Origin of the sequence: Kitasatospora sp. NPDC004614, assembly GCF_042873675.1 — a bacterium.
Classification (GTDB): domain Bacteria; phylum Actinomycetota; class Actinomycetes; order Streptomycetales; family Streptomycetaceae; genus Kitasatospora.
This window is the reverse complement of sequence record NZ_JBIALR010000029.1, coordinates 24720-76626: the sequence shown is the minus strand read 5'-3', so window position 1 is coordinate 76626 and position 51907 is coordinate 24720. Positions and strand designations below refer to the sequence as shown.

At 71.5% G+C, this 51907-nt stretch carries 47 protein-coding genes; 14 read left to right on the top strand and 33 right to left on the bottom strand.

Annotated features, from left to right (window positions below):
• Window positions 1-116: 116 nt before the first annotated feature.
• The 17 genes from ACFYST_RS34860 to ACFYST_RS34780 all read right to left on the bottom strand — a co-directional run bounded on the left by ACFYST_RS34860 (window position 117) and on the right by ACFYST_RS34780 (window position 22065).
• A complete protein-coding gene (locus tag ACFYST_RS34860; RefSeq protein WP_387868312.1) occupies window positions 117-1199 on the bottom strand; it encodes an ABC transporter ATP-binding protein in 1083 nt (360 codons plus the stop codon).
• Entirely contained in the window at window positions 1189-2241 is a 1053-nt protein-coding gene (locus ACFYST_RS34855; protein WP_387868310.1) for an ABC transporter ATP-binding protein, read from the bottom strand. Before ACFYST_RS34855 ends, ACFYST_RS34860 begins: the two co-directional genes overlap by 11 nt.
• A 16-nt stretch (window positions 2242-2257) precedes the next feature.
• On the bottom strand, window positions 2258-3271 hold the full coding sequence (locus tag ACFYST_RS34850; protein WP_387868308.1) for an ABC transporter permease: 1014 nt from the start codon (window positions 3269-3271) through the stop codon (window positions 2258-2260).
• Complete coding sequence (locus ACFYST_RS34845) at window positions 3264-4190, bottom strand: ABC transporter permease (protein WP_387637714.1); 927 nt, start codon at window positions 4188-4190, stop codon at window positions 3264-3266. The genes ACFYST_RS34850 and ACFYST_RS34845 overlap by 8 nt, the downstream gene beginning before the upstream one ends.
• A gap of 78 nt (window positions 4191-4268) precedes the next feature.
• The gene (locus tag ACFYST_RS34840; protein ID WP_387637716.1) at window positions 4269-5891 is read right to left on the bottom strand and encodes an ABC transporter substrate-binding protein; all 1623 of its coding nucleotides are present in this window, start codon (window positions 5889-5891) and stop codon (window positions 4269-4271) included.
• A gap of 270 nt (window positions 5892-6161) precedes the next feature.
• Complete coding sequence (locus ACFYST_RS34835) at window positions 6162-7181, bottom strand: ABC transporter ATP-binding protein (protein ID WP_387868305.1); 1020 nt, start codon at window positions 7179-7181, stop codon at window positions 6162-6164.
• A complete protein-coding gene (locus tag ACFYST_RS34830) occupies window positions 7174-8226 on the bottom strand; it encodes an ABC transporter ATP-binding protein (RefSeq protein WP_387637722.1) in 1053 nt (350 codons plus the stop codon). Before ACFYST_RS34830 ends, ACFYST_RS34835 begins: the two co-directional genes overlap by 8 nt.
• A 17-nt stretch (window positions 8227-8243) precedes the next feature.
• Complete coding sequence (locus ACFYST_RS34825) at window positions 8244-9167, bottom strand: ABC transporter permease (RefSeq protein ID WP_387637725.1); 924 nt, start codon at window positions 9165-9167, stop codon at window positions 8244-8246.
• Entirely contained in the window at window positions 9160-10086 is a 927-nt protein-coding gene (locus ACFYST_RS34820) for an ABC transporter permease (protein ID WP_387637728.1), read from the bottom strand. The genes ACFYST_RS34825 and ACFYST_RS34820 overlap by 8 nt, the downstream gene beginning before the upstream one ends.
• A 138-nt stretch (window positions 10087-10224) precedes the next feature.
• Entirely contained in the window at window positions 10225-11850 is a 1626-nt protein-coding gene (locus tag ACFYST_RS34815) for an ABC transporter substrate-binding protein (protein WP_387637730.1), read from the bottom strand.
• 345 nt (window positions 11851-12195) lie between these two features.
• Window positions 12196-14100 (bottom strand): translational GTPase TypA, encoded by a 1905-nt coding sequence (gene typA, locus ACFYST_RS34810; protein ID WP_387637733.1) that lies wholly within the window; start codon window positions 14098-14100, stop codon window positions 12196-12198.
• Window positions 14101-14301: 201 nt separating this feature from the next.
• Window positions 14302-16842: a SpoIIE family protein phosphatase gene (locus tag ACFYST_RS34805; protein WP_387637735.1), complete on the bottom strand. Its 2541-nt coding sequence runs from the start codon at window positions 16840-16842 to the stop codon at window positions 14302-14304.
• A 75-nt stretch (window positions 16843-16917) separates the two neighbouring features.
• Complete coding sequence (locus tag ACFYST_RS34800) at window positions 16918-19728, bottom strand: SpoIIE family protein phosphatase (protein WP_387637738.1); 2811 nt, start codon at window positions 19726-19728, stop codon at window positions 16918-16920.
• Between the two features lie 216 nt (window positions 19729-19944).
• The gene (locus ACFYST_RS34795) at window positions 19945-20340 is read right to left on the bottom strand and encodes an NUDIX domain-containing protein (protein ID WP_387637740.1); all 396 of its coding nucleotides are present in this window, start codon (window positions 20338-20340) and stop codon (window positions 19945-19947) included.
• A gap of 45 nt (window positions 20341-20385) precedes the next feature.
• Window positions 20386-20856, bottom strand: coding sequence for a CYTH domain-containing protein (locus tag ACFYST_RS34790; RefSeq protein ID WP_387868303.1), 471 nt, complete (start codon window positions 20854-20856; stop codon window positions 20386-20388).
• Between the two features lie 80 nt (window positions 20857-20936).
• The gene (locus ACFYST_RS34785; protein ID WP_387868300.1) at window positions 20937-21146 is read right to left on the bottom strand and encodes an SPOR domain-containing protein; all 210 of its coding nucleotides are present in this window, start codon (window positions 21144-21146) and stop codon (window positions 20937-20939) included.
• A 61-nt stretch (window positions 21147-21207) separates the two neighbouring features.
• A complete protein-coding gene (locus ACFYST_RS34780; RefSeq protein ID WP_387868298.1) occupies window positions 21208-22065 on the bottom strand; it encodes a methyltransferase domain-containing protein in 858 nt (285 codons plus the stop codon).
• A gap of 84 nt (window positions 22066-22149) precedes the next feature.
• Here ACFYST_RS34780 and ACFYST_RS34775 point away from each other — a divergent pair, with 84 nt between their 5' ends.
• From ACFYST_RS34775 to ACFYST_RS34765, 3 genes are all read left to right on the top strand, one after another.
• Window positions 22150-22737, top strand: a complete 588-nt coding sequence (locus ACFYST_RS34775) for a pyridoxamine 5'-phosphate oxidase family protein (RefSeq protein WP_387868295.1) — start codon at window positions 22150-22152, stop codon at window positions 22735-22737.
• Window positions 22738-22768: 31 nt separating this feature from the next.
• Window positions 22769-23215 carry a deaminase gene (locus tag ACFYST_RS34770; protein WP_387868293.1) on the top strand — a complete coding sequence of 149 codons (447 nt, stop codon included), beginning with the start codon at window positions 22769-22771 and terminating at the stop codon, window positions 23213-23215.
• A gap of 74 nt (window positions 23216-23289) precedes the next feature.
• Window positions 23290-23949 carry an HAD-IA family hydrolase gene (locus ACFYST_RS34765; protein WP_387868291.1) on the top strand — a complete coding sequence of 220 codons (660 nt, stop codon included), beginning with the start codon at window positions 23290-23292 and terminating at the stop codon, window positions 23947-23949.
• Between the two features lie 1026 nt (window positions 23950-24975).
• Here the strand turns inward: ACFYST_RS34765 and ACFYST_RS34760 are convergent.
• From ACFYST_RS34760 to ACFYST_RS34745, 4 genes are all read right to left on the bottom strand, one after another.
• Window positions 24976-25695, bottom strand: a complete 720-nt coding sequence (locus ACFYST_RS34760) for an alpha/beta hydrolase (protein ID WP_387868288.1) — start codon at window positions 25693-25695, stop codon at window positions 24976-24978.
• Window positions 25692-26075, bottom strand: coding sequence for a VOC family protein (locus ACFYST_RS34755; protein WP_387868285.1), 384 nt, complete (start codon window positions 26073-26075; stop codon window positions 25692-25694). Before ACFYST_RS34755 ends, ACFYST_RS34760 begins: the two co-directional genes overlap by 4 nt.
• A 513-nt stretch (window positions 26076-26588) precedes the next feature.
• On the bottom strand, window positions 26589-27932 hold the full coding sequence (locus ACFYST_RS34750; RefSeq protein ID WP_387868283.1) for an MFS transporter: 1344 nt from the start codon (window positions 27930-27932) through the stop codon (window positions 26589-26591).
• Window positions 27929-28510, bottom strand: a complete 582-nt coding sequence (locus ACFYST_RS34745; RefSeq protein ID WP_387868280.1) for a TetR/AcrR family transcriptional regulator — start codon at window positions 28508-28510, stop codon at window positions 27929-27931. The genes ACFYST_RS34750 and ACFYST_RS34745 overlap by 4 nt, the downstream gene beginning before the upstream one ends.
• Window positions 28511-28578: 68 nt before the next feature.
• On the opposite strand from ACFYST_RS34745, the gene ACFYST_RS34740 reads away from it, so the two are divergent.
• Entirely contained in the window at window positions 28579-29154 is a 576-nt protein-coding gene (locus ACFYST_RS34740; protein ID WP_387868277.1) for a Uma2 family endonuclease, read from the top strand.
• Window positions 29155-29213: 59 nt separating this feature from the next.
• Here ACFYST_RS34740 and ACFYST_RS34735 read toward each other — a convergent pair whose 3' ends face one another.
• The 3 genes from ACFYST_RS34735 to ychF all read right to left on the bottom strand — a co-directional run bounded on the left by ACFYST_RS34735 (window position 29214) and on the right by ychF (window position 30971).
• The gene (locus ACFYST_RS34735; protein ID WP_387868274.1) at window positions 29214-29468 is read right to left on the bottom strand and encodes a Txe/YoeB family addiction module toxin; all 255 of its coding nucleotides are present in this window, start codon (window positions 29466-29468) and stop codon (window positions 29214-29216) included.
• Window positions 29465-29746: a type II toxin-antitoxin system Phd/YefM family antitoxin gene (locus tag ACFYST_RS34730; RefSeq protein ID WP_387868271.1), complete on the bottom strand. Its 282-nt coding sequence runs from the start codon at window positions 29744-29746 to the stop codon at window positions 29465-29467. The genes ACFYST_RS34735 and ACFYST_RS34730 overlap by 4 nt, the downstream gene beginning before the upstream one ends.
• A gap of 151 nt (window positions 29747-29897) precedes the next feature.
• Window positions 29898-30971, bottom strand: a complete 1074-nt coding sequence (gene ychF / locus ACFYST_RS34725; protein ID WP_387637775.1) for a redox-regulated ATPase YchF — start codon at window positions 30969-30971, stop codon at window positions 29898-29900.
• 179 nt (window positions 30972-31150) lie between these two features.
• Here ychF and ACFYST_RS34720 point away from each other — a divergent pair, with 179 nt between their 5' ends.
• A complete protein-coding gene (locus tag ACFYST_RS34720) occupies window positions 31151-31738 on the top strand; it encodes a DUF6542 domain-containing protein (RefSeq protein ID WP_387868269.1) in 588 nt (195 codons plus the stop codon).
• A 29-nt stretch (window positions 31739-31767) separates the two neighbouring features.
• Here the strand turns inward: ACFYST_RS34720 and ppgK are convergent, their stop codons facing one another.
• Both ppgK and ACFYST_RS34710 read right to left on the bottom strand, forming a co-directional pair.
• The gene (gene ppgK / locus ACFYST_RS34715) at window positions 31768-32514 is read right to left on the bottom strand and encodes a polyphosphate--glucose phosphotransferase (RefSeq protein ID WP_387637781.1); all 747 of its coding nucleotides are present in this window, start codon (window positions 32512-32514) and stop codon (window positions 31768-31770) included.
• Between the two features lie 177 nt (window positions 32515-32691).
• Window positions 32692-33666 carry a 4-hydroxy-3-methylbut-2-enyl diphosphate reductase gene (locus ACFYST_RS34710; protein WP_387637783.1) on the bottom strand — a complete coding sequence of 325 codons (975 nt, stop codon included), beginning with the start codon at window positions 33664-33666 and terminating at the stop codon, window positions 32692-32694.
• Between the two features lie 73 nt (window positions 33667-33739).
• On the opposite strand from ACFYST_RS34710, the gene ACFYST_RS34705 reads away from it, so the two are divergent.
• Together ACFYST_RS34705 and xseA are read left to right on the top strand one after the other, a co-directional pair.
• On the top strand, window positions 33740-35137 hold the full coding sequence (locus ACFYST_RS34705) for an APC family permease (protein WP_387868267.1): 1398 nt from the start codon (window positions 33740-33742) through the stop codon (window positions 35135-35137).
• 76 nt (window positions 35138-35213) lie between these two features.
• Window positions 35214-36428, top strand: coding sequence for an exodeoxyribonuclease VII large subunit (gene xseA / locus ACFYST_RS34700; protein ID WP_387637787.1), 1215 nt, complete (start codon window positions 35214-35216; stop codon window positions 36426-36428).
• Window positions 36429-36432: 4 nt separating this feature from the next.
• Here xseA and ACFYST_RS34695 read toward each other — a convergent pair whose 3' ends face one another.
• Window positions 36433-36921 (bottom strand): GNAT family N-acetyltransferase, encoded by a 489-nt coding sequence (locus ACFYST_RS34695; RefSeq protein WP_387868264.1) that lies wholly within the window; start codon window positions 36919-36921, stop codon window positions 36433-36435.
• 61 nt (window positions 36922-36982) lie between these two features.
• On the opposite strand from ACFYST_RS34695, the gene ACFYST_RS34690 reads away from it, so the two are divergent.
• Window positions 36983-37213 carry an exodeoxyribonuclease VII small subunit gene (locus ACFYST_RS34690; RefSeq protein WP_387637792.1) on the top strand — a complete coding sequence of 77 codons (231 nt, stop codon included), beginning with the start codon at window positions 36983-36985 and terminating at the stop codon, window positions 37211-37213.
• 129 nt (window positions 37214-37342) lie between these two features.
• On the top strand, window positions 37343-37936 hold the full coding sequence (locus ACFYST_RS34685; RefSeq protein ID WP_387637794.1) for a malonic semialdehyde reductase: 594 nt from the start codon (window positions 37343-37345) through the stop codon (window positions 37934-37936).
• A gap of 70 nt (window positions 37937-38006) precedes the next feature.
• Here the strand turns inward: ACFYST_RS34685 and ACFYST_RS34680 are convergent, their stop codons facing one another.
• A complete protein-coding gene (locus ACFYST_RS34680) occupies window positions 38007-38534 on the bottom strand; it encodes a DUF4245 domain-containing protein (RefSeq protein WP_387637796.1) in 528 nt (175 codons plus the stop codon).
• Window positions 38535-38717: 183 nt separating this feature from the next.
• On the opposite strand from ACFYST_RS34680, the gene glpX reads away from it, so the two are divergent.
• A complete protein-coding gene (glpX, locus tag ACFYST_RS34675; RefSeq protein ID WP_387637798.1) occupies window positions 38718-39758 on the top strand; it encodes a class II fructose-bisphosphatase in 1041 nt (346 codons plus the stop codon).
• A 176-nt stretch (window positions 39759-39934) separates the two neighbouring features.
• On the opposite strand, the gene ACFYST_RS34670 is transcribed toward glpX, so the two are convergent.
• Window positions 39935-40288, bottom strand: a complete 354-nt coding sequence (locus ACFYST_RS34670) for a WhiB family transcriptional regulator (protein ID WP_387638868.1) — start codon at window positions 40286-40288, stop codon at window positions 39935-39937.
• A gap of 244 nt (window positions 40289-40532) precedes the next feature.
• Window positions 40533-41267 carry a DUF1707 domain-containing protein gene (locus ACFYST_RS34665; protein ID WP_387868262.1) on the bottom strand — a complete coding sequence of 245 codons (735 nt, stop codon included), beginning with the start codon at window positions 41265-41267 and terminating at the stop codon, window positions 40533-40535.
• 234 nt (window positions 41268-41501) lie between these two features.
• Here ACFYST_RS34665 and ACFYST_RS34660 point away from each other — a divergent pair, with 234 nt between their 5' ends.
• On the top strand, window positions 41502-43163 hold the full coding sequence (locus ACFYST_RS34660; RefSeq protein WP_387868259.1) for a fumarate hydratase: 1662 nt from the start codon (window positions 41502-41504) through the stop codon (window positions 43161-43163).
• A gap of 72 nt (window positions 43164-43235) precedes the next feature.
• Here the strand turns inward: ACFYST_RS34660 and ACFYST_RS34655 are convergent, their stop codons facing one another.
• Window positions 43236-43454: a hypothetical protein gene (locus ACFYST_RS34655; RefSeq protein WP_387868257.1), complete on the bottom strand. Its 219-nt coding sequence runs from the start codon at window positions 43452-43454 to the stop codon at window positions 43236-43238.
• A gap of 208 nt (window positions 43455-43662) precedes the next feature.
• Here ACFYST_RS34655 and ACFYST_RS34650 point away from each other — a divergent pair, with 208 nt between their 5' ends.
• From ACFYST_RS34650 to ACFYST_RS34640, 3 genes are all read left to right on the top strand, one after another.
• Complete coding sequence (locus ACFYST_RS34650; RefSeq protein WP_387868256.1) at window positions 43663-46635, top strand: BTAD domain-containing putative transcriptional regulator; 2973 nt, start codon at window positions 43663-43665, stop codon at window positions 46633-46635.
• A 424-nt stretch (window positions 46636-47059) separates the two neighbouring features.
• Window positions 47060-47797 (top strand): methyltransferase, encoded by a 738-nt coding sequence (locus tag ACFYST_RS34645; protein ID WP_387868254.1) that lies wholly within the window; start codon window positions 47060-47062, stop codon window positions 47795-47797.
• A gap of 57 nt (window positions 47798-47854) precedes the next feature.
• Window positions 47855-49573, top strand: coding sequence for a SpoIIE family protein phosphatase (locus tag ACFYST_RS34640; RefSeq protein WP_387868252.1), 1719 nt, complete (start codon window positions 47855-47857; stop codon window positions 49571-49573).
• Window positions 49574-49579: 6 nt separating this feature from the next.
• On the opposite strand, the gene ACFYST_RS34635 is transcribed toward ACFYST_RS34640, so the two are convergent.
• Both ACFYST_RS34635 and ACFYST_RS34630 read right to left on the bottom strand, forming a co-directional pair.
• Window positions 49580-50305, bottom strand: coding sequence for an HNH endonuclease (locus tag ACFYST_RS34635; protein WP_387868250.1), 726 nt, complete (start codon window positions 50303-50305; stop codon window positions 49580-49582).
• Window positions 50302-51219 (bottom strand): AAA family ATPase, encoded by a 918-nt coding sequence (locus ACFYST_RS34630; protein WP_387868314.1) that lies wholly within the window; start codon window positions 51217-51219, stop codon window positions 50302-50304. The genes ACFYST_RS34635 and ACFYST_RS34630 overlap by 4 nt, the downstream gene beginning before the upstream one ends.
• Between the last annotated feature and the right edge of the window lie 688 nt (window positions 51220-51907).

Below are 51907 nucleotides of genomic sequence, written 5' to 3'. Positions count from 1 at the left end.
GCTTCACACGCCCCTGAGCCGTCCGGTCCTCACGGATCTCGAAGTCCAATACATCCCCTGAACTGGGGTGTTGCAACGACTCCTAGAACCTGCGCTCGGTGGGGGCCCTCTTCGTGTCAGGTGTTCTCGCGTTCGGCGGCGAAGTGGCAGGCCGAGTCGTGCCGGGCCCGGCCCTCCAGCCACTCCCGGACGGTCAGCGCCGGGTCCTCCCGCTCGCACCGCTCCTGGGCCTTCCAGCACCGGGTGCGAAACCGGCACCCGGACGGCGGGTTGGCCGGCGAGGGCACGTCCCCGATCAGCACGATCCGGTCCCGGGACTCCCGCGCGGTCGGGTCGGGCACCGGGACGGCGGACAGCAGCGCCTGGGTGTACGGGTGGGTGGCGTGGTCGTAGATCTCCAGGTCGGTGCCGATCTCCACCATCCGCCCGAGGTACATCACGCCGACGCGGTCGGAGATGTGCCGGACGATCGACAGGTCGTGCGCGATGAACATGTAGGACAGCTCGAACTCACTCTGGAGCTGTTCCAGCAGGTTGATCACCTGCGCCTGCACCGACACGTCCAGTGCCGAGACCGGCTCGTCGCAGATGATGATCTCCGGCTTCAGCGCCAGACCGCGGGCGATGCCGATGCGCTGACGCTGGCCGCCGGAGAACTGGTGCGGGTACCGGTTGATGTACTCGGGGTTGAGACCGACCACGTCCAGCAGATCCTGAACAGCCTTGCGCCGGTCGCCCTTCGGAGCCACCTCGGGGTGGATCTCGAACGGCTCCCCGATGATGTCGCCGACCGTCATCCGCGGGTTCAGCGAGGTGTACGGGTCCTGGAACACCATCTGGATGTTGCGCCGCACCGCCTTCAGCGCGGAGCCCGACAGGCGCGAGATCTCCTCGCCCTTGTACTTCACCGACCCGCCGGACGCGGGCTCCAGGTTCATCAGCACCTTGGCCAGCGTGGACTTGCCGCAGCCGGACTCGCCGACGATGCCGAGCGTCTCCCCCTGCATCAGGTCGAAGGACACGCCGTCGACGGCCTTGACCGCGCCGACCTGCTTCTTGAAGAGAACGCCCTGGGTCAGCGGGAAGTGCTTGACCAGGTTCCGCACCTCCAGGATGGGTTCGCCGCGCCGCACCTCCTGGGCGAACGCGACCTCCTCGGGGGTGATCGCCCCGACCGGTGTGGCGCCGTCAGCTGTCATGGAGGGTCTCCTTCCAGAAGAAGCACGCGCTGCCCCGCCCGGCCAGCGGCGTCCCGTCGTCCTCGGTCACCTGCGCCAGCGGCGGCACCTCCTGCCGGCACACCTCCTGCGCCCGCGGGCAGCGCGGGTTGAACGCGCAGCCGGCCGGGATCCGCAGCAGGTTGGGCGGCAGGCCCTTGATCGCGTAGAGCTCCTGGCCCTTCTGGTCGAGACGCGGAATGGAGTCCAGCAGGCCGCGGGTGTACGGGTGCGCGGGGCTGGCGTACAGGTCGTGCACGGGGGCGGTCTCGACGATCCGGCCCGCGTACATGACGGCGATCTTGTCGGCGACGTCGGCGACCACACCGAGGTCGTGGGTGATCAGGATCAGACCCATGTGGTACTCGGCCTGGAGCTCCGCCAGCAGGTCCATCACCTGCGCCTGGACGGTGACGTCCAGCGCCGTGGTCGGCTCGTCCGCGATGATCAGGTCCGGCTCCAGGGCCAGCGCCATCGCGATCATGATGCGCTGCCGCATGCCGCCGGAGAACTGGTGCGGGTAGTCGTCCACCCGCTCCGCGGCGGCGGGGATCCGCACCCGGTCCATCAGTTCGACGGCCTTGGCCCTGGCGTCCTTCCGGTTGCTGCCGCGGTGCGCCCGGTACATCTCGCCGAGCTGGTAGCCGACGGAGAGCACCGGGTTCAGCGAGGACAGCGCGTCCTGGAAGATCATCGCGATCTTCTGCCCGCGGATCTTCCGGCGCTCGTCCTTGGACATCTTCAGCATGTCCCGGCCGCGGAACAGGATCTCCCCCTTGGGGATACTGGCCGGCGGCATGTCGAGGATGCCCATGACGGCCTGCGCGGTGACGGACTTTCCGGAGCCGGACTCGCCCAGCACGGCGAGCGTCTCACCCGCGCTGACGCTGCAGTTGACGCCGTTGACGGCCCGGACGACGCCGTCGCGGGTCTTGAACTCGACGTGCAGGTCCTTCACGTCCAGCAGCGGGCCGGTGTACGGCTCCTCGCGGGCCGGGCGGGCCTGGTCGGCGGCGGTGGTCATGTGCCTCTCCCCTCGCTCAGCGCAGCTTCGGATCGAGGGCGTCGCGCACCGCGTCGCCCAGCATGATGAAGGCCAGCACGGTGATGGAGAGCGCCGCGGCCGGGAAGAACAGCACGAACGGCGCCTGCCGGATCACCTTCTGCGCGGAGGAGATGTCCACGCCCCAGGAGATGGTCGGGTCCTGCAGGCCGATGCCGAGGAAGCTCAGCGTCGCCTCCGCCGTGATGTACCCGCCCAGCGCGATGGTGGCGACCACGATCACCGGGGCGATCGCGTTCGGCAGGATGTGCCGGAACATCAGCCGCCCCGTCCCGGCGCCCAGTGCCCGCCCGGCCACCACGTAGTCCGACTGCTTGACGGTGATCACCGACCCGCGCATCACGCGCGCCAGTTGGGTCCAGCCGAGGAAGGCCAGCGCGATCACCACCGACCACACGTTGCGGGTGGCGAACGCGTTCAGCAGCACCAGGGCGCCGAGCAGCAGCGGGATGCCGAAGAAGATGTCGGTGACCCGGGACAGCACCGCGTCGACGCTGCCGCCGAAGTACCCGGCGACCATCCCGGTCAGGCCGCCCAGCAGGGTGACCGCCAGGGTGACGCAGATGCCGACCGTGATCGACGCCCGCGCCCCGTAGATCACCCGGGCGTAGATGGACCGGCCCTGCCCGTCGTAGCCGAACCAGCCGGCCCCGAAGAAGTCCGTCCAGTTCGGCCGGCGCAGGTAGTTGTGGAGCAGGTCGGAGGCCCGTGGATCGGTGCTGGTGAACAGCTGCGGGAAGACCGCGATCAGGATCAGCAGCACGATCAGCGCCGCCGAGACCAGGAAGATCGGCCGCCGCCGCAGATCCCGCCAGGCGTCGCCCCACAGGCTGCGGGCCTGCTCCCGCTTGCCGGGGTCCGGTTCGATCAGCGAGTCCCGCTCCACCGCCAGGCCCTGCTGGCCGACGTAGTCCAGGTGGTCGCTGTCGGTGGGGTTGATGTTCCGCAGCGGATCGTGGTCGTCCGGGAGGGACTCGTTGCGGTCAGGCATAACGGATCCTCGGGTCCAGGACGGCGTACAGCAGGTCGACGATCAGGCTGGCGAGCAGGTACACCATCACCAGCACCGTGACGATGCCGACCACCGTCGGGCCTTCCTTCTGGTTGATCGCCCGGTAGAGGACGTTGCCGACGCCGGTGATGTTGAAGATGCCCTCGATGACGATCGCGCCGCCCATCAGCGCGCCCAGGTCGGTACCCAGGAACGTCACCACCGGGATCAGCGAGTTGCGCAGCAGGTGCCGCCCGACGATGGTCCGCCGCGGCAGGCCCTTGGCCACCGCTGTGCGCATGTAGTCGGCGCGCAGGTTCTCGCCGATCGAGGTCCGGGTCAGCCGGGCCACGTACGCCAGCGACAGCGAGGCCAGCACCAGGCCGGGCAGGATCAACTGGGTGATGTCCCGGGAGTCCTGGACCGTCGCCGTCACCCAGCCCAGGTTGATCGCGAACACCGTCTGCGCGATGTACCCGAGCACGAACACCGGGATCGAGATCACGATCAGGGTCAGCAGCAGCACCGCGGTGTCCGCGACACTTCCCCGCTTCAGGCCGGCGATCAGGCCCAGCGGCAGACCGATCACGATCTCGAAGAAGAACGCGACCAGCGCGAGCCGGATGGTGACCGGGAAGGCGTCCTTCATGATCTCGGAGACCGGGCGGCCGGTGAAACTGGTGCCGAAGTCCAGGTGGAAGATGTTGTTCATGTAGTGCAGGTACTGCTTCCACAGCGGCTGGTCGAGGTAGTACTGGTGCTTCAGGTGGGCCACGGTCGCCGGGTCGGCCGCCTTGTCGCCGAACATCGCCGCGATCGGGTCGCCCGGCAGGCTGTACACCATCAGGAAGATCAGCAGCGTGGCCCCGAAGAACACCGGGATCATCTGGAGCACGCGCCGCAGGACGTAATGACCCATGGGAGCCCTCCCTCCGAGGGGGTGGCCGGTGTGGCCCCGCCCTCCGTGCGGGGAGGGCGGGGCCGGCGCCGGACGGGATCAGCTCTTGACCTCGACCTGGGTCCAGGCCGGGTTGCCGAAGGAGTCGAACGACACGTTCTGCACCTTGTTGGAGTAGCCGGAGTTCGTCCGGTAGTACCAGAGCGGGATGGCCGGCATGTCCGTCGCCAGCTGCGCCTCGGCCTGCTGGTAGCCGGTCGCGGTGTCCTGGATCGACGCGGCCTTGTCGGCCTCCGTGGCGAGCTTGTCGAACTCCGGGCTGGAGTAGCCGGTGTCGTTCGAGGCCGCGCCGGTGCGGTACACGTCCGCCAGGAAATTCGCGTTCAACGGGTAGTCCTGCACCCAGCCGGTCCGGAACATGCCGTTGATCTGGTGCCCGGTGATCGCCGCCCGGGCGGTCTTGAAGTCGGTCTTCGGGTCACCGGCGCAGTTCACCCCGGTCGTCTGCCGGATCGAGTTGCAGACCGCGTCCACCCACTCCTTGTGACCGCCGTCCGCGTTGTAGGTGATCTTCAGCGAGTTCCCGGGGACGCCACCGCCCTCCTGGATCAGTTGCTTCGCCTTGTCCGGGTTGTACGTGCAGAAGTCCCCGCACGTCCCCGCCTTGTAGCCCTCCACCCCCTCCGCGACCCACGCCGACGCCGGCGCCCGCGAACCCTGGAGCACCGTTCTGGTGATGGTGTTCCGGTCGATCGCCATCGACAGCCCCTGCCGGACCTTGGCCTTGTCCGCCCCTTGCCACTCCGGCTGGTACAGCGTGAACCCGACGTTCTGGATCCCACCCTGCGGAGCGTCGATCGCCCGAGAGCCCAGATCCCCCTTGTAGTTCGCCAGTGCCGACGGCGGCACCTGGTCCATCACGTCCAGGTTGTTCGACTGCAGGTCCGCGTAGGCCGCCTCCGCGTTGGTGTACATCTTGAACACCACGCCGCCGTTCTTCGGCTTGTCCACCCCCTGGTAGTTGGCGAACGTCTTGGTGACCACCTGCGAGTTGTGGTCCCAACTCACGAACTCGTAGGGCCCGTTGCCCACCGGCTTCTGCCCGTAGCCCGCCGGGTCCTGGTAGAACCCCTCCGGAAGCGGCGAAAAGGCCACGTACCCCAGCTTGTACGGGAAGTACGAGACCTTGTGGTTCAGCTTGATCGTGAAGTGCGTCCCGTCCTGGACGGTCAGCCCCGACATGGTGTCCGCCGTCGGACTGCCGCTCTCCGGGTGGACGTCCGGGTAGCCCTGGATGTCCTCGAACCACGAACTGTTGATCTGGTTGTTCTTGGTGTTCGCCGCCCAGTTCCACGCGTCCACGAAGCTCTTCGCCGTCACCGGCGTCCCGTCGTGGAACGTCCAACCCGACTTCAGCGCCACGGTGTACGTCTGCGCGTCAGTGGTGTCGATGGTGTCCGCGACCTGGTTGCGCAGCTTCCCGGTGGCGGGGTCGTAGTCCACCAGGCCCTTGAACAGGTTCTGCACGATGCGCCCGCCACCAACCTCGTTGGCGTTCGCCGGCTGCAACGGATTCTGCGGCTCGGAGCCCTGGTACGTGAACGTCTTGGCGGCATCCGACGGACCGTTGCTCGAACTGCCGCCACCACCACAACCCGTGGCCATCAGGGCCACGGACGTCGCACTGACCACGGCCCGGCGCACACGGGTGCCTGAAGGCATGGAGCTTCCTCCTCAAGGGTGCATGACGCATCTCACCTCATGAGAAGTGCCGCCGAGCGGTCACGCGACCACAGCGCAGCCGGACGGAGCACACCAACCAGGGGCGCTGGGGGTACCCCCAGGCGAAGCCGAGGGGGCGGAACTGCGCGAAGCGGAAGGCACCCACCAGCAAGATCGCGTCGCGGGCAATGACTTGCCGTTGATCGCGACCTGGCTGATGGGTGCCTCGTTGCTCGCGCAGTTCCCCGCGCCCCTGCAGGTGCGTCCTACTTACGCCGCGCTCGCGACCTCGCGCTCAGCGGCGAAGTGGCACGCCGACTCATGCTTGGCCTCGCCGGTCAGCAGCTCCGGAACGGCCAGCAGCGGCAGCTCCGTGGAGCAGCGCTCCTCCGCCTTCCAGCAGCGGGTGCGGAACCGGCAGCCGGACGGCGGGTTCGCCGGGGAGGGGATGTCGCCGGTGAGGATGATCCGCTCGCGGCTCTCGCGGCCGGTCGGGTCGGGCACCGGCACGGCGGACAGCAGCGCCTGGGTGTAGGGGTGGGTGGCGTGCTCGTAGATCTCGGCGTCGGTGCCGATCTCGACGATCTTGCCGAGGTACATCACGCCGACGCGGTCGGAGATGTGCCGGACGATCGACAGGTCGTGCGCGATGAACATGTAGGACAGCTCGAACTCGCTCTGGAGCTGCTCCAGCAGGTTGATCACCTGGGCCTGCACCGACACGTCCAGCGCGGAGACCGGCTCGTCGCAGATGATGATCTCCGGCTTCAGCGCCAGGCCGCGCGCGATGCCGATGCGCTGACGCTGGCCGCCGGAGAACTGGTGCGGGTACCGGTTGATGTACTCGGGGTTGAGACCGACCACGTCCAGCAGATCCTGAACGGCCTTGCGGCGGTCGCCCTTCGGAGCCACCTCGGGGTGGATCTCGAACGGTTCCCCGATGATGTCGCCGACCGTCATGCGCGGGTTCAGCGAGGTGTACGGGTCCTGGAACACCATCTGGATGTTGCGCCGCACCGCCTTCAGCGCGGAGCCCGACAGCCGGGAGATGTCCTCGCCCTTGTAGAGGACCTGGCCGGCGGTCGCCCGCTCCAGGTTCATCAGGACCTTGGCGAGGGTGGACTTGCCGCAGCCGGACTCGCCGACGATGCCGAGGGTCTCGCCCTTGTCGAGGGTGAAGGAGACGCCGTCGACGGCCTTGACCGCGCCGACCTGCTTCTTGAAGAGGACGCCCTGGGTGAGCGGGTAATGCTTGACCAGGTCGCGGACCTCCAGGATGGGCTCAGCCATGGAGGGTCTCCTTCCAGAAGTGGCAGGCGCTCTTGCGGCCGGCGAGCTCGGCCCCGTCCCGGTCGGTGACCTGGTGCAGGGCGGGGATCTCGGTGCGGCACAGGTCGGTGGCCACGTCGCAGCGCGGGTTGAACGCGCAGCCGGCCGGGACCTTGTAGAGGTTGGGCGGCAGGCCCTTGATCGCGTAGAGCTCCTCGCCCTTCTGGTCGAGGCTCGGGATCGACCGGAGCAGGCCCTTGGTGTAGGGGTGCGCGGGGCTGGCGTACAGGTCGTGCACGGGGGCGGTCTCGACGATCCGGCCCGCGTACATGACGGCGATCTTGTCCGCGACGTCGGCGACCACACCGAGGTCGTGGGTGATCAGGATCAGACCCATGTGGTACTCGGCCTGGAGCTCCGCCAGCAGGTCCATCACCTGCGCCTGGACGGTGACGTCCAGCGCCGTGGTCGGCTCGTCCGCGATGATCAGGTCCGGCTCCAGGGCCAGCGCCATCGCGATCATGATGCGCTGCCGCATGCCGCCGGAGAACTGGTGCGGGTAGTCGTTCACCCGCTGCGCGGCGGCGGGGATGCGGACCCGGTCCATCAGTTCGATGGCCTTGGCCTTGGCCTCCTTGCGGGAGGCGCCCTCGTGGACGCGGAACATCTCACCGAGCTGGTAGCCGACGGAGAGCACCGGGTTCAGCGAGGACAGCGCGTCCTGGAAGATCATCGCGATCTTGCGGCCGCGGATCTTCCGGCGTTCCTCGTTCGACATCTTGAGCATGTCCCGGCCGCGGAACATGATCTCGCCGGCGGTGACCCGGCCGGGCGGCATGTCGAGGATGCCCATGATGGTCTGCGCGGTGACGGACTTGCCGGAGCCGGACTCGCCGAGCACGGCGAGGGTCTCGCCGGCGGCGACCGAGTAGTTGACGCCGTTGACGGCCTTGGCGATGCCGTCCCGGGTCTTGAACTCGACGTGCAGGTCGCGGACTTCGAGCAGCGGGGTGCCGGGGACCAGGCGGTCCTTGGTGGCAGTGGTCTTCTCGGGTGCGGTGGTCATGATGCGGGCCGCCTCTCTCAGCGCAGCTTCGGGTCGAGGGCGTCGCGCACCGCGTCGCCGAGCATGATGAACGCCAGCACGGTGATGCTGAGCATGCCGGCCGGGAAGAACAGCGCGAACGGCGCGGTACGGAGGACCTTCTGGGCCGAGTTGATGTCGATGCCCCAGGAGATGGTCGGGTCCTGCAGGCCGATGCCGAGGAAGCTCAGCGTGGCCTCGGTGGCGATGTATCCGCCGAGCGCGATGGTGGCGACCACGATCACCGGGGCGATCGCGTTCGGCAGGATGTGCTTGAGCATGATCCGGCCGGTGCCGGCACCGAGCGCCTTGGCGGCGGTCACGTAGTCCGACTGCTTGACGGTGATCACCGAGCCGCGCATCACGCGGGTCATCTGGGTCCAGCCGAGGGCGACCAGGGCGAAGACCACCGACCAGACGGTGCGGGTGGTGAAGGCGTTCAGCACGACCAGCGCGCCGAGCAGCAGCGGGATGCCGAAGAACATGTCGGTGACCCGGGAGATCACCGCGTCGACCCAGCCGCCGTAGTAGCCGGCGACCATGCCGGCCAGGCCGCCGAGAATGGTGACGCCGGCGGTGACGCAGATGCCGACCACCACGGAGGCGCGGGCGCCGTAGATCATCCGGGCGTAGATGGACCGGCCCTGGCCGTCGTAGCCGAACCAGTCCGCCTGGAAGAAGTGCAGGTAGTTCGGCTTGCTCAGGTAGTGCAGGCGCAGGTCGCCGGCCCGCGGGTCCACCGAGGTGAACAGGCTGGGGGCGATCGCGAAGGCGATCAGCAGCACGATCAGCGCCGCCGAGATGATGAAGATCGGCCGCTTGCGCAGGTCGTGCCAGGCGTCCGAGCCGAGGCTGCGGGGCTTCTCCGGCTTGGGCTCGGCGGAGCCCTGCGCCGGGGCGGTCTTCTCGATCAGGTCAGGCATACCGGATCCTCGGGTCCAGGACCGCGTAGAGCAGGTCGACGATCAGGCTGGCGGCCAGGTACACCAGCACCAGCACGACGACGAAACCGGAGACGGTCGCGCCCTCGTTGAGGTTGATGGCGTGGTACAGCGCGTTGCCGACGCCCTTGACGTTGAAGATGCCCTCGGTGACGATCGCGCCGCCCATCAGGGCGCCGAGGTCGGTGCCCAGGAAGGTCACCACCGGGATCATCGAGTTGCGCAGCAGATGGGTACCGATGACCTTGCGCCGGGGCAGGCCCTTGGCGATCGCGGTGCGCATGTAGTCCGACTTGATGTTCTCCGCGATGGAGGTGCGGGTCAGTCGGGCGACGTACGCGAGGGACAGCGAGCCGAGCACGATGGCGGGCAGCATCAGCTGGCCGAGGTTCATCGAGTCCTGAACGGTCGGGGTGATCCACTTGAGCTGGATCGCGAAGACGTTCTGGAAGATGAAGCCGAGCACCGGGACCGGGATCGAGATCAGCAGCAGGGTGAACACCAGGGTGCTCTTGTCGAACGCCTTGCCGCGGCGCAGGCCGGCCAGCAGGCCGATGCCGACGCCGACCACCAGCTCGAAGAGGAAGGCCAGCAGCGCCAGTCGGATGGTGACCGGAAGGGCCTCACCGATGACGTCGACGACCTTGCGGCCGGACAGGGTCTCACCGAAGTTTCCCCGGAACAGGTCCCCCATGTAGTTGAGGTACTGCTGGCCGATGGAGACGTCGAGTCCCATCCGGTGCTTGAACGCCGCCAGCTGTGCGGGGTCGGCGGCCTTGTCTCCCCACATGGCCGCCGCCGGGTCGCCGGGCAGCATGCGGGTCATGAAGAAAATGATCGTGACCGTGCCCAGGAACACCGGGATCATCTGGAGCAGTCGCCTAGCGACAAAGCGCCCCATCGTGCCTCCAATTTACTGCTCTGACGGGCCGTCATCCCGATCAGAGTTCTTGGCGTGACAACGGCCGGTGCCGGTCCGCCCGGTGGGGCGGGGACGGACACCGGCCGTGTCGGTTCGAGCCGCGCGGTGCCGGCTCGGTTACTTCTGCTTGACCTCGACCTGGGTGAACACCGGGTCGCCGAACGAGTCGTACTTCACGTTCTGCACGTTCTTCGAGTAGCCGGTGGTGGTCTTGTAGTACCAGAGCGGGATGGCCGGCATGTCCTTGGCCAGCTGGGCCTCGGCCTGCTGGTACAGGGCGGCGGTCTCCTCGACGGTGGTGGCCTTGTCCGCCGCGGCGGCCAGCTTGTCGAACTCCGGGCTGGAGTAGCCGGCGTCGTTGGCGTCGGCGCCGGTGCCGTACACGTCGCGCAGGAAGTTGGCGTTCAGCGGGTAGTCCTGCTGCCAGCCGGTCCGCATCAGACCGTCGACCTTCTTGCCCTTGATCAGGTCACGGGCGCTCTTCATGTCGGGCTTCGGGTCGCCGACGCACTCCACGCCGGTGGCCTGGCGGATGGAGTTGCAGACCGCGTCCACCCAGTCCTTGTGGCCGCCGTCGGAGTTGTACAGCACGGTGATCTTGTTGCCGGGGACGCCGCCGCCCTCGGCGATCAGCTGCTTGGCCTTCGCCGGGTTGTAGGTGCAGGCCTCGCCGCAGGTGTTGTCCTTGTAGCCCATGGCGCCCGGGGCGACCCAGGTGTTGGCGGGCTGGCGGGAGCCGTTGAGCACCGTCTTGGTGATGGTGTCGCGGTCGATCGCCATCGACAGGCCCTGCCGGACCTTGGCCTTGTCCTGGCCCTTCCAGGAGTCCTGGTAGAGCGAGAAGGACAGCGCCTGGATGGAGCCCTGCGGCTGGTCGACGGCCCGGTCGCCCAGGTCGCTCTTGTAGGAGGCGAGGTCGCTCGGGTCAACCTGGTCCAGCACGTCCAGGTTGTCGGAGACCAGGTCCTTGTACGCGGCCTCGGGCTGCGAGTAGCTCTTGAAGACGACGCCGCCGTTCTTCGGCTTGTCGACGCCCGCGTAGTTGTCGTAGGCGGCGAGGGTGATCGCCTTGTTGTGCTCCCACGAGACGAACTTGTAGGGGCCGTTGCCGATCGGCGCCTGACCGTACTTCGCCGGGTCGGTGTAGAACACCTTCGGCAGCGGCGCGAAGGCGGTGTAGCCGAGCTTGTACTGGAAGTACGACACCGGGCCGGTCAGCGCGATGGTGAAGTGGGTGTCGTCGACGACCTTCAGGCCGGACATGGTGTCGGCGGTCGGGTCGCCCTTGGCCGGGTGGACCGCGTCGTAGCCCTGGATGTCGGAGAACCAGTTGGAGTTGATCTGGTTGTTCTTGACGTTGGCGGACCAGTTCCACGCGTCCACGAAGGACTGCGCGGTCACCGGGGTGCCGTCGTGGAAGGTCCAGCCGGACTTCAGGGTGACGGTGTAGTTCTGCGCGTCGGTGGTCTCGATCTTGTCGGCGACCTGGTTGCGCAGCTGGCCGTTGCTGGGGTCGTAGTCCACCAGACCCTTGAACAGGTTCTTGATGACGCGACCGCCGCCGACCTCCATGGCGTTGGCGGGCTGGAGCGGGTTCTGCGGCTCGGTGCTCTGGTAGCTGAACGTGCCCTGAGCGTTGGCCGGCCCGGAAGCGCCGTCCGAAGAGCCGCTGCCGCAAGCAGTGGCGGCGAGGGCGACCGCGACGGCCGCGACAACCCACTTGGCCTGGCTGGCACCGCGCATGGGTGTGCCTCCTGAAATCGTGTTACAGATCGCTCGCGGCCTGGCGCGCACCCCTGCGCAGGAGCCTCGACCCGAGCTCGACTGCACCCACTATCGGTCACCCTTGGATACGGAATTGACCAATCCAGATTTCAATTTGGTCACATGAATGTTGGATGAATCTCAAAAATCGGACATTGCAGACATAGCCAGACAGGGGCGAAACGGACAGTTGTCACAGATGACGATCAGTGACGTCCGATTAACGAACACCCCCTCTCCAGCCGTCCATGACGGAGAGTCACCAAAAACACGACCGGCCGGCGTCCCGAAGGACACCGGCCGGTCGGCCGAAACTGGCGGGCGTCAGCCCTTCTTGGCGCGCGACGCGGTGCGGCCGCGGTCCTTGGCGTCCAGGACGACCTTGCGGATGCGCACGGTCTCCGGGGTCACCTCGATGCACTCGTCCTCGCGGCAGAACTCCAGCGACTGCTCCAGCGAGAGCTTGCGCGGCGGGACGATCGACTCGGCCACGTCAGCGTTCGAGGAACGCATGTTGGTGAGCTTCTTCTCCTTGGTGATGTTCACGTCCATGTCGTCGGAGCGCGAGTTCTCGCCGACGATCATGCCCTCGTACACCTCGGTGCCGGGGTCGCAGAACAGCACGCCGCGCTCCTGCAGGTTGGTCATCGCGAAGGCGGTGACCACGCCGGAGCGGTCGGCGACCAGCGAACCGTTGTTACGGGTCGTCAGGTTGCCGAACCACGGCTCGTAGCCCTCGTGGATCGAGTGCGCGATGCCGGTGCCGCGGGTGTTGGTGAGGAACTCAGTCCGGAATCCGATCAGGCCGCGGGACGGCACCACGAACTCCATCCGGACCCAGCCCGAACCGTGGTTGGACATGTTGTCCATCCGGCCCTTGCGGATGCCCATCAGCTGGGTGACGGCGCCCATGTGCTCCTCGGGGACGTCCACCGTGAGGCGCTCGACCGGCTCGTGGGTCTTGCCGTTGACCTCGCGGGTGACGACCTGCGGCTTGCCGACGGTCAGCTCGAAGCCTTCCCGGCGCATGGTCTCGATCAGGATGGCCAGCGCCAGCTCACCGCGGCCCTGCACCTCCCAGGCGTCGGGACGCTCGGTCTCGAGCACGCGCAGCGAGACGTTACCGATCAGCTCGCGGTCCAGGCGGTCCTTGACCTGGCGGGCCGTCACCTTGCGGTCGACCTTGCCGGCGGACTTGGCGTCCGCGCCCTTGCCGGAGCCGCCCTTGCCGACCAGCGGCGAGGTGTTGGTGCCGATGGTCATCGAGATCGCCGGCTCATCGACGGTGATCAGCGGCAGCGCGATCGGGTTCTCGGGGTCGGCGAGGGTCTCACCGATCATGATGTCGCCGATGCCGGCGACGGCGCAGATGTCACCGGGGCCGGCCACCTCGGCGGGCTTGCGGGTGAGCGCCTCGGTCATCAGCAGCTCGGAGATGCGGACGTTCTGGATCGAGCCGTCGCGCTTGATCCAGGCCACCGTCTGGCCCTTGCGCAGCTCGCCCTGCTCGACGCGGAGCAGCGCGATGCGGCCGAGGAAGTTGTCGGCGTCCAGGTTGGTGACGTGCGCCTGCAGCGGGGCGTTCTCGTCGAAGGTCGGGGCCGGGACGTGCTCCAGGATGGTGGAGAAGAACGGCTCCAGGTTCTCGGAGTCGGCCGGCACCGTGCCGTTCTCCGGCTTGGTCAGCGAGGCCACGCCGTCACGGGCGCAGGCGAAGACGATCGGGAACTCGATCTGGTCCTCGTCCGCGTCCAGGTCCAGGAACAGGTCGTAGGTCTCGTTGATGACCTCGTCGATCCGGGCGTCCGGACGGTCGGTCTTGTTGATGCACAGGATGACGGGCAGGCGCGCGGAGAGCGCCTTGCGCAGCACGAAGCGGGTCTGCGGCAGCGGGCCCTCGGAGGCGTCGACCAGCAGGACGACCGCGTCCACCATCGACAGACCGCGCTCGACCTCGCCACCGAAGTCGGCGTGGCCCGGGGTGTCGATGATGTTGATGGTGATCGGCGCGCCGCCGTCCTTGGGGTGGTACTTGACCGCGGTGTTCTTCGCGAGAATGGTGATGCCCTTCTCGCGCTCCAGGTCGTTCGAGTCCATCATGCGGTCGTCGAGCTGCTGGTGGGCCGCGAAGGCACCGGCCTGCTTGAGCATGGCGTCGACCAGAGTGGTCTTGCCGTGGTCGACGTGGGCGACGATGGCGACGTTGCGGATGTCGTTGCGCGTGGGCATGCGGCGCTGATTCTCCCGGAATCGTGGGTCACGGTGCCCGGCCCGCGTCAGCATTCACCGGTCCACCCACCGGGCACGGCACATGCCTCGGCTTCTCCCCATCGTACGGGGAAGCCCGCAATGGAGCAGAAACGGGCAGCCGGTCGAGGTTTGAATCACAACGGCCCGGCACCCGCTTCCGGTACGAACGGACGCCGAAGCCTAGAGGGACAGCTCGAACCAGACGATCTTGCCCTTGGGTGTGCGGCGGCTGCCCCAGCGCTCGGCCAGCAGCGAGACGAGCTGCAGGCCGCGGCCGCCCTCGTCGGTCTCCTGGGCGCGGCGCTGGCGCGGTTGGGCGTAGGCGTCGTCCCAGACCTCGCAGACCATGGTCTTGTCGCGCAGCAGGCGCAGCCGGATCTCGCCGCGGCCGTGCCGCAGGGCGTTGGTGACGAGTTCGCTGACCAGCAGTTCGGAGGTGTCGACGAGCTCGTCGAGGCCGCGTTCCAGCAGCCAGCCGCAGGCGGCCTCGCGGGCCCGGGCGACCGAGGTCGGCTCGGGCGGCAGCCGCCAGTCGCCGACCGAGCCCTTGGGCAGCGCGTGGACCTTGGCCATCAGCAGCGCGATGTCGTCCTCGCCGTGGTGCGGGTTGAGCTCCTCCAGCACCTGGTCGCAGAGCTCCTCCAGCTGGTCGGAGCCGTTGGTGAGGGCGGTGCGGAAGGCCTTCAGGCCCTCGTCCAGCTGGTGCTTGCGGGACTCCACCAGTCCGTCGGTGTACAGGCCGAGGACGGCGCCCTCGGGCAGGTCGACGGTGACCTCCTCGAACGGTTCGCCGCCGACGCCGAGCGGCAGGCCGGGCGGCACGTCGAGCATCCGGGCGCGCTCGCCGGGGGCGAGCAGCACCGGCGGGAGGTGGCCGGCGTTGGCGAAGGTGCAGCGCTGCTTGACGGCGTCGTACACGGCGTACACGCAGGTGGCGAGGTAGACCTCGGCGCCGGCCCGGTCCGGTTCGGCGTCGTCGTTGCCGAGGCCCCGGGCGATCTCGTCGAGGGCGGAGAGCACCTCTTCCGGGTCCAGGTCGAGCATCGCCAGGGTGCGCACGGCAGTGCGCAGTTGGCCCATCGCGACGGCGGCGCGCAGGCCGCGGCCCATCACGTCGCCGATCACCAGGGCGGTGCGGCTGCCGGGCAGCGGGATGACGTCGAACCAGTCGCCGCCGACCTCGGTGTTGTTGTTGCTGGGCAGGTAGCGGCGGGCGATCTCCAGGCCGGACGCGGCCGGGTTGCCCGGGGGCAGCAGGCTGCGCTGCAGGATCAGCGCGCGCTCGTGCTCGCGGCGGTACAGCCGGGCGTTGTCGACGCAGACGGCGGCGCGGGCGACGAGTTCCTCGGCGATCGCGACCTCGCGGGCGTCGAACGGCTCGCTGCCGATGGCCCGGGACAGCTGCACCAGGCCGAGCACCTGGTCGCGGGCGACCAGCGGCACCACCAGGGTGGAGCGCAGCAGCGGGTCGGGCCCGGGCTGCGGGACGACGCTGCGGCCGGTGCGCAGCGCGCGGGCGTGCGGGGAGCGCGGCGGGTAGCAGAGCGTGCCGCCGGCCTCGGCGACCCGGACGCCGCCGCGTTCGCTGCCGAGCACCGACGGGGCGTTGCCGACCACGCTGGAGACGGCGACCCGGCGCAGTTCGCCGTTCTCCGGGTTGGCGGTGAGCGAGGAGTCGCCGGTGAGCAGCGCGGTGTACAGGTCGACGGTGGCGACGTCGCAGAACTGCGGGACGATCACGTCGAGCAGTTCCTTGGCGGTGGTCTCCAGGTCGAGGGTGGAGCCGATGTGGGTGGACGCCTCGTTGAGCAGGGCGAGGCTGCGGCGCACGCCGGCGGCCTCGCGTTCGGCGATGTGCCGGCTGGTGACGTCCTGGACCTGTCCGGCGACGCCGATCGGGCGTCCGCCGGCGGCGGTGAGGCGGTACAGCGAGACGGCCCAGGTGCGGTCGTCCTCGCGGGCGGCCGGGCGGCCGGGGCGGGCGGGGCCGGACAGCCGCAGGTCGAGGACCGGCTCCTGGCCGGTGAGGACCTTGCGCAGGGCGAGCAGCAGCCGGTCCGCGTCGGAGGGCCGGAACACGTCGCCGGGGGCGAGGCCCTGCAGGGCGGCGGGGCTGCGGCCGACGCCGGTGGCGAAGGCGGCGTTGACGCGCTGCAGCTTCAGGTCGGTGTCGAACAGGAAGAAACCGGTGGGGGTCTGGCCGATGACCGCCTCGGAGGCGGCCAGGTCGGTCTCGATGGCGCGCAGCCGGCCGAGGTCGACGGCCAGGCAGGTGGCGGAGCCGTCGGCGCTGTCGGGCATCGCGTAGACCTCTGCGAGGCTCTCCGCGCCGGACAGGTCCCGGTAGGGGGCGGTGCCGACCCACTCCTCGCCGGACAGGATGCGTTCCAGCCGGGCCCGGCCGCGCTGCCACAGTTCGCGCGGGACGAACGCGGTGATCGGGTCCGCGCCGACCGCCTCGGCGGCGGGCACGCCGAAGAATTCGGCGGCCCGGTCGCTCCACTGCGCGATCCGCCCGTCGGGGCCGATCGCGAAGGTGGCGACCCGGATGTAGTCGTAGATGGTGCCCGAGGAGGCCTGTTCCCAGCCGTCAGGGAGGGTGGCAGGCACCGTCGGGGCACCCGGCTGCTCCGGCAGTGCGGCTCGGCCGCTGCTGCCGTGCGTCGTGTTCCGTGCCGGGAAGCTGTTCAACGGACCGACCCCTCCAACCCGCGCGCCCATCCGGTGTCGAGACGACCGAGTATTTCGATGTCCGAGTATTCATCATTCGGGCGTGGACGCACACGCCCTTCAACGTCACAACATCGACTCGGGTGGTTGAACGTCCGAGTCTGCCAGTTCGAACCAGACGACCTTGCCCAGCCCCTCCGCCCTGGTTCCCCAGCGCAGCGCGAGCCGGCGGACCAGTTCGAGACCGCGCCCGCCCTCGTCGCCGGCGCTCGCGTGCCGCTCCCGGGGCGGGTCCGGCAGCGGGTCGGAGATCTCCACCAGCAGCACCTCGCCGAACGTGAGCCGGACCCCGATCGGGGCGCTGGCGTACCGGACGGCGTTCGTGACGAGTTCGCTGACCAGCAGTTCGGCGGTGTCGGTGAGTGCTTCGGCGCCCCAGTCGGCGAGTGTGTGGCGGACCAGCCGGCGGGCCCGGGAGACCGCGGTCGGCTCGGCCGGCAGGGTCCAGCCGGCGGTGGGGGCGTCCTCCCGTTCCCGGCCCAGCCGGGCCAGCAGCAGCGCCACGTCGTCGGGTTCGCGGCCCTGCTCCATGGTGTCGAGGACGGCCTCGCACGCCTGCTGGATCGAGGCGTACGGCTGTTCGAGCACGCTGATCAACCTCCCGAGTCCCACGTCCAGATCCTTGTCCCGGGACTCCACCAGCCCGTCCGTGCACAGGGCGAGCAGGCTGCCGTCGGGGATCTCCATCTCGATGGATTCGAACGGCACCCCGCCCACGCCGAGCGGCGCACCGGAGGGCAGATCGAGCACCTGGCCGGCGCCGCCGGGCAGCGGGCCGCCGGAGCGGGCCGGCTCGGCGTCGGCGCCGGGCACCACCAGGACCGGCGGGATGTGGCCGGCCTTGGTGACGGTCAGGTTGCGCCGCGCGGGGTCGAACACCGCGTAGACGCAGGTGGCGAGCAGGGCCTCGTCGGGGCCCTGGGCGAGGTCGTCGGCGAGCTCGTGGACATGCCGCAGGACCACCTCGGGCGCCAGGTCGAGGGCGGCCAGCACCCGGACCGCGGTGCGCAGCCGGCCCATCGTGGCGGCGGCCCGCAGGCCGTGACCCATCACGTCGCCGACCACCAGCGCGGTGCGCTCGCCGGGCAGCGGGATGACGTCGAACCAGTCGCCGCCGACCTCGGTGCCGCTGGAGCCCGGCACGTACCGGTACGCCACCTCGACGCCGGCCGGCTGCGGCACCTGCTGGGGCAGCAGGGTGCGCTGCAGGGTGAGCGCGGCCGTCCGCTCGCGGGCGTACAGCCGGGCGTTGTCGAGCGAGCTGCCGGCCCGGTCGGCGAGTTCGACGGTGAAGGCCAGGTCGTCGCGGTCGAAGCCCTCCCGGTAGCCGGCCCGGCTGACCACCAGCAGGCCGATCACGATGCCGCGGGCCCGCAGCGGCACCACCAGCCGGGAGTGGATGCCGAGGTCGCGGGCGGCCTCCACCTTGGGGTCGCCGGGGAAGGACAGCGCCTCCAGTTCGGCGCCGGTGAGCAGTTCGGGGACGCCGCGGCGCAGCACGCGGCCGAACACCGAGTCGTCCTCGAAGGTGATCCGGGCGCTGCGCCGGAGCATGGTCTCCACCGCCGGCCCGTCCTCGACGCCGGCCACGCCGAGCTGCAGCAGCGAGGTGCGCCGGTCGTGGCCGTGCCGGGGCAGGTCGTCACCGTGCGCGACGGCCTGCAGCAGGATCACCGCGGCGTAGTCGGCCAGCCGCGGGACCACCGCGCCGGCCAGTTCCTGGGCGATCATCGAGGCGTCCAGCAGGTCACCGACCCGGGAGCCGAACTCGTTGAGCAGCGACAGCCGCCGCCGGGCGCCCTCCACCTTGGCCACCGCACGGTAGCGCTCGGTGACGTCCATCGCGGTGCCGGAGATGCCGAGCACCCGGCCGGCCCGGTCGGTCATCCGGCTGAACGAGATCGACCGGTAGCCGCCCCGGCCGCTGTTCGGCGAGGCCAGCGTGACGTCGATGACGGGCTCGCCGGTGGCCAGTACCTGGCGCTGCAGGGCGGTGATCTCGTCGGTGGAGCGCTCCGGCATGGTCTCGCCGGTGGTGCGGCCGATGTGCGCCTCGGCGGGCAGGTTGTTCATCTCGGCCAGCGTGCGGTTGACGGCGGTGTAGCGCAGGTCGGTGTCCAGCACGGCGATGCCCAGCGGGGACTGTTCGAACAGCGCGTCGCGGACCGCGAGGTCGCGTTCGACGGCGCGCAGCGCGGCGGCCTCGGTGAGCGCGGCCTGCACGTAGGGGGCGCCGTCGCCGTCCACCAGCAGCGACAGCCGGACCTCCACCTCGACCGGCATGCCGTACCGGTCGCTGATGCCGGTGAAGCCGTGCCAGGAGCCGCGGCTCAGCGTCTCCTGGAGGGCGGCCCTGGCGCGCTGCTGGTCGGCCGGGTCGGACAGCAGGTCCTCGATCGCCCGGCCGACCAGCACCTCGCTGGGCCAGCCGAGCATCTCCTCGGCGGTCGGGCTCCACAGCACCACCCGGCCCGCGGTGTCCAGGATGACGATCGCCACCCGCACCACGTCGAGCAGGCTGCCGCCCTCGGTGCGGCGGCTCGGGTGCAGCGTGGTCGGCGCGGCCTCGGAGCGCGCGGCCGGGTACTGGCCGGGCCCGCCGGGGAACGCCCGGGCGGGGCGGCCGCGGGACGTACCGCTGCTCCGGGCGGACGGTTCGAGCCCGGCGGGGCGCTGCCCGGCGACGGGGCCGGCGGACGGCCCGGGGGTGGGCGGCGGCGGTTCGTGGCCGGGGCGGCGGCGCAGGCGGGCGCGGGCGGCCGCGCTGCCGGACCGGTCGGCGCCCCGGGGCAGTGCGGGGCCGCTCGGCCGCCGCGGCCCGCGCGGGGGCAGGCCCGACGCCTCGTGCTCTTCCCCGCCGTCACCCGGCTTCGCCACCTACGGGGCCTCCGGCCGTCGCTGGAACACGCCGCCGACGGGCTGCCGGGGCATGGGCCGTCGCCACGGCCGCGCCGAAGCCGGCCCACTGATCGTGACGAATCAAGCCGAACACTGCCATACCCAGGGAAACGCGCAGCTATCCCGGCATACGGGTCGTCTGTCCGATTGGCGTACAGAACGGGCATTTCCCTGCGCGGCCGGGGTCTCCCGTGCTCAGTGCAGGTGGCCGTCGCGGTGCAGGTCGTCGAAGAGCAACTGGTCGACCGGGGGGACGCGGTCGCGGTCGGCGTAGCCGAACCATTCGACGTCCTCGATCTCGCTGCTGGCGGCGAGGGTGCCGGTGTATTCGGCGCGGTAGCAGGCCATCCGGACGGTGGGGCCGCCCGGGTGGGCGTCGGCGTGGTAGGTGCCGGCGTGGGTGACGGTGTCGGGGCGGATGGCGACGGTGAGTTCCTCGGCGATCTCGCGGGTCAGCGTCTGCAGGTCGGTCTCGTCGCCCTCGCGCTTGCCGCCGGGGATGTAGAAGACGTCCTTGCCGCGGGGGCGCGCGCAGAGGATCCGCCCGCCCTCCAGTCGCACCCACGCCACCGTGTCGATCAGCTCTGCCATGGCCGCCCTTGCCGTTCGTACCGCTCGTCGGCTCCCGACCCTATGTCAGGGGCGCGGCGGCCCGGCGGCGGTGGCGAGGTGCTGGTTCTTCAGGTCCGGGCGGTCGGTGACCTCGGGTCCGAACCAAGGCGGCGGGGTGAAGGCGGCGGCCTCCTCCCGGTCGGTGAACTCGACCTCGACGGTGCGCAGTCCGGCCAGCCGGCCGTGGAAGGTGTCGACCACGGCCTCGCACCGGCCGAGCTGCACCACCCGGCGGGTCTTGGCGACCCGGGCCTGCTCGGTGGCGGGCCACAGCGCCTCGAACTGCTCGGCGGTGAGCGGGGTCTCCCACTCGCCGCGCACCAGGCCGGTGCCGCGCTTGACCGTCAGGGAGCACGCCCCGCCCTGGTCGCGCACCCGGGCCTCGGACCCCTCCGGCCCGATCACCAGGTAGCCCTGCCGGACTTCGAACTCCCGCCCGTCGGGGACGGTTTCGCCCGACGGCACCAGGAACTTGCGCTCGATCTCCTCAGCCAACGAAAGGCCCTCCTCGCTCGGCGTTCCGGCTCTCCCGGTGGCCGCCACGCTACGCGGCCGCGGGCGGCAGGGCCCGGAAGCTACGGGGCGCGGGTCCCCTCGGGCTGGGCCGGTCCGTCGGGGTCCTCGGCTTCGATCCAGTAGAGCTGCTTGTGACCGCGGGCCTCGTACTCGGCGGCCAGGGCCTCGGCGGCGGGGCGGGTGAGTCCGCGGGCGAGCAGGAAGCGATTGCCGTTGTCGTCCTGCCGCATGACGCGGTGCGTGGCGGGCGTGCGGTCCGGTTGTCCCATGGCGCCACACGGTAGCGGTCCGGCCCGATGGGGGGCGGGTCGGACCGCTCGGCGGGGCCAACTAGCTTACGCGCACCAGGAGTTCACCGTGCAGTACGGCGAACCAGGCGTCCGGATGCGCGGCCCAGCGGGGCCAGCCGGCGGCGATCCGGTCCAGGTCGGCGGGGGTGGCGAGGCCCTCGGCCAGGGCGGTGGCGGCGGTGTTGGAGTGCACCGTCCGCTCGGCCCAGCTCTCCGACCACCAGGCACGTTCGGCCTCGGTGGCGTACGTCCAGGTGCCGGAGGACGGCCGGACGTCGGTCAGCCCGGCGGCGTGCGCCCAGGACAGCAGTCGGCGGCCGGCGTCGGGTTCGCCGCCACTGGCCCGGGCGGTCTTCCGGTAGAGCGCCAACCATTCGTCCAGTTCGGGCACTTGGGGGTACCAGGCCATCGCGGCGTAGTCGGCGTCGCGGACCGCGATCACCCCGCCGGGGGCGGTGACCCGGCGCATCTCGCGCAGCGCGGCGACCGGGTCGGCGAGGTGCTGGAGCACCTGGTGGGCGTGCACCACGTCGAACGAGGCATCGGCGTACGGGAGTCGGTACACGTCGGCGGCCTCGAAGGTCAGCTGCTCCAGCCCGCGTTCGGCGGCGAGCGCGGCGGCCTGGGCGAGCACCTCGGCGGACGGGTCGATGCCGATCACCCGGCCGGTCGGGCCGAGCCGGTCGGCCAGGTCGGCGGTGATCGTGCCGGGCCCGCAACCGACGTCCAACAGCCGCTGCCCGGGGCGCAGTTCGGGCAGCAGATAGGCCGCGGAGTTGGCGGCGGTACGGGTGCGGTGCGAGCGCAGGACGGCGGCGTGGTGCCCATGGGTGTAGCCGGCCACGGCGGTTCCCCTCTCCCTCGAAAACGACCCTCCCAGGATAGGAAAACGTTCCATGAGTCGGACATTCACGTCTCGCACTGTGGGACGCTCTCGAATCCCCCTCGCCCGCCGGGCTCGGCCGGGCGCAGAATCGCGGGTATGGGAAAGACCTACGAACGCATCGACGACCGGCTGCGCGCGTTCATCGACAGGCAGCCCGTGTTCTTCGTGGCCACCGCCCCGCTCTCCGGCGACGGACACGTCAACCTCTCACCCAAGGGCCGGGCCGGCACCCTCGCCGTCCTCGACGAACTCACCGTCGCCTACCTGGACTTCGGCGGTTCGCACGCCGAGACCATCGCCCACCTGCGGGAGAACGGCCGGATCACCCTGATGTGGACCGCCTTCGAGGGCCCGCCGACGGTGCTGCGGGTGCACGGCCGGGGCGAGCCGGTGTTCCGCGACGACCCTCGGTTCGCCGAACTGCTCGGGCACTTCGACCCGTCCGCGGACGGCGTCGGACTGCGCGCGATCGTCCTGGTGCACGCGGAAAGGGTGAGCGACTCCTGCGGGTACGCCGTCCCGTTCATGGACTACCGCTCCGAACGGGGCCTGCACGAGCAGTTCTTCACCCGCAAGGGCGAGGAGAACTTCAGCGCCTACTGCGAGGGCAAGGACCACGTCGCCGTCAGCATCGACGGCCTGCCCTCCCTGCCGCTCCCGCTGCCGCCGCGGCCCGTACGGTGAGGGGCGCCGTCCCGTACCGAAGGAGCCCCCCATGACCACCGACCAGGAGTGGCTGCGCCACGCGATCGAACTGTCCCGGCGCTGCCCGCCGTCCCGGACGGCGTTCTCGGTGGGCGCGGTGATCGTCGGTGCGGACGGCGAGGTGCTGGCCGAAGGCTTCAGCCGGGAGGTCGACGCGGTGAACCACGCCGAGGAGGCCGCGCTCGGCAAGCTCGCGCCCGGCGATCCGCGGCTGCGCACCGCCACCGTCTACAGCACCTTGGAGCCGTGCGGGCAGCGCGCCTCCTGGCCGCACCCGTGCGCCGAGTTGATCGTCGCGGCCGGGGTGCCGCGGGTAGTGGTGGCCTGGCTGGAGCCCGCGCTGTTCGTCACCGAGGGCCGGGGCGGCGCGCTGCTCACCGCGGCGGGCGTCGAGGTGGTGGAGCTGCCGGAGCTGGCCGCGGAGGCCCGGGCGGTCAACGCGCACCTGCTGGGGTGAGCCCGGACGGCCCTCGGCCCCGGTTTTGTACGATTGTGGAACAAACACTCGTCCGAGGCCCCCGAGGAGCCCCGATGCCCGTCCTCACCCCGCCGGTCCGGGCCGTCCTGCTCGACATGGACGGCACCCTGGTCAACTCCGACGCCGTGGTCGAACGCTGCTGGCGCCGCTGGGCCGAACGGAACGGCCTCGACGCGGACGAGGCGATGCGCACCGTCCACGGCCGGCAGGGCCACCTGACCATGGCCCTGCTGCTGCCCGACCGCCCGATGGAACAGAACCTCGCCGAGAACCGGCAGATGCTCGCCGAGGAGACCGCCGACACCGACGGCGTGGTCGAAGTCCCCGGCGCCCGACGCCTGTTGGAGTCACTGGCCGGACTGCCGCACGCCCTGGTCACCTCCGCCGACGACCGCCTCGCCCGAGTCCGGATGGCCGCCGCCGACGTCCCGCTGCCCCCGCTGGTGATCACCGCCGAACACGTCGGCGCCAGCAAGCCCGACCCCGAGGGCTTCCTGAAGGCCGCCGCCGAACTCGGCGTCGCCCCCGCCGAATGCCTGGTCCTCGAGGACTCCGAAGCCGGCATCACCGCCGCCCGCGCCGCCGGCATGCCAGTCCTCGGCATCGGCCCACGCGCCGCTGCCCACCGGCCTGATCACTGGGTGGACGACCTCACCGGCGTCACCATCACAGCCGCCCCGAGCGGCGGCGAACTGGTCGTACGACTGCCCTGACGGGCACTCGGGCGCTGGGCGGGCTGCTCGTGCGGCCTCCCGGGCGGGCGTTCAGGCGTCGGCGGACTGTCGCGGGGCTGCTCTGGCGGATGCTCGGGCGTCGGCGAGGAACGCGGCAACCACTTGGACGCGGCACTCCGGGTGGCCGCTCAGCCAGGTGCCGAGCGTGTGGTCGACGGGCTGACCGTGCGACCTCCCTGGCGGCCGTTCAGGCGGCGGTCCGCCGGCAGTACGGCCTCCCTGACTCCCAACCAGGCAGCGGCGGGCCGACCATGCCCCCTCCTGCGACTGTTCAGGCGTCGGCGGGGCGGGCCAGCCATGCGGCTGGGCGCGACGGCCGTTCAGGCGTCGGCGGGGCGGGCCAGCCATGCGGCTGGGCGCGACGGCCGTTCAGGCGTCGGCGGGGCGGGCCAGCCGTGCGGCTGGGCGCGACGGCCGTTCAGGCATCGGTGAGAGACGCGGTGGCCACCTGGGCGCGGCGCTCCGGTGGGCGCCCAGGTCTGTGCCGACCCGGTCGGCGGCGGGATCGGCCGTGCGGCTGCCCCGACGGCCGTTCAGGCACCTGGCACGACGCTCCGGACCGCCCAGGTCTGTGCCGACCCGACCGGCGGCGGACTGGCCGTGCGGCTGCCCTGATGGGTTCAGGCGTCTGCAAACCGGCCGTGCAACTGCCCCAACAGCCGTTCAGGCGTCGCCGAGAAGCGCGGCAGCTACCTGGGCGCGGTGCTCCGGGTGGCCGCTCAGCCAGGTGCCGACCCAGCCAGCGGCGGACTGGCCGTGCGGCTGCCCCAACAGCCGATCAGGCCCCGGCGAGAAGCCCGGCAGCCACCTGGGCGCGACGCTCCGGGTGGCCGCTCAGCCAGGTGCCGACCCAGCCAGCGGCGCACTGGCCGTGCGGCTGCCCCAACAGCCGATCAGGCCCCGCCGAGAAGCCCGGCAGCCACCTGGGCGCGACGCTCCAAACCGCCCAGGTTTGTGCCGACCCGACCGGCGGCGAGATGGCCGTGCAACTGCCCCAACAGCCGATCAGTCGTCACCGAGAAGCGCGGCAGCTACCTGGGCGCGGTGCTCCGGGTGGCCGCTCAGCCAGGTGCCGAGCATGTGGTCGGCGCCCGGCAGAACCAGCCGGGTGTACGCGGCGCGGGTGCGCAGGGCGGTGTCCAGTGCGTCCGTCACCTCGGCCGGGATCACCTCGTCCGCCTCCGGCAGCACCAGCACCGCCCGGCCGTCGAACGCCGCGAAGGTCTCGAACGCCGTGCTGCTGCGCCAACTGCCCGGGCTGCGCAAGGTGGCCGTGAACTCCGGTGCAGCGAACGGGAGTTCCCGCACGTCGCGGGCGTACGCGGCCGGGGCCCCGAGGGCGATCGCCCGCACCCGGTCGCCGATGTCGGGCTCACCCAGCAGGTCGGCGACGGTCTGGCCGCTCATCGAGAACCCGACCAGCAGCAGTGGCCCGTCCGGCGCGTGGCGCTCCAGCACCGCACGGGCCTGACGCGCGCGGCGGGCCAGCGAGAGCTTCCCGAGCTCGCCGGTGCTCTCGCCGTGCCCGGCGAAGTCGAACACCACCGAGCGGCAGCCCGCAGCCGCCAACTCCCGGGCCAGCGGCAGGCATCGATGCCTACCGCTGTTCCCCGCGCCGTGCATCAGCAGCGCCGTACCGGGCCGGGCCGGCCCGACGGGTTCGACCACCGTGCAGGCCAGACGCTCGCCGTCCGCCTCCAGTACGGCCGCACCGGCCGCCGTCACTCGGGGACCGCCAGGCAGAACGGGTGCCCGTCCGGGTCGAGCAGCGTCACCCAGTGGTCGCCGCCCGCCTGGTGCTCCGGCTTCGTCGCGCCCGCCGCCAGCAGTTCGGCCACCGCCGGCGCCAACTCGGGCACGGTGAAGTCGAGATGGGCACGGGCCCCGTCGGACGGCCAGGCCGGAGGCCGGAACTCGCCGACCCGCTGAAAGCCGATCCGCACCGGACCGTCCCCGATGAACACGTACGCCTCGCTGCGGTACGTCACCTCCCAGCCCGTCAACAGGCGGTAGAACGCCGCCAGTCGCTCCGGGTCCGGGCAGTCCAGCACCGTCGAACTCAGCGCCCCGACCGCCCGGCGCTCTGCCATCTGCTCTTCCGTCACGGGCCAAGCGTGTCACGCGCCACCGACAGCGACTTCCCGATACGACAGGCGTCGCACGACCGGCTCGGCGACGGACGGCCGTCCCCAGCGCGGCACCTGCGGCACAGCAGGCGGGCGGGAGAGAGACCGCAGGCAGCCTGCACCGCCGAACCCGACAATTGCCGCATTGCCACCACTCCGACACGTCACCGCGGGGGGCCTCAACTCCCAACACTGCGAGTGCGGCGTAGCGACCAGGCTGGACGGAGGCCCCAGGCAACGATCTGACACCTGCCACCCGACGCGCCCCCACCCACGACAGCAACTCCCGACACTGCGAGTGCGGCACCACAACCGGGCCGGGCGGATACCCGGGCGACGACCTGCCGCACTGCCGCCAGCACCTCCACCACCGGCCCGACACCTCACCCGCCCGCGCAACGACTCCCCAATCACCGCAAGCACGCCAAGGGCAGCCGACCTCACCGAGCCGCGACCCGGCACCTACCGCACTGCCGCATCACCCCCGGCGCGTCACCCACCCGCGGCAGCAACTCCCTCGCCCGGCCGGTGCCGTGCGGCAGGCAGCGTCGCGGCCGGGAGCAGTCCGACGGCGGCCAGCAGCGCCAGGGCCGGCAGGGCGCCGTGCGGGCCGGCGCCGGAGGCGGCGGCGATGCCCAGGGTGGGGCCGACGTTCATCGCGGTCTGCTTCAGCCCGCCGACCGCGCCCGCGTACCCCGGCGGGGCGTCGCCGACCACGCTGCCGGTGGCCGTCACCATCACCACGGCGAACCCTGCCCCCAGCAGCGCCGACGCCACCGCCGTCGCGACGGGCTCCTCCCCGGCGCCACCCGGGCCGGCGAGTGCGGCAATTCCCGTCACCAGCAGCAGCGTTCCGCCGAACGCGGTGCGGCGCGGACCGTACCGGCGCAGCGCCCGCGCGGCGGCCGGGGCGCCCAGCACCATCAGCGCGGTCAGTGGCAGCATGCGCAGCGCGGTGTCCAGCGGGCCGAGGCGCAGCGCGTCCTGGAGCCGGAACGTGGTGCTGAACAGTGTGCCGAACAGCCCGGCGGAGGACGTCAGGAGCAACGCCAGCGAGCCGATCACCGGACGCGACCGGGCCACCGGACGCGGCACCACCGGCTCGGCGGTACGCCGCTCGTGGCCGACCAGCGCCACCAACAGACCTGCGGCAACGGCCAGTTCGACGACGATGCCGGCGTCGCGCCAACCCCGGTCGGGGATCCCGGCGAGGGCGTGCACCAGTACGGCGAGCGCGGCGGCGAGCAGCGCAGCGCCCGCCAGGTCGAGCCGCTGGCGACTCCGTTCGACCTCGGGCGGTCGCAGCGCGAGCGTCATGGCCGCGATCACGATGGCGACCGGCACGTTGATCCAGAACACCGCCCGCCAGCCGAACTGCGCCACCAGCGCGCCGCCGAGCAGCGGGCCCGCACCGGCCGCGATCGCGATCGCGCCCGTCCGCACCGCGACCGCCCGGCCGAGCCGCTCCGGCGGACAGCACAGCCGCAGCAGCGCGAGCGTTCCCGGCTGCAGCAGCGCCCCGAACGCGCCCTGGGCGACCCGTAACCCGATCACCCAGCCGACGTCGGGGGCGACCGCGATCCCGGCCGAGGCCGCGCCGAACCCCAGCACCCCCGCCAGCAACGTCCTCCGGTGCCCGTACCGGTCGCCGAGCCGGCCGGCCACCACCAGCAGGGCAGCGACCGCGACCAGGTAGCCGGTGCTGGTCCACTGCAACGCGGCCGCGCTCGCGCCGAGTTCGCGCCGCATGCTCGGCTGGGCGATCAGCAGCACGGTGCCGTCCAGGGCCACCAGCATCGCGGCCGCGACGCTCACCGGCAGCGCGAACCGGCTCACCGCTCACCCAGGTGCGCCACCAGAACCGCCTCCAGCAGCGCGTCCTCCCGCCCCGCCCCCAGCATCAACTCGACGCTCCCCCACCCCTGCAACTGCGCCAGCCCGTGCAGGTTCGCCCACAACGCCGCCGCTACCACCGGCGCCCGCTCCCCGTCTCCCGTGCACTCCGCCACCAGCCCGACCATCCCCCCGAACAGCGGCCCCGTCGACTCCCGCAGCCTCGGACCGCCCGCCTCCCGCCCGTCACTGCTCAGCAGGTCATGACGGAACATCAGCTCGAACATCCCGCGCCGCTCCGCCGCGAACGCCAAGTACTCCCGAGCCACCCCCTCCAACCGCCCCCTGGCCCCCTCCGCCCGCACCCCCGCGAACCGCCGCCCCAACTCCTCGAACCCCCGCCGCGCCACCGCCGACAACAACTCCCGATGCGTAGCGAAATACCGCCGCGGCGCCCCGTGCGACACCCCCGCCCGCCGCGCAATCTCCCGCAACCCCACCGCCCCCGACCCCTCCGCCAGCACCAACTCCACCCCGGCATCCACCAGGCGCTCACGCAGGGACGTCTGCCCGTCATCCATGAACACAGCATCCATAGACAGTGTCTACCAGTGCTCGATAGACACTGTCTACCACCTACTCTGACGCCATGAGCTCGCTGCCCGACTGGATGCACCCACCGCGCACGGAGGGCTGGTTCGCGGAGGATCTCGACCACCTCCCTGAGGCGCCTCGACACACCGAACTGATCGACGGAGCACTGGTCTTCACGCTCTGGCCGCAGCCGTGGTGGCACAGCCACCTCGTCACCATGCTCACCGTCGCGCTCATGGGCCAGTGCTCGCAGGGCTTCAAGGTGGGCGGAGAAATGACCATCAGGCTCGACTCCCGCAACCGGATCGAACCGGACCTGCTGGTGACCGACGCCCCGATCGACCGCGACCGCACGTGGCTCGCCCCCGAAGAGGTCACGCTGGCCGTCGAAGTCGTCTCCCCCGAATCCGCCCACCGCGACCGCACCGTCAAGCTCCGCAAGTACGCGGAAGCCGGGATCCCGCACTACTGGCGCATCGAAGACGAGGACGGCCATCCCGCCGTCCACGTCTACGAACTCGACGACGCCACCCGGATTTACGCCCCGGCCGGCATTTTCCGGGGCGCACTCCAACGTCCGGTCCCGTTCAAGATCGACCTCGACCTCGACCAACTCGTCGCCGATCTCTGACCGAACGCACCGAAGGGGCCGGGAACCTCAACCAGCGGGAGCATGCACCCAACCGGCAATCAGTAGTGGTAGCGGGCCGCCAGAATGACGATTTCCCGGTCCGTGACCAGGTAGACGAGACGGTGCTCGTCATCGATCCGTCGCGACCAGGCCCCGGGCAGGTGGTACTTCAGCGGCTCGGGCTTGCCGATCCCCGCGAACGGGTCGCGCATGGCATCTTCAATGAGCTTGTTGATCCGGGCGAGCATCTTGCGGTCGCTCTTGAGCCAGGACGTGTAGTCCTCCCAGCCGCCCTCTTCAAAGACGAGCCTCACGCGGCGCCCTTCTCGGCATCCGCCTCATCAGGGTCGATGAGCTCCCGCTCGGAGAGTCCTGCGCCGCCAAGGGCGTTCTCGTACGCCTTGAGCAGGCGGCGGGCGTTCACCGGCGAGCGCAGCAGGTAGGAACCCTCGCGAAGGGCGGCGTAGTCCTCGGCCGACACGAGTACGGCGTTGCCGTGCTTGGAGACAATTTCAATGGCCTCGTGGTCGTCGTTGACCTTCTTGATCAACGGGAAGAGAGCCTTGCGCGCCTCGCTGGCAGTGATCGACATCGACTGAACTCCCTCCAAGACTGGTACCACATAACGTACCACTCAGGCGGTTCAGTGGGCTGAAAAGTCGGCGCCAGGTCAGCACGGAAAAGCGGACGGGCCCGCCTCAAGAGAGACGAACCCCGTCCGACCTGCGCAGATAACGCCCGAACTAGACGTTGAAGCGGAACTCCACCACGTCGCCGTCCTGCATGACGTAGTCCTTGCCTTCGATGCGGGCCTTGCCCTTGGCGCGGGCTTCGGCGATGGAGCCGGTGGCGACGAGGTCTTCGAAGGAGGTGACCTCGGCCTTGATGAAGCCCTTTTGGAAGTCGGTGTGGATGACGCCGGCGGCCTCGGGGGCGGTGGCGCCCTGCTTGATGGTCCAGGCGCGGGCTTCCTTGGGGCCTGCCGTGAGGTAGGTCTGGAGGCCGAGGGTGGCGAAGCCGACGCGGGCGAGGGTGGCGAGGCCGGGCTCGTCCTGGCCCATGGACTGGAGGAGTTCGAGGGCCTCGTCGTCCTCGAGTTCGATGAGCTCGGACTCGATCTTGGCGTTGAGGAAGATGGCCTCGGCGGGGGCGACCAGGGCGCGCTGGGTGTTCTTGAAGTCCTCGTCGGAGAGGGCGTCCTCGTCGACGTTGAAGACGTAGAGGAACGGCTTCGCGGTCATCAGGTGGAGGTCGCGGACGAGGGTGGTGTCGAAGCCGGCCTCGAAGAGGGTCTTGCCGGTTTCCAGGACGGCCTGGGCGGCCTCGGCGGCGGCGAGGACGGGGGCGGTGTCCTTCTTGAGCCGGGCTTCCTTCTGGAGCCGGGGCAGCGCCTTCTCGATGGTCTGCAGGTCGGCGAGGATCAGCTCGGTGTGGATGGTGTCGATGTCGTCCTTGGGGGACACCTTGCCGTCGACGTGGACCACGTCGGGGTCGGTGAAGGCACGGACGACCTGGCAGATCGCGTTGGCCTCGCGGATGTTGGCGAGGAACTTGTTGCCCAGGCCCTCGCCCTCGCTGGCGCCGCGGACGATGCCGGCGATGTCCACGAAGTCGACGGTGGCGGGCAGGATGCGCTGCGAGCCGAAGATCTCGGCGAGCTTGTCCAGCCGCGGGTCCGGGACGCCGACGACGCCCACGTTGGGCTCGATGGTGGCGAACGGGTAGTTGGCCGCCAGCACGTCGTTCTTGGTCAGGGCGTTGAACAGGGTCGACTTGCCGACGTTCGGCAGGCCGACGATTCCGATCGTGAGCGACATGGAGAGTGGTGTCCCGTGGCTTGGAGGGCGTCGAGGTGGCCCGGTGCGGGCCGATCCCCCAGTCTACGGGGCGTGCGCGGGCCCGAAGCAGCGTGGTGGGGCGTGCACCGGCCGGACACGGACCAATTGCCGGGAAGCCATTACACAGGGTGTCGATGATCGGACCGTACGTTGGTCGGGTGGAGCAGAGCATCCGTACCCAGCCGCCAGGGCCGAGAAGACGAGCGCCGGGGCGCGGCGCCGACGAGGCCGCCGTTCCGGGGCAGATCCGGCCCCCAGAGTCCCGGTTGCGGACGGCCGCCGACGGCCGGACCGGGCCGCCCGCCGTGCAGTGGCTGCAGCGGCTGCCGCACCGGCTGCTGGCTGCCCGCCGGAGGCGGGCGGGCGGGCGGCCCGCCCGGCTTACGGCGGTGGGCACCGGGGTGGTCGCGGTGGCCGGGACGCTGGTGGCCGCGGGGGTGGACCGGCTGGTGTTCGGGGGGCTCGGGGTGCTGTTCGGGCTCGGCTATCTGGTGGTGTGCTTCCAGCTGGCCGTGCGGGTGCGGTACCCGGACCTCCCGGCGGCCCCGATCTGTGGGCCGATCGCGTTCGCGGCGGCGCTGGTGCTGCTGCAGCCGGGTGCCACCAACGGCGTCACCGGGCAGGTGGTGGCGCTGGCCGGCGGACTGGCGCTGCGTGCGGGCTGGCTGTTCACCGGCACCGGCCTGGCCGCCGCGATCGTCACCGCGCGTTACATCGCCCAGCGCCGCCGCCACCGGGCCCGGTAGATCGCCCAGCGCCGCCGCCACCGCACTCGCTAGGTCAGGGAGCGGGCGGCGGCCATCGCCGCGCCGACGATGCCCGCGTCGTTGCGGAGCTCGGCGGGGACGATCTCGGCGCGGCGGTCCTTGAGCAGGGGCAGGAACTTCTCGTGCTTGCGGCTGACGCCGCCGCCGACGATGACCAGCTGCGGGGAGAAGAGCATCTCGACCAGGTCGAGGTACTCGTCGACCCGCCCGGCCCACTGGGGCCAGCTGAGGTCGTGGCGTTCCTTGGCGGCGGAGGAGGCGCGCCGTTCGGCGTCCTTGCCGCGCATCTCGAGGTGGCCGAGTTCAGTGTTGGGGACGAGCACGCCGTCGGAGAACAGCGCGCTGCCGATGCCGGTGCCGAAGGTGAGCAGCAGGACCACGCCTGAGCGGCCGCGGCCGGCGCCGTGGGTGACTTCGGCGAGGCCGGCCGCGTCGGCGTCGTTGACCACGGTGGCGGGCATGCCGAGCGCCTCGGTGAAGCGGCCGGCGGCGTCCAGGCCGATCCAGCTCTTGTCGACGTTGGCGGCGGTGCGGGTCTGCCCGTCGACGACCACGCCGGGGAAGGTCAGGCCGACCGGCCCGTGGTGGCCGAAGTGCCGGACGACCTCGCAGACCGCGTCGATCACCGCGTCCGGGCCGGACGGGTGCGGGGTGAGCACCTTGAGCCGCTCCTGCGCGAGCACGCCCTTGTCCAGGTCGACCGGTGCGCCCTTGATGCCCGAGCCGCCGATGTCCACGCCGAAGACCGTCGTCACTGCCGTCGCCTTCCGTACCGCCGGGGGCCTCCGCTGCCCGCCTGCTCTCGCACCAACGTACGGGGGTGCGGGGGCGGGCGCAGCCGTTCCCGGACGGTCGGCGCCCGCACGAGCGACGCCCGGGCCCCTCGGGAGAGGGATCCGGGCGTCGGACGGCTTACGTGGGCTGACGGGCGGTCAGAGCTTGCCGGCGGCCTCGGCGCGCAGGTCGCGGCGGAGCTCCTTGGGGAGCGAGAAGATCAGGTGCTCCTCGGCGGTCTTGACGATCTGCACGTCCTCGAAGCCGTGGGCGGCGAGCAGCTGCAGCACGCCGTCGACCAGGATCTCCGGCACGGACGCGCCACTGGTCAGGCCGACCGTCTGCACGCCCTCCAGCCAGGCGAGGTCGATCTCGTCGGCGAAGTCGACCAGGTGGGCGGCCTTGGCGCCGTACTCCAGGCCGACCTCGACCAGGCGGACCGAGTTGGAGGAGTTCTTCGAGCCGACCACGATCAGCAGGTCCGCCTCGGGGGCGAGCTGCTTGACGGCGACCTGGCGGTTCTGGGTGGCGTAGCAGATGTCGTCGCTGGGCGGCGAGACCAGCAGCGGGAAGCGCTCCTTGAGGGCGCCGACGGTCTCCATGGTCTCGTCCACGGAGAGGGTGGTCTGGGAGAGCCAGACCAGCTTGGACTCGTCGCGGACCTTCACGTTGGCGACGTCCTCGGCACCGTCCACCAGGTGGATCCGGTCCGGGGCCTCGCCCATCGTGCCGACGACCTCCTCGTGGCCCTCGTGGCCGATCAGCAGGATGTCGTAGTCCTCGTCGGCGAACCGGCGGGCCTCCTTGTGCACCTTGGTGACCAGCGGGCAGGTCGCGTCGATGGTGGCGAGCTTGCCGGCCTCGGCCTCGTCGTGCACCGACGGGGCGACACCGTGCGCGGAGAACACCACGATCGCGCCCTCGGGCACCTCCTCCGTCTCGTCGACGAAGATCGCGCCCTGCTTCTCCAGGGTCTGCACGACGTACTTGTTGTGGACGATCTGCTTACGGACGTAGATGGGCGCCCCGTACTGCTCCAGGGCCTTCTCCACGGCAATCACGGCGCGGTCGACACCCGCGCAGTAGCCACGGGGGGCGGCGAGCAGGACACGGCGCTGAGCACTGGCGGACATGGCTCCATCGTACGGGCGAGTCCCGCCCGCACGGACGCGAGTCGCCACTGTCGGGGCGGGTGCGGCCGGTGGAATGGCGAGGGTGAGCACACAGGCGGCTTCGACGGAACTGCGGCGCACTCTCGGGGTGCGCGATCTGATGGTGTACGGGCTGCTGTTCATCGCCCCGATGGCGCCGGTCGGCGTGTTCGGCGTGCTGGACGCGAAGAGCCACGGGGCGGTGGCCGCCGTCTACTTGGTGGCCACCGTGGCGATGGGGTTCACCGCCTTGTCCTACGCCGAGATGGTGCGGGCGGTGCCCCGGGCCGGGTCGGTGTTCGCGTACGCGCGGGCCGGACTGGGCGAGGGGCCGGGGTTCATCGCCGGGTGGATGGCGATGCTCGATTACTTGCTGATTCCCGCGGTCGCGTACCTGTTCTCCGGCATCGCACTGAACTCGCTGGTGCCGGGCGTCTCCCGGTGGGTGTGGACCACGCTGGCGGTGCTGATCACCACCGCGCTCAACCTGATCGGGGTACGGACGGCGGCCGTGGTTGGCTTCGCGGTGCTGGCCATGGAGATCGTGGTGCTGACGGTGTTCGTGGTCGCGGCCTCGGTGGAACTCGCGCTGCACGGGGCGGCCCGGGACTGGGGGTCCCCGTTCGGGGGAACCGGCGGGTTCTCGTTGACGGCGGTGCTGTCGGCGGTGTCCGTCGCCGTGCTCTCCTACCTCGGCTTCGACGCGATCGCCTCGTTCGTGGAAGAAGCGGTCGGCGCGTCGGCGGCGGTCGCCAGGGCCGTGCTGTGGTGCCTGGCGCTGGCCGGCCTGCTGTTCGTCGTCCAGACCTACCTGGCGGCGGTGCTGGAACCCATGACACCGAGCCAGCTGGCCGCCGACCCGGCCGCGCAGGGGTCGGCGTTCTACGACACCGTCGAAGCCGCCGTCGGGCACTGGCTGCACGTGCTGATCGCCGCGTCCAAGGCGATCGGCGCCGCGTTCGCCGCGCTGGCCGGGCAGGCCGCCGCCGGGCGGCTGGTGTTCGCGATGGGACGGGAGGGGCGGCTGCCGCGGCGGCTCGGCGTGGTCGAGGAACGCACGTCCACCCCGCGGCGGGCGCTGCTGACTGCCGCCGTCATCACGCTGGTGGCCGCCGTCTGGGCCGCCCGCCGCGACGACGGACTCGACCGGCTCACCTCGGTGGTCAACGTCGGCGCGCTCACCGCGTTCATCCTGCTGCACGCCTCAGTGGTGGGCTGGTACATGGTGCGCGGCCACTCCCGCGACTGGCTGCGCCACGCCGTCGTTCCGCTGCTGGGCATCGCGGTGATCGTCGCGGTGCTGGTGGAGGCTTCGCACACGGCGCTGATCGTGGGCGGGATCTGGCTGGCGGTGGGCTTGTTGGTGTTGCTGGCGGGGATGCGAGGTCAGGGGCGCGGGGAACGGCGCGAAGCGGGAGGCACCCGACCGCGAGATCGCGACGCAGGACAATGACCCGCACGTGATCGCGACCTTGCGGACGTGCGCTCCTTGCCCGCGCCCTGTCGCCCTGTTCGCATAGCCTCTGGGAATGGCTAATGCGAGCAGTCCCGAAGCGCCCCTGCCCGTGGCTAAGGTCTCGGCGCTGATCGGCGGGTGGGTCGATCGGCTGGGCGAGGTGTGGGTGGAGGGGCAGATCGCGCAGCTCTCGCGGCGGCCGGGGGCGGGGATGGTGTTCCTGACGCTGCGCGACCCCGATCGGGACGTCTCGTTGACCGTGACGTGCTTCCGGTCGGTGTTCGAGCAGGTCGCGGATGCCGTGCAGGAGGGGTCGCGGGTGATCGTGCTGGCGAAGCCGGAGTGGTACACGGCGCGCGGCACGCTGTCGTTGCGGGCGTCCGAGATCCGGCTCGTCGGGTTGGGTGAACTGCTGGCCCGGCTGGAGCAGTTGAAGCGCAAGCTGTTCGCCGAGGGGCTGTTCGAGGAGTCCCGGAAGAAGCCGTTGCCGTTCCTGCCGGGCTGTGTGGGCCTGGTGACCGGTCGGGGTTCGGCGGCCGAGCGGGACGTGCTGGAGAACGCCCGGCGGCGGTGGCCGGCGGTGCGGTTCGAGGTGCGGAACGTGCTGGTGCAGGGGCCGCAGGCGGTGTCGCAGGTGAGTGCCGCGGTGCGCGAGCTGGACGCGCATCCGGACGTCGAGGTGATCGTGGTGGCGCGCGGCGGCGGCAGCGTGGAGGACCTGCTGCCGTTCTCCGACGAGGAGTTGGTGCGGACGGTGGCGGCGGCCCGGACGCCGGTGGTGAGCGCGATCGGGCACGAGCCGGACCAGCCGCTGCTGGACTTCGTCGCGGACCTGCGGGCGTCCACGCCGACCGACGCGGCGAAGCGGGTGGTGCCGGACGTGGGCGAGGAGCTGGCCCGGGTGCGGCAGTTGCGGGACCGGGCGCGGCGGTACGTGGTGCACCGGGTGGACCGGGAGGCGGCGGGCCTGGCGTCGGTGCGCAGCCGTCCGGCGCTGGCGGCACCGACCGAGGCGGTGGCGGCGCGCGGCGCGGAGGTGACGGCGCTGGTGGAGCGGGCCCGCCGGGTGCTGGGGCACCGGCTGGACCACGCGCAGACCGACCTCGGCCACGCGCTGGCCCGGGTAGTGGCGCTGTCACCGCTGGCCACCCTGGAGCGCGGGTACGCGGTGCTGCAGCGCGAGGACGGCGCGGTGGTGACGGACCCGGCGCAGGTCGCCGGCGGCGAGGCGCTGCACGCCCGGGTGGCGGGCGGCGCGTTCGAGGTGCGGGTGCCCGAGCAGGGCTGACGGCTCAGTCGGGGAGGTCGGTGAGCAGCCGCTGGCGGGAGAGCGCGGTGGAGTGCTCATGGAAGCCGAGGCTGCGGTAGAGCGCCTCGCCGCCCTCGCTGGCGTGCAGGTCGATCCGGGTGGCGCGGCGTTCGTCGAACCAGGCGAGCAGCGCCTCGGTGCAGGCACGGGCGTGGCCCCGGCCGCGGTGGTCGGGGTCGGTGCAGATGCTGAAGACGAAGCCGAACAGGCCGTCGGGGTGGCCGGGGGCGGGCAGTCGCTGTTCCAGGGTGCCGACGGCGCAGCTGGCGAGCCGGCCGGGGTTGTCCGGGTCGTCGATCACGTACGCCTGCAGGCGCCGGTCGGGCTCGGCGAGCCGGCGGGCCATCAGGTCGTGGGCGGTGTGCTGCCAGTGGCCGGGGCGCGATTCGCCCTGCATGGACTCGAACATCAGCGTGCGCAGGCGGACGAGTTCGGCGGCGTCCTCGGGGCGGGCCGGGCGTGGGGTGCTCATGTGCGGCAGCGTAGGCGGGGGCGCAAGTGCTTTGTCCGGGCGAGCCCCTAGGGTGGGCGGCATGGCTGATCAGCAGGGTGCGGATGTCGAGCAGGTGCTCGGGTACGAGCAGGCGCGGGACGAGCTGCTGGAGGTGGTCCGGCGGCTGGAGACAGGGGGGACGACGCTCGAGGAGTCGCTGGCGCTGTGGGAGCGCGGCGAGCAGCTGGCGAAGGTGTGCCAGCGCTGGCTGGACGGTGCCCGGGCCCGGTTGGACGCGGCGCTGGCGGCCGAGGAGTCCGCCGGCGAGTAGCCGCGCCGGAGGTGTGGCGCGCATCACAGTGGATCTTGGGAATGGTTTAACTTTCACCGAAGTTGAATCGGTCTGTACGGCACCGGCCGTGCCCCGAACCGCCCCACAGCTTTGAGGTAGGACAACGCCATGACCCTGGCCCTCGACGCCGCCGCCCAGGACCTGCTCTTCCGCGAGGCCCGCACCGCCAACACCTTCTCGGACGAGCAGGTCAGCGACGAGCAGATCCAGGCGATCTACGAGCTGGTGAAGTTCGGCCCGACCGCGTTCAACCAGCAGCCGCTGCGCATCGTCCTGGTCCGCTCCGAGGAGGGCCGCGCCCGCCTGGTGCAGCACATGGCCGAGGGCAACCAGGCCAAGACCGCCGGCGCGCCGCTGGTCGCCATCCTGGCCGCCGACAACGAGTTCCACGAGGAGCTCCCCTCGCAGCTGCCGCACTTCCCGCAGGCCAAGGACATGTTCTTCAGCGAGCGCCCGGTCCGCGAGTCCTCCGCCGCGCTGAACGGCGCCCTGCAGGCCGCCTACTTCATCATCGGCGTGCGCGCCGCCGGCCTGGCCGCGGGCCCGATGACCGGCTACAACGCCGAGGGCATCAACAAGGAGTTCTTCGGCGACGGCGACCACTCGGTGCTGGCCGTCGTCAACATCGGCAAGCCGGGCGAGGACGCCTGGTTCCCGCGCAGCCCGCGCCTGGCCTACGACGAGGTCGTCACCACCGTCTGAGTCCGCTCGGCACCGTGACAGCGAAGGCCCCCGCCGTTCCCCGGCGGGGGCCTTCCGCGTACTCGCGTGACTACTTCAGCGACTCGGCGAGCTGCGCGAGCTCCTCGTACGAGGCGGTGCCGGTGAGCACCGTGGTGCCCTTGTCGCCGGCCGGGCGGGTCAGCGCCCGGTAGTGGTCGCCCTGCACCCGCTGCCACTCCTGGCCGGCCACCGTGGAGGTGCCGTCCGGCTTGCCGCCGGGCACGTTCTTGGCGACCACGTCGTCGGGCTTGCCGTCGCTCTGCTCGACCGCCGCGTACTGGCCGGAGGCGGTGCTGAGGCCCAGGTGCCAGACGGCGTGGCCCTTGTCACTCGGGCTGTAGCTCACCGAGGTGGCCTGCCAGCCCTCCGGCAGGGGCTGCGGGCCGAGCAGCGGGTACGGCGCGGCGCGCTTCGCCGAGGACAGTTCCGCCTGGAACGGCACCCGGTGCACGCCGCCCTTGCCGTCCGCGCTGGGGATGCTGAAGTACGCGACCGCCACCACGACGCCGACCGCCGCCATCGACAGGACCATGTCCCGTACCGACTGACGGCCCTTCTTGCTGCTGTTGCCTGCCACCCGCCCATGGTAGGCGGCGCTTACCAAAGACCGGCGCTCGGGCCGCCCCGTCACGGTGCGCGAGGAGTGCGCCGCAGACTCCCGTTCCACCTGCCGATACGATCGCAACAACCCTCGCAGCAGCGCCGGTGACCCTCCGTGACCCGATGCTGACTTGTCGTCGCGTACAGAGAGGTAACGACGATGACCACGCAGTACCCGCACCACCTTCCCAGCGCCCTGGAGGTCGCGCCGGAAGCCCCCGACCGCAACCTGGCCCTCGAACTGGTCCGGGTCACCGAGGCCGCCGCGATGGCCGCCGGCCGCTGGGTCGGCCGGGGCGACAAGAACGGCGCCGACGGCGCGGCCGTGAAGGCGATGCGCACCCTGGTGTCCACCGTCTCGATGAACGGTGTCGTCGTCATCGGCGAGGGCGAGAAGGACGAAGCCCCGATGCTGTACAACGGCGAGCGGGTCGGCGACGGCACCGGCGCCGAATGCGACGTGGCGGTCGACCCGGTGGACGGCACCACGCTGACCGCCAAGGGCATGAACAACGCCGTCGCGGTCCTCGCGGTCGCCGACCGCGGCACCATGTTCGACCCCAGCGCGGTCTTCTACATGGACAAGCTGGTCTGCGGCCCCGAGGCCGCCGACTTCGTCGACATCACCGCCCCCGCGGCCGTCAACATCCGCCGGGTCGCCAAGGCCAAGGGCTCCGCCGTCGAGGACGTCACCGTCGTCGTCCTCGACCGGCCCCGCCACGACGGCCTGGTCAGGGAGATCCGCGAGGCCGGCGCCCGGATCAAGTTCATCTCCGACGGCGACGTGGCCGGCGCGATCATGGCGGCCCGCGAGGGCACCGGCGTCGACCTGCTGATGGGCATCGGCGGCACCCCCGAGGGCATCATCGCGGCCTGCGCGATGAAGTGCATGGGCGGCACCATCCAGGGCCGGCTGTGGCCCAAGGACGAGGCCGAGAAGCGCAAGGCGCTGGACGCCGGCCACGACCTGGACCGGGTGCTGCACACCGACGACCTGGTCAGCGGCGAGAACGTGTTCTTCGTCGCCACCGGCATCACCGACGGCGAGCTGCTGCGCGGCGTCCACTACCGCTCGGAGACCGCCACCACCTCGTCGCTGGTGATGCGCTCCAAGAGCGGAACGATCCGGCAGATCGACTCCACCCACAAGCTGTCGAAGCTGCGGGCCTACAGCGCGATCGACTTCGGCCGGGCCAACTGAGGCCGGACCGGCGCGTACGCGAACGAGACGCCCGCGAACGGGCGTTGACCGGTCGGCGATGACGGATCGGCGTTGACCGGTCGGCGATGACGGATCGGCGTTGACCGGTCGGCGATGACGAACAGGCGTTCAGGGGCCGCCGGGGAGAACCTCCCCGGCCGGCCCCGCGTCCGTTCTCAGCCTGCTATCCGGCCCGTCAGGCGCCTGGCGTCCAGCAGTTCGGCCTCCCGGCGGCGCCGACGGGCGAGCACCACGCGGCGCTCGGCGGCCGTCAGCCCGCCCCAGACGCCGTACGGCTCGGGCTGGGCCAGCGCGTGCTCGCGGCATTCGAGCAGCACCGGGCAGCGCGCACAGACCCGCTTGGCCTGCTCCTCGCGGGAGAGCCGGGTGGCCGTCGGCTCCTTGGAGGGAGCGAAGAACAACCCGGCCTCGTCGCTGCGGCAGGCGGCCGAAGTGTGCCAGGGGCTGTCGTCCTGATCCGGCGGGGCCGCGGGGCGGCGGGCGGCGGCGGTGGACTCGATCGGATGCAGCACGGTGACTCCTGACCAGGCTCAAGGCTCGGGGATCGGTCGCCTCCTGCCCGACTGCCCCGTGCTCCCTCGCCGTGGCACCGTCGCCGACCCGCGGGGTCACAGCCGTACAGGAACGATGTGCGATTGGAACTACCCCGCCGCCCCCGGATTCATGCACACCGCACGCAATCGACTACCCAGTGCACTCGGAACAACGACGAGTGCCGCCAGGTGAGTTGACGCCCCGTGAGGTTTCCGCAGGTCAGCCCTCCAGCTGCCGGCGCACCCACTCCTTGAGCTTCTTGCCGCGCTTCGGCCTGGCCTCGCAGCCACCGAACACCGCCGCGCCCTTGATCCGCACCACCGGCGCGTACGGGTCCGGCGAGGTCTGCTCGCGGACGTCGAAACCGCCGAAGATGCCGGCGCCGCTGCCCTGCAGGGTGACGTTCTCCGGGACCCGGATCTCGACGCCGCCGAACACCGCGATCACCTCGATGACCACCTCGGGCGACTCGAACACCGCGTCGGTCAGGTCGATCTCGACGCCGCCGAACACGGCCACGGCCTTCAGGTGCGAGCCCACCCGCCAGCGGCCCTTGCGGGCGGCGCCGCCGAACACCGCGAGCATCGTGGGCGATTCGGCCCGGGCCGGCGGCAGCGGCGGCTGCTGCGGGGCAGCGGCCGGGGCGTCCAGCGGCGGCTTGGTCAGGTTGTGCCGGATCGGCCCCGGGTGGCTGGGCAGATCGCGGGTGAGCGGCTCCAGTTCGCCGAAGGTGCGGGCGTTGTAGGCGGCCTCGATCCGTTCGGCGTGCTCGTCGACGGTGAGCCGGCCCTCCGCGTAGGCGTCCCGCAGCAGGTCGGCGACCCGCTCGCGGTCGGCGTCGGCGGCCCGGAGCTCGCCGGCCAGGTCGGTGCCGGGAGCCGGCGCGGGCTCGTTCTTCTTCATCGGGGCGGGCGGCTGGCCCTGCGGCTGCTGCTGCTCGGGAGAGTTGTCCACGTCACAAGCCTAGCGAGCCCGCTCCCGGCCCGAACGCCGGTTCGACGCAATGCGCGTGGCACGGACCGGAAGCGCGGCGGGCGCGTACGGATGACGCGAGCGGGCGGCTCACTCACGGGCGCGCGCGCGTGACCCGCGTCACGCAGGCCGACCTGAGCGCCGGGGCCGTGCTCCGTGCGCCTAACCTGGAGGGTGCCTCGTCGACGACGCCGAAAGAACTGAAGGATCTCCCCCATGGCTTCAGAGTTCGCCTACCGCGACCTGCTCCCGCTCGGTGCGGACACCACCCCGTACCGCAAGCTCACCTCCGAGGGCGTCTCCACCTTCGAGGCCGGCGGCCGCACCTTCCTGCAGGTCGAGCCGGAGGCCCTGCGGCTGCTCACCGCCGAGGCGATGCACGACATCTCGCACTACCTGCGCCCGGCCCACCTGGCCCAGCTGCGCCGTATCCTGGACGACCCGGACGCCAGCCCGAACGACCGCTTCGTCGCGCTGGACCTGCTGAAGAACGTCAACATCTCGGCCGGCGGCATCCTCCCGATGTGCCAGGACACCGGCACCGCGATCGTGATGGGCAAGCGCGGCCAGAACGTGCTGACCTCCGGTCAGGACGAGTCGGCGATCGCCCGCGGCGTGTACGACGCGTACACCAAGCTGAACCTGCGCTACTCCCAGATGGCCCCCGTGACCATGTGGGACGAGAAGAACACCGGCAACAACCTGCCGGCCCAGATCGAGCTGTACGCCACCGACGGGGACGCCTACAAGTTCCTGTTCATGGCCAAGGGCGGCGGCTCGGCGAACAAGTCGTACCTGTACCAGGAGACCAAGGCGATCCTCAACGAATCGTCGATGCTCAACTTCCTGGAGCAGAAGATCCGTTCGCTCGGCACCGCGGCCTGCCCGCCGTACCACCTGGCGATCGTGGTCGGCGGCACCAGCGCCGAATTCGCCCTGAAGACCGCGAAGTACGCCTCCGCGCACTACCTGGACAACCTGCCGACCGGCGGCGACGCCAAGACCGGCCACGGCTTCCGCGACCTGGAGCTGGAGCAGAAGGTCTTCGAACTCACCCAGAAGATCGGCATCGGCGCCCAGTTCGGCGGCAAGTACTTCTGCCACGACGTCCGCGTCATCCGCCTCCCCCGCCACGGTGCCTCGCTGCCCGTCGCGATGGCCGTCTCCTGCTCGGCCGACCGCCAGGCGCTCGGCAAGATCACCGCCGAGGGCGTGTTCCTGGAGCAGCTGGAGACCGAGCCGGCCAAGTACCTGCCGGAGACCACCGAGGCCCACCTGGACGGCGACGTGGTCCGGGTCGACCTCAACCAGCCGATGGCCGCGATCCGCGAGCAGCTCTCCAAGTACCCCGTGAAGACCCGGCTTTCGCTCTCCGGCACGCTGGTCGTCGCCCGCGACATCGCGCACGCCAAGATCAAGGAGCGCCTGGACGCCGGCGAGGGCATGCCGCAGTACATGAAGGACCACCCGGTCTACTACGCCGGCCCCGCCAAGACCCCCGAGGGCTACGCGTCCGGCTCCTTCGGCCCCACCACGGCCGGCCGGATGGACTCCTACGTCGACCAGTTCCAGGCCGCGGGCGGCTCGATGGTCATGCTCGCCAAGGGCAACCGCTCCAAGCAGGTCACCAAGGCCTGCAACGAGCACGGCGGCTTCTACCTCGGCTCGATCGGCGGCCCGGCGGCGCGACTCGCGCAGGACTGCATCAAGAAGGTCGAGGTCCTGGAGTACCCCGAGCTCGGCATGGAGGCCGTCTGGCGCATCGAGGTCGAGGACTTCCCGGCGTTCATCGTGGTGGACGACAAGGGCAACGACTTCTTCGCCGAGGTCACGGACGGCCCGCTGATCACCAACCTGCGGGTGCGCTCGGCGCAGTGACCCGCTGAAACGGGACGAGCCCCGGCCGGTGAGGGTCGGGGCTCGTTCTGGTGACGTGGGTGCGGGCGTCGGTCACGGGGTGTTCGGGATGGTGCCGAGCGGCTCGAACTTCTCGTCGTCGTTCGGCGCGACCGGCTTCTCGACCCGCTCCACGGACGGGGCCGCCGGCTGCCCGGCCAGCACCTCGAAGGCGCGCTCGATCGCGGTCTGGTCGATGGGCTCGGCGATGTGTTCGACCGGGGCCGGGGTCTGGCCCGGCGGGGGAACGAGGGTGGTGGTCTCGTCGGCCATGGGGTGGGCCGCCTTTCAGCTGAGGATGGTTCACCCGGACGACTCTCCCCGGGCGTGCGGCCAGTATCGTAGGGGCCGCTAAATGTCTCATAAACGTCGCACCTCGCATCCGCTTGGTGGACGTTTGCTCGCACCCTCATAAGCTGACGCCCCCACACGACCGGCGTCAGCGTGAGGGACAGACGGTTCATCGGCCACAGGGGAGGACATGGAGCTTCAGGGCACGCGCTCCGCCGAGGCGTTGCGCTTCCAAGTGCTCGGCCCTGTCCAGGCATGGCGCGGTGACGCTCCGTTGGCGCTCGGATCGCCGCAACAGCAGGCGGTCCTGGTCGCCCTGCTGCTCGGCGAGGGCCGCCCGGTGACCACCGATGACCTGGTGGACGGCATCTGGGGCGACCGCACCCCGCCGCAGGCGGTCGCCGCGCTGCGCACCTACATCTCCCGGCTGCGCTCGGTACTGGAGCCGAACCGGGAAGTCCGCAAACCCGCCGAGGTGCTGGTTTCGGTGAGCGACGGCTACGCGTTGCGGATCTCGCCGGAATCCATGGACCTGGCGGTCTTCGAACAGCGGGTCGCAGAGGCCGCGAACGCGCGCGCCGACGGAGCGTTCCGCGCCGCTCACGACGGGCTGGTCTCGGCGCTCGACCTGTGGAGCGGACGCCCGCTTCCGGGAGTGCCGGGGCCCTACGCCGAGTCGCAGCGCAGCCGGTTGACGGAGCGCCGGCTGACGGTGGCCGAGGAGCGCTGCGCGATGGCGCTGGAGATCGGCCTGCACGCCGATGTCGTCTCCGAGCTCAACTCGCTGTCCACCGCCCATCCACTGCGCGAGCGGCTGCGCGAGCTGCTGATGCTGGCGCTGTACCGCAGCGGCCGGCAGGCCGAGTCCCTGGGTGTGTACGCGGACACCCGGAAGCTGCTGATCGAGGAACTGGGCGTCGAGCCCGGCACCGCGCTGGCCGCGATGCACGCCCGCATCCTGGCCGGGGACCCGGACTTGATGGCGGTGCTCGCCGTCCCGCCGAAGCTCGCCGCGGAGGAGTCGGCGCCGTTCGTTCCCCCGGCTCAACTCCCGGCCGATGTATCGGACTTCAGCGGTCGCAGCAAGATTGTGAACGAGCTCCGGGACGTGCTGAGGGCGGGTTCCGGCCAAGCCGTGGTCGTCACCTCGCTGGCCGGCATCGGCGGTGTCGGGAAGACCACCCTCGCGGTGCACGTGGCACACCTGCTGCGGCCGGACTTTCCGGACGGGCAGCTGTACGTGGACCTGCGCGGCGCGGGTGCGTCCCCGGCCGACCCGGCTGTCGTGCTCGGTGACTTCCTGCACGCGCTGGGCGCGCCCGACGCCCCCGACTCGTTGGACCAGCGCGCCGCGCTGTACCGATCACTGCTGGCCGACAAGCGGATGCTGATCCTGCTCGACAACGCCCGCGACGCCCAGCAGTTGAGGCCGCTGATCCCGGGCGTATCCGGCAACGCCGTGATGGTGACCAGCCGTTCGCGGCTGGCGGAGATCCCCGGCGCGCACCTGGTGGACATCGAGGAGCTGACCCCGGACGAGGCGCTCGCACTGTTCTCGGCGATCGTCGGCGTCGAGCGGGTGGCCGCCGAACCCGAGGCCGCGCTCCAGGTGGTGACCTTCTGCGGCTTCCTGCCGTTGGCGGTCCGCATCGCCGCTGCCCGGCTGGCCAGCCGGCCTCGTTGGAGCGTCTCGGACCTCGCGCGCCGGTTAGCGGACCAGCGCAACCGACTCCAGGAGCTCCAGCTCGGCAACCTCGCCGTGGAGACCACCCTGGGGCTCGGTTACGCCCAGCTCCAGCCCGAGGAGGCCCGGGCGTTCCGGCTGCTCGCGCTGGTGGACTCGCCGGACCTGCCACTCGCGGCCGTCGCCGCCCTGCTCGGCACCGCCGAGCAGGAGGCGGAGGACCTGGCGGAGGCCCTGGTCGAAGCGAACATGCTGGAATGCTTCACGCCCGGCCGGTACCGCTACCACGATCTGCTGCGTCTCTACGCCCAGCGGCAGAACGTCAAGACCGGTGACCCGGAGAACCAGCAGGCGGCGCTGCTGCGGCTGTTGGACCTGCTCCACGCCACCATCCGGAATGCCGTGCACGTGCTCGAACCCGACGACGAGCCGATGGAACCGCTGCACACCGCGCAGGCGCCCGGGCTGCCGTTCTCCGACACGGCGACGGCCCGCGAGTGGCTCCGGTCGGAGGTCGCGGTGCTGCTCGGCACTGTCGAGGCGGCGGCCAGCGCCCCGCTGGACCTGGTCCAGCCCGCCGTGGAGGTTCTCCAGAGCATGACCAGCGTGGTCGAGGACCCGTCGCTCGCCCCGCGCATCCGCAGTGTGCTGCACGCCGCCGCAGCGAATCCTGCGGCCCGGAACGACGCGGGAACGCTGGCCCGGGTGCACTACGCGCTCGGCCACATGCACCAGGTGGCGGCCGAACTCACCGAGGCCGAGGAGGCCCTGGCCGCCAGTCTGGCCCTCCAGCCGGCCGAGCGGGTCACCATGCTGCGGCTGGTCACGACCAGCACCATGGCGACCGTCCTGATCATGGCGGGCCGGCCGGCCAAGGCGCTGCCGTTCTACGAGCAGGCCCGCCTGCTCGTGTCCGAACTCGACGCGCCGATCGGCGAGGCACGGCTGTTCGGCAACATGGCGCGCTGCTACGTCGGGCTGGACCGGCACGAGGAGGCGGTGGAGGCCGCCCGGGCGGCGGCGACGGCTGCCCGGGCGTCCGGCAACGCCTCCTGCCTGGCCGACACCCTCTACCAGTTGGGCGTGGTACTGCGGGCGACCGGCGAGCCCGGCGAGGCCGCCGTGCACCTCCGCGACGCGCATCAGCTGTACCGCGCTCATCAGCACCCGATCTGGGAGGGCTACTCCCTCGCCCGCCTCGCCGCCTGCCTGCTGGCCGACGGTCAGTTCGCGGCGGCGGCGGAGGCGGCGGAGGAGTCGTTGTCGATCGCGCAGGAGATCGAGGCGGCGTACTGCCAGGGCATGGCCAACGCCGCTCTCGGCGAGGCGCTGCTCGAACTCGGGCAGCCTTCCCGCGGTCTGGCGTGTCTTCAGGAGGCGTTGACGGTGTTCACGCGGCTCGGTGTGCCCGAGGCCCAGCCCGTGCAGGACCTCATCGACTCTCGGCACACCGAGCCTTCTCCTCCCCCCGCGCCGTAAGGCCTTCGCTCCCCCGTGGTACCCCCCTGGTCCCCCGGCGAAGGCCTGTCCCCCCGGGGCGTCAGCGTTCCCGCAGCCCCCCGGCTGCGGGAACGCTTTGACGCTTCCCCGGCGCTGAGGAAGACTCTGCCAGGCCGCGATTGACGTTCGATAAACGCCGGCGGCTGGGTGGTTGATGGGGTATTGGGGCTGGTCAGGGGTGTGGTGCGGGCGTGGCGGGCGGCGTGCGGGGGGCTGGTGCGCTCCGTTGCGGGCGACGGTGTGCTTCGGTCGGCGGGCGATAATCGCCCAACGGCGAACGAGTTGGCCGGAAACGGACTCCACGGTGCGGTGATCGCGTTTATTCTCATAAACCAGGGTCGGGAGTGGTGTGCGGACCACGACGGGTGGGGCAGGACGCGCGCGGGAGAGGTGCCCAGATCAGGTGACGGACGAACAGACTGAAGTCCCCGCCGACGCCGAGCGGGCGTCCGCGGGGGAGGGCCGCCGGGCCGAGCGGGCCGGCCAGGCCGCTGCCTTCGATGCGATGGGGGAGCGGTACCAGGAGGTGTTTCCGGCCAGGTCGGGCCAGTTGGCGTGTGCCGGGTGGCTGGTGGAGCAGCTTCCGGCCGGGGCCGTGGTGTTGGACGTGGGCTGTGGCGCGGGTGAACCGACCGCGCGTCAGCTGGCGGACGGTGGGCTGCGGGTGATCGGTGTGGATCTCTCGGCGGGCATGCTGGAGCAGGCCCGGAAGGCGGTGCCGGAGGCGGTGTTCCACCGCTTCGACGTCGTCGACCTGGCCACCGGGAACGCCGAAGAACTGTGGGGCGTGCCCGAGTTGGGGCCCGCCGGGGCGGGGACGCTGGACGGTGCGGCGGCGTTCTTCTCGTTGCTGATGCTGCCGCGGGCGGAGATCACCGAGGCGCTCGGCCGGATCCGTGAACTGCTGCGCCCGGGCGGCCTGTTGGCGCTGGGCATGGTGGAGGCGGACCTGGACGACGCGGCGCTGCCGTTCCTGGACCAGCGGATCCGGGTCAGCGGCTATCTGCGTGAGGACCTGACCGGTCTGCTGGAGCGGTCCGGTTTCGCCGTGGAGGCGGTGGACAGCCAGTCCTACGCCCCGGCGGGGTCTGCGCAGCCGCCGGAGACCCAGCTGTACCTGCGCTGTCGGCGCACCGGCTGACCGGGAGTCAGCCGCCGCCTTCGACGTCCTCCACATCTGCACAGAATCGGGCAGCCCGTGCGCGACCACCTGGAGCCCCTGGCGGGGCAGCAGCCCGCCGTCCCCGTCCAGCGGCATCCGCCGCCCGACGGGCTGCCCCGGCTTGCCGAGCGCCTGGCGTACCTGGACGGTGCGGCCCGGCGGATCAACAGTTCGCTGGATCTGGCGGCCACCCTGCGCAACCTGGGCCGGGTGCTGGTGCCGGAGCTCGCGGACGCCCTGGTGGTGCTGGTCCGCGACCCCCTGCCGGACGTCGAGCGCGACCTGGGGCGTCCGCGCGCCCTGCGGGTGCGGCACACCGCCGGAACGAAGCTGGGCCGCTCCGGCGGCCTGCGCCCGGTGCCGCCCGGCAGCGCGCTGGAGCGCGCCCTGGAGCGGCGCGCCCCGCACGGCCCGACGGTGCTGGACGAGCGGCGCGGCGGCCTGCCCGCCGAGCTGCTCGGCGCCCGGGCGCTGGGCCGGCTGCCGGCGGGGACGGCGCTGCTGGCGCTGCCGCTGCACGGGCGGCAGGCCGCCCTCGGCATGCTGCTGCTGATCCGGCGCCCGGCTGCGGACGGGCAGCCAGTGTCGTTCGACCCGGCGGACACCGCGACGGCCGCTCACCTGGCGACCCACGCGGGCCTGGCCGTGGACACCGCGCTGCGCTACACCCGCGAGTGGGAGATCGCGGACGAGTTGCAGCGCTCGATGCTGCCCGCGCACCTGCCGCAGCCGCACGGCGTGCGCCTGGCGCACCGCTACCTGCCGGGCGAGCGCGGGGCGCAGGTCGGCGGCGACTGGTACGACTCGATCCCGCTGCCGGGCAACCGGGTGGCACTGATCGCCGGCGACGTGATGGGCCACTCGCTGACCTCGGCCGCGGTGATGGGCCAGCTGCGCACCTCCGCGCAGACCCTGGCGGGCCTGGACCTGCCGCCGCACGAGGTGCTGTACCACCTCGACGAGCAGGCTCAACGCCTGGGCCGCGAGCACCACTTGGCGACCTGCGTGTACGCGGTGTACGACCCGATCGCGGGCCGGGTGGTGATCGCCAACGCCGGGCACGTGCCGCCGGTGCTGGTCGGCCCGGACGGCACCAGTGAGCTGCTGGACCTGCCACCCGGCGCGCCGATCGGCGTCGGCGGCGTGGACTTCACCTCGGTGGAGCTGGCCGCGCCGCCCGGATCCTCGCTGCTGCTGTTCACCGACGGCCTGGTGGAGACCCGCCGCCGCCCGCTGGGCACCGGACTCGAACTGCTGCGGGCCCGGTTGGAGGGGGCGAACCGGCTCACCCCCGAGCAGCTGTGCCAGGAGGCGCTGCGGATCCTGCCGCCGGGCGACCGGGCCGACGACATCGCGCTGCTGGCCGCCGCGTTCGACGGGATCCCGGCCTCCGACGTCGCCTACTGGTACCTCCAGCCGCGGCACGAGACGCCGGGCCGGGCGCGCCGGCTGGCCGGGCACGCGCTGCACAACTGGGGCCTGGACCATCTGCGGGAGAACTGCGAACTGATGGTCAGCGAGCTGGTCACCAACGCGATCCGGCACGCCACCCGCCCGGTGACGCTCCGGCTGGTGCGCACCTCGCGGCTGCGCTGCGAGGTCGGCGACGACTCGGCGGCGCTGCCCCGCACCCGCCGGGCGGGCCCCGACGAGGAGCGTGGGCGCGGCCTCCAGATAGTCGCCCGGTGTGCGGACCGGTGGGGTGCGACCCGGCTGGGAGCGGGCAAAGTGGTCTGGTTCGAGCAGCGCATCTGAGCGCCTTCAGGTACTGAACCTTGGGTCGGCGGCGGCAAGTTGGTCGAGTGCGCCGAGGACGTCCGGGCCGAGCACGGCGAGCGCCAGCGGGCGACTGCGGCGCAGTCCGAGGACGGTGCGCAGCACGTCGGCGTGGTGGATCTCGTGCAGCGCCGCCACGTACTCCTCGGCCGCGGCCCCGTCGGCCGCCTGCCAGGTCAGCAGCAGCGCCTTGACCACGGCGAACATCAGCCGTCGGCCGCGCACCAGTTCGGGCCGCTCATTGAGGCCGAACACCTCGATGGTGGCCTCGCCGCGGACGGTCAGCGGGTCGTACGCGCCGGAGTCCAGGTAGAGCCGCAGGTGGTCGGCCGGGTCCTCGCGGCACGGGTCGACCAGCAGCGCGTCGCCGGTGGCCGGGTCACGCGGGAAGCGGTCGCGCTTGCGGTTGCTGTTGCAGTGCGCGCACGCCAGCAGGTGGTTCTGCCAGTCGAAGGTGCGCAGCGGCGCCTGGGCGATCGGCTCGAAGTGGTCGATGTCGGTGCCCAGGTTGTCCCCGCAGTACATGCAGCGCTCCAGCCCGGGCGCCATCTGCCGCAGCATCAACCGCAGTTGGGCTTTCGGACGGACGGCTTTGCGCCACGCGGCACGGCCGGACGCGGTGCTCGGGCCCGCCGTCCGGATCCCGGCCGTGGCCCGCTCGAGGTCGGCGGCCAGCCGCGGCTGCAGAGCCGGCCGCTGGAGCGGGATCACTGGTCCCGGCCGAGCAGCCGCGCGGTGACCTCGTCGACCCGGGCGGTCAGCGAGCTGTTCAGCTTCGCCCCGAGCTCCCGGTACTCGGCGAGCTCCGCGTCGGTGGCCCGGCCCGCGTACATCTTGCGCTCCAGCCGTACCAGCAGCCTGCGTTCGGCCTCGGCGGCCGGCGAGTAGGCGCTCGGCAGCCCGAACAGCTCCGACAGGACGGTGTCCTCCCCACTGCCGTACAGCACCCGCTGCCGCAGGTCCTCGTCCAGCCGGTGCGGCGCGAACTCCTCGCCGGGTCCCGGGAGACGGATCAGCGCGCCCGGGTCGGCGGCCTGGCAGACGTACGGGCTGTGGGTGGCGACCAGGAACTGGGTGCGCGGGAAGTGCTCGGTCAGCCACGGGCCGAGACGCTGCTGCCACACCGGGTGCAGGTGGCGGTCCACATCGTCGATCAGCACCGGGCCCGGGTGCGGGGTTGCCGCGACCTGACCGACCATGCGAGCCAACGCGGCGACGCCGTCGCCCAGTTCGTCCAGCGGCAGCTCCAGCGCGCCGTGCGCGACGTACTGCCGCTCCGGATCGCTGACCCGCCAGCCGGGGGGCAGCACGCCGGCCACCAGCTCGGCGTCCAACGGGACTTCTCGGCCCTGGCCGGGCTCCACGAAACGCGCCTGCCGCGCGCCCTGCACCTCACCGACCCGCCAGCGCGGCGCGGGCTCCGCCTCCACCCAGCCGTCGCCCCATACGCTTCTCTCGCCACCCGGCAACGCCCCGAGCGCCATCGCGACCGCCCGCAGCAGCGTGCTCTTCCCGCTCCCGTTCGGCCCCGCCACCACGTTCCACCCCGGCCCCGGAGGGAGCGCCAGATCCACCTCCCGCGCCCCGCCGAAACACTTCACGCCGGAAACCCTGATCCGCGACACATACACCGGGCCACCACCCCCTGCGGGGTGTTATGCCCAGCCCTCGCCCGCCCACCCACCCGTGACCCCGACAGCAGAAGGCGAAGAGAGCCGGGGCGGCGCCTGCGGCCGGCGGCAGTGGTCACGGGCGGGCAGACCGGCAGGGGCGGCGCCTGCGGCGAGCAGCGGCGGGACCACGAGCGGGGCGGCGCCTGCGGCCGGCGGCGGCGGGGCCACGGGCAGGCAGACGGGCGGGGCAACGCCTGCGGCGAGCAGCGGCGGGACCACGAACGGGGCGGCGCCTGCGCCGGCGGCGGCGCGGTCACGGGCGGGTAGACCGGCCGGGGCGGCGCCAGCGGCCGGCGGCGGCGGGGCCTCGGGCGAGCGGGCCGGGGCGATGCGAACGCCCGTGGCCGCCGACAGCGCCCCCGCGTCCCACCTCGGCGGAGGGGTCACGGGCGGATGGGCGGGCCGGGGCAACGTGCACGTCAACCGCCGAGCTCCAGCGGCCCTCGGGGGTTCACCTCGGCGGTGGGGTCACGGACGGGTGGGGAGGGGCGGCGCCAGCGGCCGGCGGCAGCGGGGCCTCGGGCGAGCGGGCCGGGGCGATCCGAAACGCCCGTGGCCGCCGACAGCGCCCCCGCGTCCCACCTCGGCGGAGGGGTCACGGGCGGATGGGCGGGCCGGGGCAACGTGCACGTCAACCGCC

Bases quoted from the DNA above. Each gene is read 5' to 3' on its own strand.
- ACFYST_RS34860 (WP_387868312.1), bottom strand. From the start codon at position 1,199: ATGACAGCTGACGGCGCCACACCGGTCGGGGCGATCACCCCCGAGGAG.
- ACFYST_RS34855 (WP_387868310.1), bottom strand. From the start codon at position 2,241: ATGACCACCGCCGCCGACCAGGCCCGCCCGGCCCGCGAGGAGCCGTAC.
- ACFYST_RS34850 (WP_387868308.1), bottom strand. From the start codon at position 3,271: ATGCCTGACCGCAACGAGTCCCTCCCGGACGACCACGATCCGCTGCGG.
- ACFYST_RS34845 (WP_387637714.1), bottom strand. From the start codon at position 4,190: ATGGGTCATTACGTCCTGCGGCGCGTGCTCCAGATGATCCCGGTGTTC.
- ACFYST_RS34840 (WP_387637716.1), bottom strand. From the start codon at position 5,891: ATGCCTTCAGGCACCCGTGTGCGCCGGGCCGTGGTCAGTGCGACGTCC.
- ACFYST_RS34835 (WP_387868305.1), bottom strand. From the start codon at position 7,181: ATGGCTGAGCCCATCCTGGAGGTCCGCGACCTGGTCAAGCATTACCCG.
- ACFYST_RS34830 (WP_387637722.1), bottom strand. From the start codon at position 8,226: ATGACCACCGCACCCGAGAAGACCACTGCCACCAAGGACCGCCTGGTC.
- ACFYST_RS34825 (WP_387637725.1), bottom strand. From the start codon at position 9,167: ATGCCTGACCTGATCGAGAAGACCGCCCCGGCGCAGGGCTCCGCCGAG.
- ACFYST_RS34820 (WP_387637728.1), bottom strand. From the start codon at position 10,086: ATGGGGCGCTTTGTCGCTAGGCGACTGCTCCAGATGATCCCGGTGTTC.
- ACFYST_RS34815 (WP_387637730.1), bottom strand. From the start codon at position 11,850: ATGCGCGGTGCCAGCCAGGCCAAGTGGGTTGTCGCGGCCGTCGCGGTC.
- typA (WP_387637733.1), bottom strand. From the start codon at position 14,100: ATGCCCACGCGCAACGACATCCGCAACGTCGCCATCGTCGCCCACGTC.
- ACFYST_RS34805 (WP_387637735.1), bottom strand. From the start codon at position 16,842: ATGGGCGCGCGGGTTGGAGGGGTCGGTCCGTTGAACAGCTTCCCGGCA.
- ACFYST_RS34795 (WP_387637740.1), bottom strand. From the start codon at position 20,340: ATGGCAGAGCTGATCGACACGGTGGCGTGGGTGCGACTGGAGGGCGGG.
- ACFYST_RS34785 (WP_387868300.1), bottom strand. From the start codon at position 21,146: ATGGGACAACCGGACCGCACGCCCGCCACGCACCGCGTCATGCGGCAG.
- ACFYST_RS34780 (WP_387868298.1), bottom strand. From the start codon at position 22,065: ATGGAACGTTTTCCTATCCTGGGAGGGTCGTTTTCGAGGGAGAGGGGA.
- ACFYST_RS34775 (WP_387868295.1), top strand. From the start codon at position 22,150: ATGGGAAAGACCTACGAACGCATCGACGACCGGCTGCGCGCGTTCATC.
- ACFYST_RS34770 (WP_387868293.1), top strand. From the start codon at position 22,769: ATGACCACCGACCAGGAGTGGCTGCGCCACGCGATCGAACTGTCCCGG.
- ACFYST_RS34765 (WP_387868291.1), top strand. From the start codon at position 23,290: ATGCCCGTCCTCACCCCGCCGGTCCGGGCCGTCCTGCTCGACATGGAC.
- ACFYST_RS34745 (WP_387868280.1), bottom strand. From the start codon at position 28,510: ATGGATGACGGGCAGACGTCCCTGCGTGAGCGCCTGGTGGATGCCGGG.
- ACFYST_RS34740 (WP_387868277.1), top strand. From the start codon at position 28,579: ATGAGCTCGCTGCCCGACTGGATGCACCCACCGCGCACGGAGGGCTGG.
- ACFYST_RS34730 (WP_387868271.1), bottom strand. From the start codon at position 29,746: ATGTCGATCACTGCCAGCGAGGCGCGCAAGGCTCTCTTCCCGTTGATC.
- ychF (WP_387637775.1), bottom strand. From the start codon at position 30,971: ATGTCGCTCACGATCGGAATCGTCGGCCTGCCGAACGTCGGCAAGTCG.
- ACFYST_RS34710 (WP_387637783.1), bottom strand. From the start codon at position 33,666: ATGTCCGCCAGTGCTCAGCGCCGTGTCCTGCTCGCCGCCCCCCGTGGC.
- ACFYST_RS34705 (WP_387868267.1), top strand. From the start codon at position 33,740: ATGGCGAGGGTGAGCACACAGGCGGCTTCGACGGAACTGCGGCGCACT.
- xseA (WP_387637787.1), top strand. From the start codon at position 35,214: ATGGCTAATGCGAGCAGTCCCGAAGCGCCCCTGCCCGTGGCTAAGGTC.
- ACFYST_RS34695 (WP_387868264.1), bottom strand. From the start codon at position 36,921: ATGAGCACCCCACGCCCGGCCCGCCCCGAGGACGCCGCCGAACTCGTC.
- ACFYST_RS34690 (WP_387637792.1), top strand. From the start codon at position 36,983: ATGGCTGATCAGCAGGGTGCGGATGTCGAGCAGGTGCTCGGGTACGAG.
- ACFYST_RS34685 (WP_387637794.1), top strand. From the start codon at position 37,343: ATGACCCTGGCCCTCGACGCCGCCGCCCAGGACCTGCTCTTCCGCGAG.
- glpX (WP_387637798.1), top strand. From the start codon at position 38,718: ATGACCACGCAGTACCCGCACCACCTTCCCAGCGCCCTGGAGGTCGCG.
- ACFYST_RS34660 (WP_387868259.1), top strand. From the start codon at position 41,502: ATGGCTTCAGAGTTCGCCTACCGCGACCTGCTCCCGCTCGGTGCGGAC.
- ACFYST_RS34655 (WP_387868257.1), bottom strand. From the start codon at position 43,454: ATGGCCGACGAGACCACCACCCTCGTTCCCCCGCCGGGCCAGACCCCG.
- ACFYST_RS34650 (WP_387868256.1), top strand. From the start codon at position 43,663: ATGGAGCTTCAGGGCACGCGCTCCGCCGAGGCGTTGCGCTTCCAAGTG.